The organism is uncultured Tateyamaria sp., from assembly GCF_947504105.1.
Lineage (GTDB): Bacteria > Pseudomonadota > Alphaproteobacteria > Rhodobacterales > Rhodobacteraceae > Tateyamaria.
Genome location: NZ_CANNGP010000008.1, coordinates 1 through 55,423, shown reverse-complemented (window position 1 = coordinate 55,423; position 55,423 = coordinate 1). Strand labels below are relative to the sequence as shown.

Annotated in this window: 63 protein-coding genes and 2 pseudogenes (1 of these 65 cut by a window edge); 49 read left to right on the top strand and 16 right to left on the bottom strand. The window is 58.2% G+C overall.

What is annotated here, in order from left to right:
* The 5 genes from rplV to Q1A75_RS07525 form a co-directional block, all read left to right on the top strand.
* A protein-coding gene (rplV, locus tag Q1A75_RS07545; protein ID WP_299210808.1) for a 50S ribosomal protein L22 crosses the window boundary here: on the top strand, positions 1–68 show its final stretch. The gene continues 313 nt to the left of window position 1, outside the view; the window shows 68 of its 381 coding nt (coding positions 314–381); its start codon lies off the left edge, out of view; its stop codon occupies positions 66–68.
* The gene (gene rpsC / locus Q1A75_RS07540) at positions 68–775 is read left to right on the top strand and encodes a 30S ribosomal protein S3 (protein WP_299210811.1); all 708 of its coding nucleotides are present in this window, start codon (positions 68–70) and stop codon (positions 773–775) included. The genes rplV and rpsC overlap by 1 nt, the downstream gene beginning before the upstream one ends.
* 12 nt (positions 776–787) lie before the next feature.
* The gene (gene rplP, locus Q1A75_RS07535) at positions 788–1,201 is read left to right on the top strand and encodes a 50S ribosomal protein L16 (RefSeq protein ID WP_299210814.1); all 414 of its coding nucleotides are present in this window, start codon (positions 788–790) and stop codon (positions 1,199–1,201) included.
* Positions 1,202–1,347: 146 nt separating this feature from the next.
* Positions 1,348–1,914: a hypothetical protein gene (locus Q1A75_RS07530; protein WP_299548541.1), complete on the top strand. Its 567-nt coding sequence runs from the start codon at positions 1,348–1,350 to the stop codon at positions 1,912–1,914.
* A 1,110-nt stretch (positions 1,915–3,024) separates the two neighbouring features.
* On the top strand, positions 3,025–3,213 hold the full coding sequence (locus Q1A75_RS07525; protein ID WP_299210822.1) for a hypothetical protein: 189 nt from the start codon (positions 3,025–3,027) through the stop codon (positions 3,211–3,213).
* Between the two features lie 197 nt (positions 3,214–3,410).
* Here the strand turns inward: Q1A75_RS07525 and Q1A75_RS07520 are convergent, their stop codons facing one another.
* The 3 genes from Q1A75_RS07520 to Q1A75_RS07510 form a co-directional block, all read right to left on the bottom strand.
* Complete coding sequence (locus tag Q1A75_RS07520) at positions 3,411–4,268, bottom strand: delta-class carbonic anhydrase (RefSeq protein ID WP_299548544.1); 858 nt, start codon at positions 4,266–4,268, stop codon at positions 3,411–3,413.
* A gap of 102 nt (positions 4,269–4,370) precedes the next feature.
* The gene (locus tag Q1A75_RS07515) at positions 4,371–4,991 is read right to left on the bottom strand and encodes a TIGR02466 family protein (protein WP_299548547.1); all 621 of its coding nucleotides are present in this window, start codon (positions 4,989–4,991) and stop codon (positions 4,371–4,373) included.
* A 40-nt stretch (positions 4,992–5,031) separates the two neighbouring features.
* Complete coding sequence (locus Q1A75_RS07510) at positions 5,032–5,445, bottom strand: DUF6636 domain-containing protein (protein WP_299548550.1); 414 nt, start codon at positions 5,443–5,445, stop codon at positions 5,032–5,034.
* Positions 5,446–5,645: 200 nt separating this feature from the next.
* On the opposite strand from Q1A75_RS07510, the gene rpmC reads away from it, so the two are divergent.
* The 11 genes from rpmC to rpmD all read left to right on the top strand — a co-directional run bounded on the left by rpmC (position 5,646) and on the right by rpmD (position 9,928).
* Positions 5,646–5,846, top strand: a complete 201-nt coding sequence (rpmC, locus tag Q1A75_RS07505) for a 50S ribosomal protein L29 (RefSeq protein WP_076630311.1) — start codon at positions 5,646–5,648, stop codon at positions 5,844–5,846.
* 12 nt (positions 5,847–5,858) lie between these two features.
* Positions 5,859–6,089: a 30S ribosomal protein S17 gene (rpsQ, locus tag Q1A75_RS07500; RefSeq protein WP_189371453.1), complete on the top strand. Its 231-nt coding sequence runs from the start codon at positions 5,859–5,861 to the stop codon at positions 6,087–6,089.
* 81 nt (positions 6,090–6,170) lie between these two features.
* A complete protein-coding gene (gene rplN / locus Q1A75_RS07495) occupies positions 6,171–6,539 on the top strand; it encodes a 50S ribosomal protein L14 (RefSeq protein WP_299210834.1) in 369 nt (122 codons plus the stop codon).
* On the top strand, positions 6,539–6,844 hold the full coding sequence (gene rplX, locus Q1A75_RS07490; RefSeq protein ID WP_299548553.1) for a 50S ribosomal protein L24: 306 nt from the start codon (positions 6,539–6,541) through the stop codon (positions 6,842–6,844). Before rplN ends, rplX begins: the two co-directional genes overlap by 1 nt.
* Positions 6,844–7,407: a 50S ribosomal protein L5 gene (gene rplE, locus Q1A75_RS07485; protein WP_299548556.1), complete on the top strand. Its 564-nt coding sequence runs from the start codon at positions 6,844–6,846 to the stop codon at positions 7,405–7,407. Before rplX ends, rplE begins: the two co-directional genes overlap by 1 nt.
* Before the next feature lie 17 nt (positions 7,408–7,424).
* Positions 7,425–7,730, top strand: coding sequence for a 30S ribosomal protein S14 (gene rpsN / locus Q1A75_RS07480; RefSeq protein ID WP_299210843.1), 306 nt, complete (start codon positions 7,425–7,427; stop codon positions 7,728–7,730).
* Between the two features lie 14 nt (positions 7,731–7,744).
* Positions 7,745–8,137 carry a 30S ribosomal protein S8 gene (gene rpsH / locus Q1A75_RS07475; protein WP_299210846.1) on the top strand — a complete coding sequence of 131 codons (393 nt, stop codon included), beginning with the start codon at positions 7,745–7,747 and terminating at the stop codon, positions 8,135–8,137.
* A gap of 12 nt (positions 8,138–8,149) precedes the next feature.
* On the top strand, positions 8,150–8,683 hold the full coding sequence (rplF, locus tag Q1A75_RS07470) for a 50S ribosomal protein L6 (protein WP_299548561.1): 534 nt from the start codon (positions 8,150–8,152) through the stop codon (positions 8,681–8,683).
* An 11-nt stretch (positions 8,684–8,694) separates the two neighbouring features.
* Entirely contained in the window at positions 8,695–9,054 is a 360-nt protein-coding gene (gene rplR, locus Q1A75_RS07465; protein ID WP_299210852.1) for a 50S ribosomal protein L18, read from the top strand.
* A gap of 104 nt (positions 9,055–9,158) precedes the next feature.
* Positions 9,159–9,734: a 30S ribosomal protein S5 gene (rpsE, locus tag Q1A75_RS07460; protein WP_299210855.1), complete on the top strand. Its 576-nt coding sequence runs from the start codon at positions 9,159–9,161 to the stop codon at positions 9,732–9,734.
* 5 nt (positions 9,735–9,739) lie between these two features.
* On the top strand, positions 9,740–9,928 hold the full coding sequence (rpmD, locus tag Q1A75_RS07455) for a 50S ribosomal protein L30 (protein WP_290557777.1): 189 nt from the start codon (positions 9,740–9,742) through the stop codon (positions 9,926–9,928).
* 33 nt (positions 9,929–9,961) lie between these two features.
* Here the strand turns inward: rpmD and Q1A75_RS07450 are convergent, their stop codons facing one another.
* Positions 9,962–10,624 carry a hypothetical protein gene (locus tag Q1A75_RS07450; RefSeq protein ID WP_299548566.1) on the bottom strand — a complete coding sequence of 221 codons (663 nt, stop codon included), beginning with the start codon at positions 10,622–10,624 and terminating at the stop codon, positions 9,962–9,964.
* 253 nt (positions 10,625–10,877) lie between these two features.
* Positions 10,878–11,645, bottom strand: a complete 768-nt coding sequence (locus tag Q1A75_RS07445; protein WP_299548569.1) for a VWA domain-containing protein — start codon at positions 11,643–11,645, stop codon at positions 10,878–10,880.
* An 84-nt stretch (positions 11,646–11,729) separates the two neighbouring features.
* Between Q1A75_RS07445 and Q1A75_RS07440 the strand changes: the two genes are divergently transcribed.
* Positions 11,730–12,374: a 2-hydroxychromene-2-carboxylate isomerase gene (locus Q1A75_RS07440; protein WP_299639407.1), complete on the top strand. Its 645-nt coding sequence runs from the start codon at positions 11,730–11,732 to the stop codon at positions 12,372–12,374.
* On the opposite strand, the gene Q1A75_RS07435 is transcribed toward Q1A75_RS07440, so the two are convergent.
* Positions 12,331–13,026, bottom strand: coding sequence for a hypothetical protein (locus tag Q1A75_RS07435; RefSeq protein WP_299548575.1), 696 nt, complete (start codon positions 13,024–13,026; stop codon positions 12,331–12,333). The two genes, Q1A75_RS07440 and Q1A75_RS07435, sit on opposite strands and share 44 nt — an antisense overlap.
* 325 nt (positions 13,027–13,351) lie before the next feature.
* Between Q1A75_RS07435 and rplO the strand changes: the two genes are divergently transcribed.
* The 8 genes from rplO (at position 13,352) to rplQ (ending at position 19,409) form a co-directional block, all read left to right on the top strand.
* Positions 13,352–13,822, top strand: a complete 471-nt coding sequence (gene rplO / locus Q1A75_RS07430; protein ID WP_299210870.1) for a 50S ribosomal protein L15 — start codon at positions 13,352–13,354, stop codon at positions 13,820–13,822.
* A gap of 116 nt (positions 13,823–13,938) precedes the next feature.
* On the top strand, positions 13,939–15,303 hold the full coding sequence (secY, locus tag Q1A75_RS07425; protein WP_299210873.1) for a preprotein translocase subunit SecY: 1,365 nt from the start codon (positions 13,939–13,941) through the stop codon (positions 15,301–15,303).
* Between the two features lie 24 nt (positions 15,304–15,327).
* Positions 15,328–15,972, top strand: coding sequence for an adenylate kinase (locus Q1A75_RS07420; RefSeq protein WP_299548579.1), 645 nt, complete (start codon positions 15,328–15,330; stop codon positions 15,970–15,972).
* A gap of 86 nt (positions 15,973–16,058) precedes the next feature.
* The gene (locus Q1A75_RS07415; RefSeq protein ID WP_366142184.1) at positions 16,059–16,709 is read left to right on the top strand and encodes a TylF/MycF/NovP-related O-methyltransferase; all 651 of its coding nucleotides are present in this window, start codon (positions 16,059–16,061) and stop codon (positions 16,707–16,709) included.
* A 249-nt stretch (positions 16,710–16,958) separates the two neighbouring features.
* A complete protein-coding gene (gene rpsM / locus Q1A75_RS07410; RefSeq protein ID WP_299210879.1) occupies positions 16,959–17,327 on the top strand; it encodes a 30S ribosomal protein S13 in 369 nt (122 codons plus the stop codon).
* Between the two features lie 12 nt (positions 17,328–17,339).
* Complete coding sequence (gene rpsK / locus Q1A75_RS07405; protein WP_299210882.1) at positions 17,340–17,732, top strand: 30S ribosomal protein S11; 393 nt, start codon at positions 17,340–17,342, stop codon at positions 17,730–17,732.
* 112 nt (positions 17,733–17,844) lie between these two features.
* Positions 17,845–18,861 (top strand): DNA-directed RNA polymerase subunit alpha, encoded by a 1,017-nt coding sequence (locus Q1A75_RS07400; protein ID WP_039688716.1) that lies wholly within the window; start codon positions 17,845–17,847, stop codon positions 18,859–18,861.
* A gap of 128 nt (positions 18,862–18,989) precedes the next feature.
* The gene (gene rplQ / locus Q1A75_RS07395) at positions 18,990–19,409 is read left to right on the top strand and encodes a 50S ribosomal protein L17 (RefSeq protein WP_299210888.1); all 420 of its coding nucleotides are present in this window, start codon (positions 18,990–18,992) and stop codon (positions 19,407–19,409) included.
* Positions 19,410–19,469: 60 nt separating this feature from the next.
* On the opposite strand, the gene Q1A75_RS07390 is transcribed toward rplQ, so the two are convergent.
* Positions 19,470–19,925 carry a host attachment family protein gene (locus Q1A75_RS07390; RefSeq protein WP_299210891.1) on the bottom strand — a complete coding sequence of 152 codons (456 nt, stop codon included), beginning with the start codon at positions 19,923–19,925 and terminating at the stop codon, positions 19,470–19,472.
* Positions 19,926–20,070: 145 nt separating this feature from the next.
* Between Q1A75_RS07390 and Q1A75_RS07385 the strand changes: the two genes are divergently transcribed.
* From Q1A75_RS07385 to Q1A75_RS07340, 10 genes are all read left to right on the top strand, one after another.
* Positions 20,071–21,450 carry a trypsin-like peptidase domain-containing protein gene (locus Q1A75_RS07385; protein WP_299548587.1) on the top strand — a complete coding sequence of 460 codons (1,380 nt, stop codon included), beginning with the start codon at positions 20,071–20,073 and terminating at the stop codon, positions 21,448–21,450.
* A gap of 2 nt (positions 21,451–21,452) precedes the next feature.
* A complete protein-coding gene (locus Q1A75_RS07380) occupies positions 21,453–22,760 on the top strand; it encodes a replication-associated recombination protein A (protein ID WP_299548590.1) in 1,308 nt (435 codons plus the stop codon).
* A 45-nt stretch (positions 22,761–22,805) separates the two neighbouring features.
* Complete coding sequence (gene crcB, locus Q1A75_RS07375; RefSeq protein ID WP_299210900.1) at positions 22,806–23,186, top strand: fluoride efflux transporter CrcB; 381 nt, start codon at positions 22,806–22,808, stop codon at positions 23,184–23,186.
* Positions 23,183–24,220, top strand: coding sequence for an RluA family pseudouridine synthase (locus Q1A75_RS07370; protein ID WP_299548593.1), 1,038 nt, complete (start codon positions 23,183–23,185; stop codon positions 24,218–24,220). Before crcB ends, Q1A75_RS07370 begins: the two co-directional genes overlap by 4 nt.
* Positions 24,221–24,874, top strand: coding sequence for an HAD-IA family hydrolase (locus Q1A75_RS07365; protein ID WP_299548596.1), 654 nt, complete (start codon positions 24,221–24,223; stop codon positions 24,872–24,874).
* 1 nt (position 24,875) lies between these two features.
* Positions 24,876–25,589 carry an ATP12 family protein gene (locus Q1A75_RS07360; protein ID WP_299548598.1) on the top strand — a complete coding sequence of 238 codons (714 nt, stop codon included), beginning with the start codon at positions 24,876–24,878 and terminating at the stop codon, positions 25,587–25,589.
* Positions 25,590–25,795: 206 nt separating this feature from the next.
* Positions 25,796–26,812 (top strand): amino acid ABC transporter substrate-binding protein, encoded by a 1,017-nt coding sequence (locus Q1A75_RS07355; RefSeq protein ID WP_299548601.1) that lies wholly within the window; start codon positions 25,796–25,798, stop codon positions 26,810–26,812.
* Positions 26,813–26,979: 167 nt separating this feature from the next.
* Positions 26,980–28,194: an ABC transporter permease subunit gene (locus tag Q1A75_RS07350; RefSeq protein ID WP_299548604.1), complete on the top strand. Its 1,215-nt coding sequence runs from the start codon at positions 26,980–26,982 to the stop codon at positions 28,192–28,194.
* 3 nt (positions 28,195–28,197) lie between these two features.
* Positions 28,198–29,487, top strand: coding sequence for an amino acid ABC transporter permease (locus Q1A75_RS07345; protein ID WP_299548607.1), 1,290 nt, complete (start codon positions 28,198–28,200; stop codon positions 29,485–29,487).
* Positions 29,488–29,499: 12 nt separating this feature from the next.
* Entirely contained in the window at positions 29,500–30,267 is a 768-nt protein-coding gene (locus tag Q1A75_RS07340; RefSeq protein ID WP_299210922.1) for an amino acid ABC transporter ATP-binding protein, read from the top strand.
* A 412-nt stretch (positions 30,268–30,679) separates the two neighbouring features.
* On the opposite strand, the gene Q1A75_RS07335 is transcribed toward Q1A75_RS07340, so the two are convergent.
* The 9 genes and pseudogenes from Q1A75_RS07335 to Q1A75_RS07295 form a co-directional block, all read right to left on the bottom strand.
* A complete protein-coding gene (locus Q1A75_RS07335; protein WP_299548611.1) occupies positions 30,680–31,177 on the bottom strand; it encodes a histidine phosphatase family protein in 498 nt (165 codons plus the stop codon).
* Complete coding sequence (locus tag Q1A75_RS07330; RefSeq protein ID WP_299548614.1) at positions 31,174–31,788, bottom strand: ferredoxin; 615 nt, start codon at positions 31,786–31,788, stop codon at positions 31,174–31,176. The genes Q1A75_RS07335 and Q1A75_RS07330 overlap by 4 nt, the downstream gene beginning before the upstream one ends.
* Complete coding sequence (locus Q1A75_RS07325; protein ID WP_299548617.1) at positions 31,785–32,579, bottom strand: sterol desaturase family protein; 795 nt, start codon at positions 32,577–32,579, stop codon at positions 31,785–31,787. The genes Q1A75_RS07330 and Q1A75_RS07325 overlap by 4 nt, the downstream gene beginning before the upstream one ends.
* Before the next feature lie 57 nt (positions 32,580–32,636).
* Entirely contained in the window at positions 32,637–33,500 is an 864-nt protein-coding gene (argB, locus tag Q1A75_RS07320; RefSeq protein WP_299548620.1) for an acetylglutamate kinase, read from the bottom strand.
* Between the two features lie 85 nt (positions 33,501–33,585).
* Complete coding sequence (yihA, locus tag Q1A75_RS07315; RefSeq protein WP_299548623.1) at positions 33,586–34,239, bottom strand: ribosome biogenesis GTP-binding protein YihA/YsxC; 654 nt, start codon at positions 34,237–34,239, stop codon at positions 33,586–33,588.
* A complete protein-coding gene (locus Q1A75_RS07310) occupies positions 34,236–34,967 on the bottom strand; it encodes an MOSC N-terminal beta barrel domain-containing protein (RefSeq protein WP_299548627.1) in 732 nt (243 codons plus the stop codon). The genes yihA and Q1A75_RS07310 overlap by 4 nt, the downstream gene beginning before the upstream one ends.
* Positions 34,964–36,778 (bottom strand): membrane protein insertase YidC, encoded by a 1,815-nt coding sequence (yidC, locus tag Q1A75_RS07305; RefSeq protein ID WP_299548630.1) that lies wholly within the window; start codon positions 36,776–36,778, stop codon positions 34,964–34,966. The genes Q1A75_RS07310 and yidC overlap by 4 nt, the downstream gene beginning before the upstream one ends.
* Positions 36,779–36,954: 176 nt before the next feature.
* Positions 36,955–38,502, bottom strand: coding sequence for a bifunctional diguanylate cyclase/phosphodiesterase (locus Q1A75_RS07300; protein WP_299548633.1), 1,548 nt, complete (start codon positions 38,500–38,502; stop codon positions 36,955–36,957).
* A 75-nt stretch (positions 38,503–38,577) separates the two neighbouring features.
* A pseudogene (locus Q1A75_RS07295) lies at positions 38,578–39,626 on the bottom strand (IS5 family transposase).
* A gap of 217 nt (positions 39,627–39,843) precedes the next feature.
* On the opposite strand from Q1A75_RS07295, the gene Q1A75_RS07290 reads away from it, so the two are divergent.
* The 14 genes and pseudogenes from Q1A75_RS07290 to Q1A75_RS07225 form a co-directional block, all read left to right on the top strand.
* Positions 39,844–40,977 (top strand): hypothetical protein, encoded by a 1,134-nt coding sequence (locus tag Q1A75_RS07290; RefSeq protein ID WP_299548636.1) that lies wholly within the window; start codon positions 39,844–39,846, stop codon positions 40,975–40,977.
* Positions 40,971–41,423, top strand: coding sequence for a toxin-activating lysine-acyltransferase (locus Q1A75_RS07285; protein ID WP_299548639.1), 453 nt, complete (start codon positions 40,971–40,973; stop codon positions 41,421–41,423). The genes Q1A75_RS07290 and Q1A75_RS07285 overlap by 7 nt, the downstream gene beginning before the upstream one ends.
* On the top strand, positions 41,420–42,541 hold the full coding sequence (locus Q1A75_RS07280) for a cupin-like domain-containing protein (RefSeq protein ID WP_299548642.1): 1,122 nt from the start codon (positions 41,420–41,422) through the stop codon (positions 42,539–42,541). Before Q1A75_RS07285 ends, Q1A75_RS07280 begins: the two co-directional genes overlap by 4 nt.
* A 159-nt stretch (positions 42,542–42,700) precedes the next feature.
* On the top strand, positions 42,701–43,009 hold the full coding sequence (locus Q1A75_RS07275) for a hypothetical protein (protein WP_299548645.1): 309 nt from the start codon (positions 42,701–42,703) through the stop codon (positions 43,007–43,009).
* Between the two features lie 384 nt (positions 43,010–43,393).
* Positions 43,394–44,731 carry a hypothetical protein gene (locus Q1A75_RS07270; RefSeq protein WP_299548648.1) on the top strand — a complete coding sequence of 446 codons (1,338 nt, stop codon included), beginning with the start codon at positions 43,394–43,396 and terminating at the stop codon, positions 44,729–44,731.
* Positions 44,728–46,092 (top strand): insulinase family protein, encoded by a 1,365-nt coding sequence (locus tag Q1A75_RS07265; protein ID WP_299548651.1) that lies wholly within the window; start codon positions 44,728–44,730, stop codon positions 46,090–46,092. The genes Q1A75_RS07270 and Q1A75_RS07265 overlap by 4 nt, the downstream gene beginning before the upstream one ends.
* 2 nt (positions 46,093–46,094) lie before the next feature.
* Positions 46,095–47,753 carry a peptidase domain-containing ABC transporter gene (locus tag Q1A75_RS07260; protein ID WP_299548654.1) on the top strand — a complete coding sequence of 553 codons (1,659 nt, stop codon included), beginning with the start codon at positions 46,095–46,097 and terminating at the stop codon, positions 47,751–47,753.
* 17 nt (positions 47,754–47,770) lie between these two features.
* On the top strand, positions 47,771–49,075 hold the full coding sequence (locus Q1A75_RS07255; RefSeq protein ID WP_299548657.1) for an HlyD family type I secretion periplasmic adaptor subunit: 1,305 nt from the start codon (positions 47,771–47,773) through the stop codon (positions 49,073–49,075).
* A gap of 327 nt (positions 49,076–49,402) precedes the next feature.
* Positions 49,403–50,365, top strand: coding sequence for a DUF1403 family protein (locus Q1A75_RS07250; protein ID WP_299548660.1), 963 nt, complete (start codon positions 49,403–49,405; stop codon positions 50,363–50,365).
* A complete protein-coding gene (locus Q1A75_RS07245) occupies positions 50,362–50,991 on the top strand; it encodes an SMC-Scp complex subunit ScpB (protein WP_299548663.1) in 630 nt (209 codons plus the stop codon). Before Q1A75_RS07250 ends, Q1A75_RS07245 begins: the two co-directional genes overlap by 4 nt.
* Before the next feature lie 349 nt (positions 50,992–51,340).
* On the top strand, positions 51,341–51,772 hold the full coding sequence (locus Q1A75_RS07240) for a universal stress protein (RefSeq protein WP_299548666.1): 432 nt from the start codon (positions 51,341–51,343) through the stop codon (positions 51,770–51,772).
* Positions 51,773–51,784: 12 nt separating this feature from the next.
* Positions 51,785–53,341 (top strand): alanine/glycine:cation symporter family protein, encoded by a 1,557-nt coding sequence (locus tag Q1A75_RS07235; protein WP_299548669.1) that lies wholly within the window; start codon positions 51,785–51,787, stop codon positions 53,339–53,341.
* 570 nt (positions 53,342–53,911) lie between these two features.
* Positions 53,912–54,289, top strand: coding sequence for a hypothetical protein (locus Q1A75_RS07230; RefSeq protein WP_299548672.1), 378 nt, complete (start codon positions 53,912–53,914; stop codon positions 54,287–54,289).
* A 43-nt stretch (positions 54,290–54,332) separates the two neighbouring features.
* Positions 54,333–55,018: pseudogene (locus Q1A75_RS07225) on the top strand (IS5 family transposase); the annotation flags it as partial.
* Positions 55,019–55,423 lie beyond the last annotated feature (405 nt).

The window sequence follows — 55,423 nt, the reverse complement described above, 5'->3', positions numbered from 1 at the left end:
TCGGCAAGATTATGAAGCCGTTCGCTGAAATCACGATTAAAGTGCGTCAAGTCGAGGAGCAAGCCTGATGGGTAACAAAGTCAATCCGATTGGCATGCGCCTGCAGGTGAACCGCACCTGGGACAGCCGCTGGTATGCCGACACCAAGGATTACGGTGATCTTCTGCTGGAAGATCTGAAAATCCGTGAGTTCATCAAGACCGAGTGCAAGCAGGCCGGTGTGGCCCGCGTGATCATCGAGCGTCCACACAAGAAGTGCCGCGTGACGATCCACACAGCACGTCCTGGTGTCATCATCGGCAAGAAAGGTGCGGACATCGAAGGTCTGCGCAAGAAGCTGGCCAAGCTGACCGACAGCGAGCTGCACCTCAACATCGTTGAAGTGCGCAAGCCCGAACTGGATGCCGCTTTGGTCGGTGAGTCCATCGCGCAGCAGCTGGAACGTCGTGTGTCCTTCCGTCGTGCCATGAAGCGCGCCGTGCAGAACGCCATGCGTATGGGTGCCCTGGGCATCCGCGTGAACGTTGCCGGTCGTCTGGGTGGGGCAGAGATTGCCCGCACCGAGTGGTACCGTGAGGGCCGTGTGCCCCTTCACACCCTGCGTGCCGACATCGATTACGCACATGTCGAGGCCGAAACCGCCTATGGCATCATCGGGATCAAAACCTGGATCTTCAAAGGCGAGATCATGGAACACGACCCCGCTGCGCGTGACCGCAAGGCACAAGAACTCCAGGACGGTCCGGCCCCACGTGGTGCCGGTGGCCGTCGCTAAAGGAGAGTAGAGATGCTTCAACCAAAGCGTACGAAGTTCCGTAAGCAGTTCAAAGGCTCGATCAAGGGCAAGGCAAAGGGCGGGTCCGACCTGAACTTTGGCACCTACGGCCTGAAGGCGCTGCAGCCCGAGCGGGTCACCGCGCGTCAGATCGAAGCCGCACGTCGTGCGATGACGCGTCACATGAAACGTCAGGGCCGGGTCTGGATCCGGATCTTCCCCGACGTGCCAGTGACGGCCAAGCCGATCGAAGTGCGGATGGGTAAAGGTAAGGGCTCGGTCGACCGTTGGGCGGCCAAGGTCAAACCCGGCCGCGTGATGTTCGAGATCGACGGTGTGAATGATGATGTGGCGCGTGAAGCGCTGCGTCTGGCGGCGATGAAGCTGCCGATCAAGACACGCGTTATCGTTCGCGAAGACTGGTAAACCGATTGCGCCCCATCGGGGCGCAATCTGTGCGCGGTGATTGTGCCAATGGCACAATCGTAGCGGCACCCGGTAGAAATCTGAGAGCCCCCGGCGCGAAAGCGTTGGGGGTTTTCTTTTTGTGTTCAACGATGTTTTGTCTGGATATGGAACTTCGCCACTGGCATGAGTATTCGCAAAATCTGGAAGCCGGTTTTAAGGATCGTGCAAAGACCAGCATTGGCCTGTTCATCGATAGCTTTCAGTCATCGGACGAAATTGGCCGTTGGGTTCATGCGTATTTGACGCGGCTTCCGCTGGATTGCGACAGGATCCGACACGAGATTTTTGCTGAGCTCGTTTATCCGACACTTGTTCGTTGGCGCAGTGCTGGCAATCCCAGGGGAGCGTTTTGGCTGGGGCGACTGTACCAGAACCTGTTGCACGTGGGCGATCCGGAGACCCATAGAACGGACTTTCTGAAGGAGAGTTTCAGGCTTGCGCCAAAGGACGAAGACATTCGTCGATTTTTGCTGGAGTTCATGTTGGAGGATTTTGACCTGTTGGATCATGAATGGCCCTCAGGGTTGATAGCCACGATTGACAAAAAGAGTGAGCTTCTGGAGGACGTTTGTTTTGCGCGGCGAATTGATTTGGAGGGCGAGTACACCGCGCGTTGGGACGAGCTGGAGAAGCGGATAAGGTCCAACGAAAACTGGTTGTGGCTGGATTGACCTGAGCTTGGGTTGTTCGTTTGAAGCTGCCGATCAAGGCGCTCGTAATTGCTCCGGACGTTTTGTGACGTGGTGGCGGGATGAAGCCCGCTCTACGGTGAGAATTCACAGTCCAGCGTGAGAGCGTTAGGTTTTTTGTACAGTATTTCCCACTGCAACTCACCATGACATACCTGCGTAAGACACAGCACGAAAAAAACTGTGTGAAAACAATAAACGATCCGATTCTTTTTTCAGAATGGATTAGTCAATTGTTAAGTTCTGTTTGCTGAATACGCGCCTGTTGATACTTAGCGGAGCTAGGAGCTCAAACATCATTCTATAGCGAGGAATGTGTATGGAGTTCTGGACCACCCTTAGAGAAGCGGAACTAGACCTTTTCCTTATGTCCGGAAATGGCTTGGGCGCAGTGCTGTTGGCGCTGGTCGCATTGGTTGTGGTTTTGCGGAGTAGGCGAGGGGATAGTTTGGCTGCTTTGTTCAAATTCTTCCCCAAACCGAACAAGCGCGACGACTGATCTGCATACCCAGCCGGGCGCCCAGCCCGGCCAGCGCCCGTCCGACCTCCCGCCGGAGGGCGGGCGCTATGTCGACACCAGTGCTGAGCGGTGCTGATGCGCGTTATGGTGAGGCAACATGCAGTTCAGAGGCCCTCCAGGTCGGTCGGGCGCTGGCCTGTTTTGATCTTCTTCTGAATTGCCCATTGCGGAATCAAGGCCGCAGGCCGCCGCGCCATCCATTGCCCAGCAGGTGATTTGGCAACGCCAAATCTGCCGAGAAGGGACAGGCTACCCCCGGGCCTGTCGATTGGGTGATGTCAGCGCTTCGTTCGGATCGAAGATGTACTTGGCTGCCATAAAGCCTTGCAGAACAGAGGTCGAGTCGACAGACCGTGGCCTGTCGATGGCGCGGCTTGGCACAGTGTGGCGGATTATTCCCCCGGCTTCCGCGCATGCGCGACTGAAACTGCCATTTGCTCGGTTCTTAAATCCGCCTTCCCTTTGGCGTTCGTCGCATCGCTATGTGAACAGAAAATGTTTCCTGAGTCTGGCGGTAGCTATCCGCCGCGATGCCGTTAAGGTGTTCTCAACAGCATCGAGAGGCTCAGACCATGAAACACGTCCCCAAGCCGACCACCGACGAAGACCTGATCAAAGCGTTCCTTGACAAGGGCGGCGAGGTCAAAAAGGGCAAGACCAAGCCGATGCCGGACGGGCTGGGCCTGTCCAACAACCAGTGGGGCAACAAACTGACGAAAGAGGAAAAGGCGGCCAAGAAGGCAGCCGAGACGCCGAAATAGGGCGCTTGCGCAATTGAGCCTTGTCCACGGGCGTATTCGGGTTCGCCGTTCACTCCCGTCCAAGGTTCGCCGGTACGGATCGTTTTTCGCTTCAACGTGCGGCCGTGCTGCCACTATGGACCGCACGCGTATTGCAGGGCAGGTTGTTCCAAACGCGCTACAGAAAGTAAGGCGGACCTGTGGTCCGCCATCCCCCCTTAACTGTCGATGTCCGAGATCAGGTCCGGGTTGATCACCAGATTGCGCACGCCGTGCCCTTTGCGCTCATCGAAGATATTGTCCGCAAACCATGCCGCGATGCTGCCGATATGGACCTTTTGCACTTGGGGGCGGACGCTCCAAGACACCTGGATGGGTGAGCCTTTCTCGTTGTAGCTGGGGCCGGTGGTTGACCCGGCATAGGTGATGGGCGTGCCGGTATCGGAGGGGATGTTCAGCGCCTGATGGTAGCCGTCCACCATACCGACCTCGGTCAGGTCCACGAAATCGGCTGCGTTTTCGTCGTTCACCAGCACGAACACCTGCGTTTCCACGCGCAGTTGCGGGTTGATGATCGCCTCGCTCAGGCAGGAGGCGAGAGTGGGGCCGGGGTCTACCAGCGCCGTGGTGTGGACGTAGTGGACTTCGATCGTGTCGCCCGGTTCCAGCGCGCCGTTCTTGCCCACGGGTCCGACGGGGTAGTCGACGGGGGCAAGTTCAGCCTCGGTCAACTCGCCGTCATAAGCAAAGCCGGTGTTGTAGCCCTTGCCATCGCCGTTGCCGATATAGGTGGTGAATTCACCGCCCGAATGTTCGGCCCCTTCGTGGAAGTGGATGTTGCACAGGTTCATTTCGGTATAGGCGGGCGCGGTCTCGAATGTGCGGGCATTGTCGCCGGTCCGCGTATTGAGATCGCGTGGTGCCTGTGGGCCGTATCCCTTGCCCGCAGTCTCGGCTGCCAAGGCCGCGCGTTGGGCGGCGATCACGTCATCGCTGACGGGGCCGCCCTCTGCGAGAAGCAGCGAGGGTGAAACGAGCAGGGCGGTCGTTGACAGGGCAAAGCGCGATAGGGGCATAAAGGTCGTCCTCCGAAATCAAAGTACTGTTTTCAGAGAATATGTTCGACCTTGGGTTGTGGCCAGTCTGGTTCGCGGACTTGGGCTGACAGTTTCGTGATCCTATTCCCAGCCGTAGTTGAAACTGACCGATACGCGTTCGTCCTCGGCCATATTCATGGGCACCTCGTGCCGCAGCCAGCTTTCCCAGAGCAGCACATCGCCCACGGATGGTTTGGCGTAGTGGAACTGCTGCAAATCCTCGGGCGCGTCCTTGGTGCGGCCCGGTGAGGCCATCATCATTGGCAGGCGCGGGTCTTCGAGTTTCAGCGCGCTGGTGCCGTCGGGCATCGCCACGTAGGTCGTGCCGGAGATCACCGAGTGGGGGTGGATGTGGCCGGTGTGGATGCCGCCCTCGGGCAGGATGTTGATCCATATGCTGTCGAGCTTCAGCGCCTTGTCGCCCAGATCGAAGGCCAGTTCCTTGGCGAACGCCGCGACGTGTGCGTCGAGCGCCTTGACCAGGTCGGCGAAGATCGGGAAGCGCCAGGGCAGGTCGTCCAGCGAGGCATAGGAGGTGTAGCCGGGATAGCCTTCGGCCTCACACCAGTCGTGGCCTGCCTCGTCATCCTCGGCGATGGCGTAGCAGTGTTGTTCCAGCTCGTCCGGGTCGACCTTGGGGTCAAATTCGGAGAGGGGCGCGTGATAGAGGCGGGTGGCGAAGAGGGATGTGATTGTGCTCATGCCCGGCTTCTACCGCGGCCAAGGCATGAACGCGAGAGGCTCAAAAGACCTGTTGCGACCTACGTGACAGGAAAAACCCGTGCCCGTCCTCGTTGCGGCAAGTCAGGCCCGTCCGTTCGGAGGTGCAGGTGATGCCGCCGAACGTTCCCGTTACACCGTAGTCGGCCTGTGACTGTGCGTCTCTGTTTCGATCCAGAGGGCGACAATCCATCGATACCGGTCCGCGATTGCCCATCAGGAAGATGTGTCCCCACCCTGACGCGGTGCAGCCGGACGGGCGTGGGTACGCCAAGGGGCCGCCGCGCTCGATGATGGTGCAATAGATGTCGGAAAAGTTCACTTCCTGCCCGACCGAACACTGAATATTCTCGGACGGTGTTTCAAAAGACCAGACATCGGCATGGGCTGGTAAGGTGCTCAAAATCAAAAGTACAAATGCAATACGACTGGACAAGGCCCCCTCCTTGACGTGATGTGTGTCAACGCAAACACCATGACGAGAATGGATCAGCGGTCAATACTGCGGAAAATCCTTCGTCAGGCGCTTGCCAGCGTTGATCAATGGTCCTATACGGCCCCTCTATTCACCCACTCCACGGGAATCGGTGTCACGTCTTTGGCGGCACCCTCGTGATGTTGAAAAGGAAAATGGCGATGAACGCCCAGGAACTTCGGGATAAAACCCCGGACCAGTTGCGTGATGAGCTGGCAAATCTGAAGAAAGAAGCCTTTAACCTGCGTTTCCAGCAGGCCACAGGTCAGCTTGAGAACCCGGCGCGTCTGCGCTCGGTCCGTCGTGACGCTGCGCGCGTCAAGACGATCCTCAACGAACAAGCCGCCAAAGCGGCCGAATAAGGAGAGCACGAAATGCCTAAGCGTATCCTGTCTGGCGTCGTGACCTCCGACGCAAACGCACAAACAGTCACCGTGTCCGTCGAGCGCCGCTTTACGCACCCGGTTCTGAAAAAGACCATTCGTAAGTCCAAGAAGTACCGGGCGCACGATGAAAAGAATGCCTTCAAGGTCGGTGACACAGTTCGCATCATTGAATGCGCGCCGAAATCGAAGACAAAACGTTGGGAGGTGCTGGAGGCCTAAGCCCCCAGCGCTTTCGCGCATTAATCGAAACCCTGGGGATCAGGCGAACGCATCAGCCCCCCAAAGGTCGGGAGACACCAAATGATCCAGATGCAGACAAACCTGGATGTTGCTGACAACAGCGGCGCGCGCCGCGTTCAGTGCATCAAGGTTCTGGGTGGTTCCAAGCGTAAATACGCATCCGTCGGCGACGTCATTGTCGTGTCGGTCAAGGAAGCCATCCCACGCGGTCGCGTGAAAAAAGGGGACGTCCGTAAGGCCGTCGTCGTACGCACCGCCAAAGAAGTGCGTCGTGAAGATGGCACCGCCATCCGCTTCGACCGCAACGCAGCTGTTATTCTGAATAACAACAACGAGCCCGTCGGCACCCGTATCTTTGGGCCCGTCGTTCGTGAGCTGCGCGGCAAGAACTTCATGAAAATCATCTCGCTGGCTCCGGAGGTGCTCTGATGGCTGCGAAACTGAAAAAAGGCGACAAGGTCGTCGTGCTTACGGGCAAAGACAAGGGCAAGGAAGGCACCATTTCTTCCGTGAACCCATCTGCCAACAAAGCAGTCGTTGATGGTGTGAACATCGCGATCCGCGCCACACGTCAAAGCCAGGAAAGCCAAGGCGGCCGCATCCCCAAAGCGATGCCCATCGACCTGAGCAACCTGGCCCTGCTGGACGCGAATGGCAAACCCACCCGCGTTGGTTTCAAAATGGACGGCGACAAGAAAGTGCGCTTTGCCAAGACAACAGGGGACGTGATCTGATGCTTGACACAGCAAACTACACCCCGCGCCTGAAGGCCCAGTTCAAGGACAGCATCCGCGCTGCCATGAAAGAGGAATTCGGCTACAAGAACGACATGCAGATCCCGCGTCTGGACAAGATCGTTCTGAACATCGGTTGCGGCGCTGAAGCTGTCCGTGACAGCAAGAAAGCCAAATCCGCGCAAGAAGATCTGACCGCTATCGCCGGTCAAAAGGCATTGACCACGAAAGCCAAGAAATCCATCGCGGGTTTTCGGGTGCGTGAGGACATGCCCTTGGGTGCCAAAGTCACCCTGCGCGGCGACCGCATGTATGAATTCCTGGACCGTCTGATCACCATCGCGCTGCCCCGCGTCCGCGACTTCCGCGGCGTGTCCGGTAGCTCCTTTGATGGTCGTGGCAACTATGCCATGGGCATGAAAGAGCACATCGTCTTCCCCGAGATCGACTTTGACAAAGTCGATGAGACCTGGGGGATGGACATCGTGATCACCACGACTGCCGAAACCGATGCCGAGGCAAAATCCTTGCTGAAGCATTTCAACATGCCCTTCAACTCGTAAGCGCAGAGGAAAAAGATATGGCTAAAAAATCCATGATCGCGCGCGAAGTGAAGCGCGAGAAGCTGGTGAAGAAGTATGCCGCCAAGCGTGCGGAGCTCAAAGCAATCATCAGCGACGAAACCAAACCGATGGAAGAGCGTTTCCGCGCCTCGCTGAAGCTGGCAAAACTGCCTCGCAACAGCTCGGCCACGCGTCTTCACAACCGCTGCCAGCTGACCGGTCGTCCGCATGCGTATTATCGCAAGCTGAAGATCAGCCGGATCGCGCTGCGGGACCTTGGCTCGCAAGGCCAGATCCCCGGCATGGTGAAATCGAGCTGGTAAGGGAGAGATAAGTTATGAACGATCCTATCGGCGATATGCTCACCCGTATCCGTAACAGCCAAATGCGTGGCAAATCCGTGGTTGAGACGCCTGCGTCCAAACTGCGTGTGCGCGTTCTGGAAGTGCTGGCGGACGAGGGTTACATCCGTGGCTTCGAAGAAACCACCGGTGCCAACGGCCACCCGGCCATCGAAATCAGCCTCAAGTACTATGAAGGCGAGCCTGTGATCCGCGAGCTTAAGCGCGTGTCCAAGCCCGGCCGTCGTGTGTACATGGGTGTGGGCGACATCCCGCAGGTCCGTCAGGGTCTGGGTGTGTCGATTGTCTCCACCTCCAAGGGCGTGATGTCGGATGCAAGCGCACGCAGCCAGAATGTTGGCGGCGAAGTGCTTTGCACGATCTTCTAAGGAGAACAGCAGATGTCTCGTATTGGTAAAAAACCGGTCGATCTGCCCTCGGGTGTCTCCGCATCCGTCTCCGGTCAGACGATCGAAGTGAAAGGCCCCAAGGGGACCCGGAGCTTCACCGCAACCGACGACGTGACCCTCAATGTTGAGGACAACGTCGTTACCATCGTGCCCCGCGGCAAGTCCAAGCGCGCGCGCCAGCAGTGGGGCATGTCCCGCACGCAGGTGCAGAACTGCGTGACCGGAGTGACCGAAGGGTTCAAGAAAGAGCTGGAAATCCAAGGTTTGGGTTACCGGGCGCAGATGCAGGGCAACACCCTGAAGCTGAACCTTGGTCTGTCCCACGATGTGGATTTCGTAGCACCCGAGGGTGTCACAGTGACCGCGCCCAAGCAGACCGAGATTGTTGTCGAAGGTATCGACCAGCAACAGGTCGGCGAAGTGGCCGCGAAAATCCGCGAGTGGCGCAAGCCCGAGCCCTACAAGGGCAAAGGCATCCGCTACAAGGGCGAGTTCATCTTCCGTAAGGAAGGCAAGAAGAAGTAAGGACCAGACAGATGGCAAACAGCAAACGGACCCTGTTCCTCAAGCGCCGCCTGCGCGTCCGGAACAAACTTCGCAAGGTCAACGCCGGGCGTCCGCGCCTGAGCGTGCACCGTTCCAACAAGAACATCAGCGTTCAGTTGATCGACGATGTGAACGGCGTGACCCTGGCCTCGGCTTCGACCCTGGAAAAGGATCTGGGCGTCGTGGGCAAGAACAACGTGGAAGCCGCCACCAAGGTGGGCACCGCGATTGCCGAGCGCGCGAAGAAAGCTGGCGTGGACGAAGCATATTTCGACCGCGGTGGTTTCCTCTTTCATGGCAAGGTGAAGGCTCTGGCCGACGCTGCGCGTGAAGGCGGTCTGAAGATCTAAGACCCTGAGAGGGGCGGCGACGCCCCTCCGATGATCCGGGGACCATTCCGGTCCACCAGGATTGAGTAGAACTGGCGCAAGCCACCAATTCAAAGGATGTTCTGATGGCAGAACGTGATAACCGCCGGGGCAACCGTCGCGACCGCGACGAGGCACCGGAATTTGCAGATCGCCTGGTTGCGATCAACCGTGTGTCGAAAACCGTGAAGGGTGGTAAGCGCTTTGGTTTCGCCGCACTCGTCGTTGTCGGCGACCAGAAGGGCCGCGTCGGCTTCGGCAAAGGTAAAGCGAAAGAGGTCCCCGAGGCCATTCGCAAAGCCACCGAGCAAGCCAAGCGTCAGATGATCCGCGTGCAACTGCGCGAAGGTCGGACGCTGCACCACGACATGGAAGGTCGCCACGGCGCCGGCAAGGTCGTCATGCGCACCGCCCCTGAGGGTACTGGTATCATCGCCGGTGGTCCGATGCGTGCCGTGTTTGAAATGCTGGGTGTGAAGGACGTTGTGTCCAAATCCATCGGCTCGCAGAACCCTTACAACATGATCCGCGCCACAATGGACGGCCTGCGCAAAGAGCAGTCGCCCCGTGGTGTTGCGCAGCGTCGTGGCAAGAAAGTCTCGGACATCCTGCCCAAGCGTGATGAAGCACCCGCTGCCGAAGCGGCAACCGAGGAGGCCTGAGATCCATGGCTAAGACAATCGTCGTCAAGCAGATCGGCTCCCCCATCCGTCGTCCCGCGAAACAACGCGCGACCCTGATCGGCCTGGGCTTGAACAAGATGCACAAAACCCGCGAGCTGGAAGACACACCTTCCGTGCGCGGCATGATCAACTCGATCCCTCACATGGTCGAGATCATTGAAGAGAAGGGCTAAACGCCCCGGACGGATCGCAAGATCCTACTGAACTTAGACGCCGCGCAGGACCTGCGCGGCGTTTTTCGTATGGCGTGGGACAAAGATTGGTGCACGCGCCTGATGGGCACGCCCCAGCAGGATGGCCAGGACAATGGCCCCGTTCAGTACCCAAAGGTACAGCGGATAGGCCAGCAGCACCCAGTCCAGACCACCCACGGCGACGATGGCGAGTGTGGCCGCAACAAAGGACGCCGACCACGTGGTCAGTGTTTCGGTCTCGGGGGTGCGAAAGGCCTTGGTCACCGTGATGGCCCCGCCCATCATCGAAATCGTGATCGTGATGGCCAGCGCGTAGACGGCTGTTTCGGTTAGCGCCCAGGCCAGCACGCCCACGGCGGCTGCGGCCAGCACGCCGGCATCTGAGCGGTTCAGGAAGCCGCCGGTTCCGTGCTTGAGCGATAGAAGGAAGATCAGGACCGTGCCGCCTACCTGTATGGCTGCGAACCACAGCGATGCGCTGGCCCCCTCGTAGATCTGGGACGCCAGCGCGATGCTGCCCAAAACAGACCAAATCATCCACGACGCGCGTTGCGGCCGTGTCCGACCCGACAGGGTGTCGAAGACATAGGGCAGATAGGCATAGGTGCTGAGCAATGCGGATGCGATCCCGATCAGCCATAGCAGGTTGGGATCCTGAAAGATGACGTCAAACAATACCGTAGGTGTCCTGAAATGCGCGCCCGGTTTGACCGGGCGCGGCTCCTTAAGAAAATAAATTGCGGATGCCGATAATGTGGTTCGGCTGAAGTGTTATGAAGGAAGTAGGCCCGACCCAAGCGGTTCGCGCCAGTCCGGTTTTCCATACCTTCGCGTCTGGGTGGAGTGGGCACGGGGAGGTAGGATTTACCAGAAGGACATCGCCCCTTTGGGTCCGTCGTCGGAGGGCAGGTCGACAGTCAGTGTTGGTTCAAGTTTGACGGCGTGGGGCGGCTGGTGTTTCGAAGGCGCTGAACGGGGGGATCGGTGCCTGAGGGACTGCCCCAATCAACGCACACCCGAGTGTTGCGCGCAGTGCGTCCGCCAACTCGTCTACCGTATCCGTTGAGACATAGAGTCCGCCCGTCCGATCGGCGAGGCATTTGGCAACCGTGTTGCCTGCGCCCACGTCCACCTGCTCGGGGTTGTCCCAGCTGAAGAAGTCCACGACCACCTGAAAGCCGATCACATGCACGGTCAGGTCTGCGGCCTCTTGGGCAAGTGCTGTGCCTAGCGCGCAAGGCCGACCGCCGCAGGTCTCGTTGCCGTCCGTGACCAGCACCACGATACCTGACCGGTTGCGGTGATCGAGCGCGTCTGCGGCGGCCCGGACGGACGCCGCCAGCGCTGTCAGCCCTTTGGGTTGCAGGGTGTCGATCTGATCCACAATGGCGGCTGCCGCATCGGCCCGTGGACCAAAGCGCAGGTCGATATTGGCGCAACTGTCGGCACTTGCACCGGGCCCGTAGGTCAGCAGACCAACCCGGCGAAACGGTGTGATGTCGGGCAGGGCATCCCGCAGCGCCGTGCGGGCATCCACGATCCGGGTCTTGCGTGAGACATCGAAGCTGAGTTCGTCCATCGACGCCGAGCCGTCAAACACCAGCATCGCGTCCCGTGCGCATCCCGTCGCGGACAGCATCGTGGGCAGGGTGGCCGCAAGTGCAGTGGCCACCATCAGGGGACGGAGGGCAATCATCGACGGCAGGATGGCACCACCCGCAAACCAAAAGCAATGTCGCAAGCGTTGTGGAACATGGATTTGACGCCTAGCCTGCGTCCTATGATGGACCTCACCTACTACTACTCCGCCCATTCCGCCTTTGCCTATCTTGGCTCCGCCAAGGTCATGCAGATCTGTACCACCCATGGCCTGACCCTTGTGCACCGCCCCATCGCGTTGTCCCCGGTGGTCGAGGCGCAGGGCAGTCTGCCCTTCCGGGCGCGCACGCAGGCGCATGTGGATTACTTCTTTGGCCGCGAGATCGAGCGGTGGGCCGAATTGCGCGATGTGCCGGTGGTGTCGTTCCGCCCGACTTATCATGACGCAGACTACACATTGGCCAGTGGCATGATCCTTGCCCTTGGTGACCGCGGGGACCAGGTGGACGCCATGGCCCATGCGATCCTTGAGGCCCATTGGCGCGACGATGCGGACCTGTCAGATGTGCCGACGCTGCGTGCGCTTGCCAAAGGTCTGGGGCATGACGCCGATGAATTGCTTGCCCGGGCACGATCCGAAGAGGTTGCGGCCCAATATGCAGCCAACAGCCAGGCGGCTCTTGTGGCCAGTGTTTTCGGATCGCCAACATATGTTCTGGAGGGCGAGGTCTTCTATGGACAGGACCGGCTTGAATTGTTGGAACGTGCGATTGCGCGGCCGTTTACTCCGACACGCTGGGTGAACCCGTCCGTTGAAACGACATGACGGACAGGGTCAGCTGCTGGTGAGGGGCATTGGGCAGGGTGGGGACACGCCGTGCCGCCCATACGTGACCTGCGCCCATGCACAGCATGATGCCACCTGACAGAACCATGACATAAAGCGGATACGCCAAGAGCAGCCAATCCGCCCCGCCAATCGCCACAACGGCGAGCGCCGCCGATACGAAGAAGGCGGCCCAGGTTGCCCATGTTTCAGACTTGGGATCAAGGAAGGCCTTTTGCATGGTCAGAAGCCCGCCCATCATCGACATGGTTATCGTGACGAACAGCGAATAGGCGGCACTCTCCATTTCCGCCCACAGCCAGATGCCCACGGCGGTGGCGGTCAGCACCTGGCTGTCGTCGGTCTTGAACCGCAGGCCGGTGGTTTTCCAGAAGGTTAGGCCGCAGATGATGACCGTGCCCGCCGTTTGCGCGATGGCAAAACCCAGTGATCCGTCAGCCCCTTCATAGGCTTGGCTTAGAAGGGACACGGCACTCAGCACGGCCCAGATCAGCCAGGATGCCCGCTCGGGCCGGGTCCGGTTTGTCAGTATGTCGCGGATGTAAGGCCAGAACGCATAAACGCTTAGGACCGCCGCGGCGATGCCCGCGCGGTGCACAACACCGGGATGCTGAAGAAAGTCTTGGAGCACTTTGTGCGTCTCCGATGGCCTGTTGACTGCGCGCCCCCATTGTGAGGGCTGTTTTTGTTATGTGATTGTCACCTCTATCGGCCAAATTCTGGTCTGTGAATCAAAATCTTGCGGTGCCGCCTGCAAAATGGGCCGTTGCGGCGAGGCATAGAGGCTTTAGGCCGCAGATGTACGGCCCATGGATGAGGTGGACGGGGCTTGATCCATCAGGGTGCTGGGTCTATACGCCCCCCGGTGGCGTCTTGCGCCACGAGAATCAAAACCAAGAAACGCCGTGGTTGTCCCGTTCACGCTTCGTGGGGCACATCCGGCAAGGAGAAGCGATATGAAACTGCATGAACTGCGCGACAATCCTGGCGCAACCAAGCCCCGCAAGCGCGTGGGCCGTGGTCCTGGCTCCGGCACCGGTAAGATGGGTGGCCGTGGCATCAAAGGTCAGAAATCTCGTTCGGGTGTGGCCATCAACGGCTACGAAGGCGGGCAAATGCCCCTCTACCAACGTCTGCCCAAGCGCGGCTTCAACAAGCCGAACCGCAAGGCATTTGCCGTTGTGAACCTGGGCCTGATCCAGAAATTCATCGACGCGGGCAAGATCGACGCCAAAAAAGCCATCGACGAAGATGCGCTGATTGCTTCGGGCCTTGTGCGCCGCAAGCTGGACGGTATCCGCGTTCTGGCCAAAGGTGAGATCACCTCGAAAGTTGAACTTGCTGTGACCGGCGCGTCCAAATCGGCCGTCGAAGCCGTTGAAAAAGCGGGTGGGTCGTTGACCACAGCCGCGGCGGCCGCCGAGTAAGCCAGTTTGACGCCTTGTGAGCCGCGAATATGCGGCTTACATAGTCTCTAGTTTTTCCTACGCCGCCCGCCGGAAAACGGTTTGGGCGGCGTTTCGCCATAAAGGAACATGCCCGCATGGTATCTGCCGTCGAGAATATGGCCGCCAACACGAGCTGGAGCGCTCTTGGTAAGGCCACCGACCTGCGCAACCGCATCCTGTTCACCCTCGGTCTGCTGATCGTCTACCGCCTTGGCACCTTTATCCCGGTGCCCGGCATTGATGGCGCCGCCCTGCGGGAGTTCATGGAAAGTGCAGGCCAAGGCATTGGCGGCATGGTCAGCATGTTCACCGGTGGTGCGCTGGGCCGGATGGGCATCTTTGCCCTTGGCATCATGCCTTACATCTCGGCCTCGATCATCGTGCAGCTTCTGACCTCGATGGTGCCCAAGCTTGAGCAACTCAAGAAAGAGGGCGAACAGGGGCGCAAGAAGATCAACCAATACACCCGCTACGGCACGGTGGCACTGGCGACCTTGCAGGCCTATGGCCTTGCTGTATCGCTGGAATCCGGCGATCTGGTGACCGATCCGGGCATGTTCTTCCGCATGTCGTGCCTGATCACGCTGGTGGGTGGCACCATGTTCCTGATGTGGCTGGGTGAGCAGATCACCGCACGCGGCATCGGCAACGGTATTTCACTGATCATCTTTGTCGGCATCATTGCCGAGGTGCCTGCGGCGCTGGCGCAGTTCTTTGCGAGCGGTCGCTCGGGTGCGTTGAGCCCTGCGATCATCGTGGGTGTGATATTGATGGTCGTGGTGACCATCACCTTCGTGGTGTTCATGGAGCGTGCACTCCGCAAGATCCACATCCAGTATCCGCGCCGTCAGGTGGGGATGAAGGTTTATGACGGTGGGTCCTCGCACCTGCCGGTCAAGGTGAACCCTGCGGGCGTGATCCCTGCGATCTTTGCCTCGTCGCTGCTGCTGCTACCCGTGACGATCTCGACCTTCTCTGGCAACTCGACCAGCCCGATCATGTCGTGGCTCTTGGCCAACTTTGGCCCCGGTCAGCCGCTGTACCTGCTGTTCTTTGCAGCGATGATCGTCTTCTTTGCCTATTTCTATACGTTCAACGTCAGCTTCAAACCCGATGACGTGGCCGACAACCTCAAGAACCAGAACGGCTTTGTCCCTGGTATTCGCCCCGGTAAGAAAACGGCCGAATACCTCGAATACGTGGTCAACCGTGTGCTGGTTCTGGGTTCGGCCTACCTGGCGCTGGTCTGTCTGCTGCCCGAAATTCTGCGCGGTGAGTTTGCCATTCCGTTCTACTTTGGCGGGACATCCGTGTTGATTGTGGTATCTGTGACCATGGACACGATCCAGCAAGTACAAAGCCATCTGTTGGCCCACCAGTACGAAGGCCTGATCGAGAAATCGCAACTGCGCGGTAAGGGCAACAAGACCCGCCGCAAAAGGAGCCCTGTCCGTCGCTAAGGCGGTCCAGGGAGGGGACAGCTGATGAACATTATTCTCTTGGGCCCGCCGGGCGCGGGCAAGGGAACGCAGGCGCGTTTTCTGGTTGAAGAACGGGGCATGGTGCAATTGTCGACAGGCGACATGCTGCGCGCCGCCAAGGACAGTGGGACCGAGATGGGCCAGATCGTGGCCGATGTCATGGCCCGCGGTGCGCTTGTCACGGACGAGATCGTGATTGGCCTGATCCGCGAACAGCTTGAGACAGTGAAGACCAATGGCTTCATCTTTGACGGCTTCCCCCGCACCTTGGCGCAGGCCGATGCCTTAGCCGATCTGCTGGCGGAGAAGGGCGAGACCCTGGACGCTGTGATCGAGATGGAAGTGGATGACGATGCGCTGGTTGCCCGCATCGTTGCACGCTCGACATGCGGCATGTGCGGTGAGGTCTATAACGACAATACCAAGCCGATCCCGTCGGACGGCAAGTGCACTAATTGTGGCGCTGAAAACCAGTTTAAGCGCCGGGCGGACGACAATGAGGAAAGCCTTAAAACCCGCCTGATGGAGTACTACAAGAAGACCTCTCCGCTGATCGGCTACTACTATGCCAAGGGCCAGCTGACGAAGGTTGATGGGCTGGGCGAGATTGACGATGTGAAAGCGGCGATAGCCGCGCACCTCAATTAAGTCTGGCTGTGCGTATTCTGCTAAAGGGCATTGAGCGCCGAGTGAGGAAAGCGCTTAGGCCGCGGTTGTCGCCACTCGCAAAACGCATGCAGAGTGAGGGCTTGACCTATTTGACAGATGAAAAGCTGCTGCGGATCGAGTCGGTACTTCACCGCCTTGGTCGCGCAGGTTTGCCCGGGCACTATCTTGAGTTTGGGGTTGCATTGGGTGGTTCGGCCGTGGTCATCGCAAAACACGCGCGAAACGTTGGCCAGTCGTTTGAAGGATTCGATGTCTTTGGCATGATCCCGGCACCTGCCTCTGTCAAAGACGATGAGAAATCGAAGTCTCGGTATCAGACCATCAAATCGGGCGGATCCGTTGGGCTGGGCGGTAAGACATACTATGGATATCAGGAGGACTTGTACCGCAGTGTTTGCGAAACCTTCCGTTCCAACAATCTTGATCTGACAGACGGTATGACAAAACTGACCAAAGGATTGTTTGAAGACACGCTGCCACAAACCAATATTGAAACGATCTGTTTCGCACATGTTGATTTTGATTGCGATTGGTATGATCCCGTTAAGCTTTGCTTGGACTACATCGCGCCGCGCATGTGTACAGGCGGAGTAATTGTCATAGACGACTACCACGCCTATGGCGGTTGCCGCACCGCTACGGACGAATTTCTGGCTGCAAACCCCGGCTTTGAATTGAAGAGAGGCGACAATCCCTTCCTCGAAAAAACTGCTTAGCGGTCTGTTTCCCCGTTGATGTCTCATTCGTTTAGATTTCACCCAGCGCTTCAGTGGTTTCGCTACACCACAGGGGTTGACGCCCTTTGAATCAACGCCTATTTCACGCCATCTCTAACGAGAATCAAAGACCGGAACGCGTCCGGTCGGATCACCTGATCAGCTGCAGGCCCGGGGGCAAAATCCTTGGGCCTTATGTTGTGAAAAAAGGGCCTGGAATGACGGGCTCGCAACGAAAGGAAAGCCCACGTGGCACGTATTGCAGGGGTCAACATCCCCACAGCCAAGCGCGTTCCGATTGCTCTGACCTACATCACAGGCATCGGCAACACCTCCGCCCAGAAAATCTGCGAAGCCGTTGGCATTGACGCCAGCCGTCGTGTGAACGAACTCAGCGATGCTGAAGTTCTGAAAATCCGCGAGCATATCGACGAGAACTTTACCGTCGAGGGTGACCTGCGTCGTGAGACACAGATGAACATCAAGCGCCTGATGGACCTGGGCTGCTACCGTGGCCTGCGCCATCGTCGCAATCTGCCCGTCCGGGGTCAGCGCACACACACCAACGCTCGCACCCGCAAAGGCCCCGCAAAGGCCATTGCCGGCAAGAAGAAATAAGGAGACGCACCAATGGCACGTGATACCCGCCGTGGAGCCAAGAAAAAGGTCTCCAAGAACATCGCCGCAGGCGTGGCGCATGTGAACTCTTCGTTCAACAACACCAAGATCCTGATCTCGGACGTGCAAGGCAACGCGATCGCATGGTCGTCCGCTGGCACCATGGGTTTCAAAGGCTCGCGCAAGTCGACACCCTATGCGGCCCAGATGGCGGCAGAGGATGCAGGCAAGAAAGCTCAGGATCACGGCGTCAAAACGCTGGAAGTCGAAGTGCAGGGCCCCGGTTCGGGTCGTGAATCGGCTTTGCGCGCGTTGGCTGCTGTTGGCTTCAACATCACGTCGATCCGCGACGTGACGCCGATTGCCCACAATGGCTGCCGCCCACCCAAGCGTCGCCGCGTCTAAGCGACATCCAACACCTTTTGGGGCCGCGTATTTCGCACGGCCCCGATCTGCTTTTTGAAACCTCGGGAGTCGCGCGTTGGGACATGGCGCGTCGACAGGAATGGAGGGACGCATGATCCATAAGAACTGGGCCGAACTGATCAAGCCGCAGCAGCTTGACGTCAAGCCGGGCAATGAACCCGCGCGACAGGCCACCGTTGTTGCCGAACCGCTTGAGCGCGGTTTTGGCCTTACCATGGGCAACGCGCTGCGCCGCGTGCTGATGTCGTCGCTGCAAGGCGCGGCCATCACGTCTGTGCAGATCGACAACGTATTGCACGAGTTTTCGTCCGTCGCCGGTGTGCGTGAAGACGTGACCGACATCATCCTGAACCTCAAGCAGGTCAGCCTGCGCATGGAAGTCGAAGGGCCCAAGCGCCTGTCGATTTCTGCCAAGGGTCCGGGCGTTGTGACGGCTGGTGACATCTCTGAAAGCGCCGGGATCGAGATCCTGAACCGCGATCTGGTCATCTGTCACCTCGACGATGGTGCGGATGTCTACATGGAACTGACCGTGAATACCGGTAAGGGCTATGTGTCGGCGGACAAGAACAAGCCGGAAGACGCGCCTATCGGTCTGATCCCGATCGACGCGATCTACTCGCCGGTCAAGAAAGTCAGCTATGACGTTCAGCCCACCCGCGAGGGCCAGGTGCTGGACTATGACAAGCTGACCATGAAGGTCGAAACCGATGGCTCCATCAGCCCTGATGATGCCGTGGCCTTTGCTGCGCGCATTCTGCAGGACCAGTTGGGCATCTTCGTCAACTTCGACGAACCGGAAAGCGCATCGCGTCAGGACGACGACGATGGTCTCGAGTTCAACCCGCTTCTGCTGAAGAAAGTGGACGAGCTGGAACTGTCCGTGCGGTCGGCAAACTGCCTGAAGAACGACAACATCGTCTACATCGGCGATCTCATCCAGAAGACCGAAGCAGAAATGCTGCGCACGCCGAACTTTGGCCGCAAGTCCCTGAACGAGATCAAGGAAGTGCTGTCGGGCATGGGGCTGCACCTTGGCATGGATGTCGAGGACTGGCCGCCGGACAACATCGAAGATCTGGCCAAGAAGTTCGAAGACAACTTTTAATAGCCATTAGGGTGGGCGGTCACGCCCACCCGACGACCGGGCATAACGCCCCAAGGAGAGCCCAAGACACGCATCGCGGGCCAGACAAAGCAAAACAGCCCGTAGAGGGCACGATTTGGAGAAGAAAAATGCGTCACGCACGTGGTTACCGCCGCCTGAACCGGACACATGAGCACCGCAAGGCTCTGTTCGCAAACATGGCCGGCTCGCTCATCGAACATGAGCAAATCAAGACAACCTTGCCCAAGGCCAAGGAACTGAAGCCTATCGTTGAAAAGCTGATCACGCTCGCCAAGCGCGGTGATCTGCACGCCCGTCGTCAGGCCGCGTCCAAGTTGAAAGAAGAGCAATACGTTGCCAAGCTGTTTGACGTCCTTGGCCCGCGCTACGCCGAGCGCCAAGGCGGCTACATTCGTGTTCTGAAGGCTGGCTTCCGCTATGGCGACATGGCGCCCATGGCGATCATCGAATTCGTGGACCGCGACCGCGACGCCAAGGGCGCCGCTGACAAGGCCCGCGTCGCAGCAGAAGACGCTGCCGAAGAATAAGGCTTTGCGCACAGCGAAGCGGAAACGCCGCCCCCGGATCAGGGGGCGGCGTTTTGCGTTTCAAAAGAGACCAAGTTCGGCCTTCACGATCTTCTCGATCTCGTGCACCGGGTGATTGGTCAGCGTCTTGGGGATATCGGCAACGATCTTGGCCGTGACCTCGATGTGCATGTCGGCGCGGAGCACGCCAAGCACCTGCGGTGATGCCACCAGAACCAGCTTGTCGAATGCGCCCTTGTGCGCTTCAGCGTACAACATGTTGGACAATTCCTTGGCGAACCGATCCTTGGCCAAGGTGTGCCAATCCGTATCCTCCAGGGCGGACGATTGACCCGGTCCACCATCCTTCATGCGCCCGGGCCGGTCGGTCGATTGCGCGCGGGACGGAGGGTTCTCTTGCGCTTCCACGTCCGTCACTTCGAATTTGGGGTTTCGCCGATCTGTCAGATTGCGCAGGAACAGCGCCTTTTCACCATCAGCCACGACGACCAAGGTGCCCCGATCTAGTTTTGCCATTTCTTTGGTTCTCCTTTGCTCTGTCTCCGAGCAATATATGCATGCCCTCATTGTATCTCTCAGCTGGGGGCCGGAATTGCGTTCGGTCAGTTCTGTTGCATTTGTGCGGGGCAGGGCGCATATCCGGACGCAGACGAGGACGGCCATGAAACACCTGTTTTTGATCATTTTGCTTGGCCTGTTTGCCCAAGGTGCGCAGGCAGAAACGCGCGTGCCGCAAAACCAGTCGGAAATCACCCTCAGTTTTGCGCCGCTGGTGCGCGAGACGGCCCCGGCGGTCGTGAATATCTATGTGCGCTTTGTCACCCAGGCGCGTGCACGCACGCCCTTTATGGACGATCCGTTTTTCGAGCGCCTGTTCGAAGGGTTCGGGCAGCCGCAACCCCGCGTTCAGAATTCGCTTGGCTCCGGCGTCATCCTTGGCGATGACGGGATTGTCGTGTCGAACTACCACGTGGTGGGGCAAGCGACGGATATCCGGGTCGTGCTGAACGACGGGCGTGAATATGATGCCGGCGTGCTGCTTGGCGATCAGGAAAGTGATCTGGCGATCCTCAAGATCGACGATGCAAAGGACCTTCCGTTCCTATCCTTACGCGACAGTGAAACGGTTGAGGTGGGCGAATTGACCCTCGCCATCGGCAACCCTTTTGGCGTGGGGCAGACCGTGTCGTCGGGCATTGTGTCGGGCCTTGCGCGGTCCGGCGGCAGCAATGGGCGCGGGGCAGGATATTTCATTCAGACCGACGCACCGATCAACCCGGGCAACTCTGGCGGTGCGCTGATCGACATGCGCGGCCAACTTCTGGGTATCAACACCCGCATTCTCAGCCGTTCGGGCGGGTCGAACGGGATCGGCTTTGCCATTCCGGCTGATCTGGTGGCGGCGTTTGTCAAACAGGCACGGGACGGCAATGACCGTTTCATTCGGCCTTGGGCCGGGGCTACGGGCCAGGCGGTGGATGCTGATCTGGCCGAGTCACTGGGCCGTGACCGCCCCGGTGGCATCATGCTTGCCGGTCTGCACCCGGCCAGCCCGCTGGCCGAGGCCGGGTTCGAAGTGGGCGACGTGGTGCTGGCCGTTGATGGCGCGACCGTGGGCAGCCCTGGCGAAATGCTGTTCCGTATGAGCGTTGCCAGCGATCAGAACAGCGCCACAATGACCCGCCTGCGCGATGGTGAGGAAGACGTGTTGACCGTGGCCCTCATCCCACCGCCAGACAGCCCGCCGCGTGAAGAGACGACACTCTCCGAAGAGGCAAGCCTGCCGGGCCTCACCTTGGCGCGCATCAATCCGGCTGTTCTGGCCGAACTGAACTTGCCCATCGCGGCGGACGGCGTGGTGGTTCTGGACGAAGGTCCGATAGGCCGTCGTGTCGGATTGCGTCGTGGCGATGTGCTGCAACGGATCGACCGGCAGGACATTGAAACTCCGGCACAGGCGGCGACGATCCTGTCCGAAGCGCGCCGTGGCACCACCGTACGCGCGGTGCGCGGCAACAGCCGCATCGTGTTGCGGTTCTAGCAATGGGTGATCTGTTCGCCTCTTCCTCGTCTGAGCAAGACAAGGGACCACGGCCCCTGGCCGACCGGCTGCGCCCGCAAAAGCTGTCCGATGTCATTGGACAATCGCAGGTGCTGGGACCGGAGGCACCGCTGACCGTCATGCTGTCTTCGGGTGCGCTGAGTTCACTGGTCTTCTGGGGCCCGCCCGGCGTCGGCAAAACGACCATCGCCCGGCTGCTTGCGCATGAGACAGACCTACATTTCGTCCAGATATCGGCGATTTTTACAGGTGTCCCGGACCTCAAGAAAGTGTTCGAGGCGGCCAAGATCCGTCGCCAGAACGGGCAGGGGACGCTGCTCTTCGTGGATGAGATTCACCGCTTCAACAAGGCGCAGCAGGATGGGTTCCTGCCGCATATGGAGGACGGCACCATCCTCCTGGTGGGGGCAACCACCGAGAACCCTAGCTTTGAGCTGAACGCTGCTGTTCTGTCCCGCGCGCAAGTGCTGGTGCTGGAACGGCTCGACCTCAAGGACTTGGAGTTGCTGGCCCAGCGGGCCGAAAAGGAACTCGACAAACCACTCCCACTCGATGGCCCCGCACGCGAAGCGCTTCTTGAAATGGCCGATGGGGACGGACGCGCGCTATTGAACCTGATCGAACAGGTCACGGCGTGGACGGTCGAGGGCAAGCTCGACAAGACAGCCCTTGCTGCCCGCCTGATGCGCCGTGCCGCCCAATACGACAAGTCGGGCGATGCGCATTACAACCTCATCTCGGCCTTGCACAAATCGGTGCGCGGCTCAGACCCCGATGCATCACTGTACTGGTTCGCCCGGATGCTGGAGGGCGGAGAAGATCCACGCTACCTCGCCCGCCGTATCACGCGTATGGCGGTCGAAGATATTGGCCTTGCTGACCCGCAAGCGCAGGCGGTCTGCCTGCAAAGCTGGGAAACCTATGAACGCCTCGGCAGCCCGGAGGGTGAGCTTGCACTGGCACAGGCGCTTGTTTACCTCGCCCTCGCGCCCAAATCGAACGCGGCGTACGTCGCCTACAAAGGCGCGCGCCGGGCGGCGAAACAGACCGGATCGCACCCGCCGCCCAAACACATCCTAAACGCGCCGACATCGCTGATGAAGGATCAGGGATATGGCAAGGACTATGCCTATGACCACGATGCCGAAGACGGGTTTTCGGGGGCGAACTACTTTCCTGACGGGATGGAGCGGCCCGACCTCTACCAACCGGTAGAACGCGGCTTCGAACGCGACTTGAAAAAACGGCTCGACTACTTCGCACGGCTCAGAACCAAGCGGAACAGCTAGGCCGCCGACCTTGACTCTTTGCGGCGAACCGACGACAGACCGCGCATGTTTTCAACCCTTTCCCTTGTGGCCCTTGGCGGGGCGATCGGCGCGTCCCTGCGCTGGCTGACGGGCGTGGCCGTGCTGCGCGCACTGGGTCCGTCCGACTTCCCGCTGGCCATCATCACGGTCAACGTCATCGGCTCCTTCCTGATGGGGGTCTTTGTCGTGGCCGCCGCCCATCGCGGGCTGACCCATCTCAGCCCCTTCGTGATGACTGGCGTCCTGGGCGGGTTCACCACGTTCAGCGCCTTTTCTCTTGAAACCATGACGCTGATCGAACGCGGACAGGTGGCGTCGGCCAGCCTCTATATCCTGCTGTCGGTCGGCCTGTCGGTCGGCGCATTGGCCCTTGGCCTCATCCTGGCCCGAGGAGTTTTCGCATGAGCGGCGTACAGACTGTCACCGTGGAAGAGGGCGAGGGCGACCAGCGCCTTGACCGTTGGATGAAGCGGCGCTTTCCGCAGGTGAGCCAGGGCATGATCGAAAAGATGTGTCGCAAGGGCGAATGCCGTGTGAATGGGGGCAGGGTCAAATCCTCGACTCGCGTGGAAGAGGGGCAAAAGGTGCGTATCCCGCCCTTGCCCGACCGGCCCGCGCCGCCCGTGCAAAAGACGCGCATCTCGGACAAGGACGCCAAGATGATCCGCGACTGCGTGATCTACAAGGATGACCAGATCATCGCGATCAACAAACCGTCCGGCCTTCCGACCCAAGGGGGATCGGGGCAGACCAAGCACGTGGACGGGCTGGCCGAGGCGCTGATGTTTGACCTCGACGAAAAACCGCGCCTCGTGCACCGGTTGGACAAGGACACATCGGGTGTCCTGCTGCTGGCGCGCACCCGGGCTGCGGCCAAGTCCCTGACAGCCGCCATGCGCCATCACGAAACGCGCAAGATCTACTGGGCGCTCGTCGCCGGTGTGCCCACGCCTTACTTGGGTGAAATCAAGTACGGGTTGGTCAAGGCGCCGGGCCATGGCCGCAGCGGTGAGGGCGAAAAAATGATCGCCGTGCACCCGCGTGATATCGACGATACGCGCGGCGCAAAGCGCGCGCATACGATGTACGCCACGCTCTACCGCGTTGCGTCCCGCGCGGCGTGGGTCGCGATGGAGCCGATCACCGGGCGCACCCACCAGCTGCGCGCGCATATGGCCGAGATTGGACACCCAATTGTCGGTGACGGCAAATATGGTGGCTCCAGCCAGGAAAACATGGGCGACGGCTGGGGTGCCAAGGTCGGTGGCATCATTTCCCAAAAGCTGCACCTGCACGCGCGCATGATGCGGTTTGAACAGCCTGAAACGCGCAAGGTCATCACGGTGACCGCCCCCCTGCCGGACCACATGGCGCAAAGCTGGGACACCTTCGGCTGGACCGAGGACCTCGCCGCAGAAGATCCGTTCGAGGCGCTGTAGATGCGTCTGGTAGTCTTTGACGTGGACGGCACGCTGGTCGACAGCCAAGCCGACATCGTGGCCAGCATGGCAGACGCCTTTGCAGCCGTTGGGCTGGACGCACCGGCCCGACAAGACATCCTTGGCATTGTTGGCCTGTCCTTGCCCGTGGCGATGGAGGCGCTTGTCGCGGATGCCGATCACGCGCGTATGGTCGAGGCCTACAAGGACAGCTATGCCAAGCTGCGCGTGTCAAAAGGGGCTTCATCCTGTCCGCTCTATCCGGGTGCACGGGCGGCACTTGATCGGTTGCAGGCGCAGGACGACATCCTGCTGGGTGTGGCGACCGGGAAATCCAAGCGCGGTCTCGACGGGTTGATCGAAGCCCACGGGCTTAACGGCATGTTTGTGACCCGGCAGGTCGCGGATTTCCATCCGTCCAAGCCGCATCCATCGATGCTGCGCGCCGCGCTGGAGGAATCCGGGGTGGAAACAGCAGACGCCGTGATGATCGGCGACACCAGCTTTGATGCGCGGATGGCGCATGCGGCAGGCATGCCGTTCCTGGGCGTCGGCTGGGGCTACCATGCCACTAGCCAGCTTGATGGTGCCCGCGCCATTTTGAACGATTTTTCTGAACTCGATGATGCGCTGAACGCGCTATGGACCGACTGACATGAGCGAATGGAAGCAAAAACGGTTCTGGAAAACGGCGACAGCTGAACAGACGGATACGGGTTGGACCGTGACTCTGGATGGACGGGCCGTGAAAACACCGGCCAAAGCGGGGCTGATCCTGCCGACGCAAAGGATGGCCGATGCCGTCGCGGCTGAGTGGAACGCGCAGGATGAAGTGGTCAACCCGCTGTCCATGCCGTTCACCCGCAGCGCAAATGCGGCGATCGACAAGGTGGCGGTGCAGCACCGCGAAGTGGCGGATATGCTTGCAGCCTATGGCGATGCGGACCTGCTGTGTTACCGGGCGGATGGGCCACAGGAGCTGATCGACAGGCAGGTGGCAGAATGGGATCCCTATCTGGATTGGGCCGCTGATACCTTGGGGGCGCGGCTTCAGCCACGGACGGGTTTGATGCACGAATCACAGGATGCGCAAGCGCTCGCATCGTTGTCTCAACGGGTCCACGTTCTATCTGAGTTTGAACTTGCGGCCTTTCATGACCTTGTCAGCCTCTCTGGATCGCTGATCCTGGGTTTTGCCGCCGCCCAAGACCTGCACCCGGCGCCCACAATTTGGGCGGCGTCGCGGCTTGATGAAATCTGGCAGGAAGAGCAATGGGGTGAGGATGAAGAGGCCCGAGAGGTCGCGCAGATCAAGCAAGCGTCGTTTTTGCACGCGAAAGCCTTTTTTGATGTGGCAAAATATGGTTGACGCTAGGGCATGTTGCGGCCTGTAAAACCGCACAATAATGCATCGTTTTTGGTGACGCAGCCCTTGACGTTCTGCGATGAATCCTTCCAAACTATGGCCCACTGGTTGGGGACAACTCCGGCTGGATAGCCTTCGGCGGAGCATGGACACTCAGGCTGCGCTGATCGAACCGCCAAAATACGGCGGAAAATCAGGAAGAGGTAAAAATGAAAAAAACCGTAATCTTTGGCGCGCTGACCGCCGCTGGCATGGCTGCCGGCGCTGCGGCTGCTGGCACGCTCGATGACGTGAAAGCACGTGGCACGCTGAACTGCGGCGTGACAACCGGTCTGGTCGGCTTCGCCGCACCTGACGCAAACGGCGAATGGGACGGCTTCGACGTGGCTGTGTGCCGTGCTGTGGCTGCTGCTGTGCTGGGTGATCCCACCGCAGTTGAATTCGTGCCCACAACCGGCAAGACGCGCTTCACCGCGCTGGCTTCGGGCGAAATTGACATGCTGGCCCGTAACACCACGTGGACGTTCAGCCGCGATGTGGACCTCAAGTTCACCTTTGTTGGCGTGAACTACTACGACGGCCAAGGCTTCATGGTTCCCAAGGATCTGGGCGTGTCCTCGGCCAAGGATCTGGACGGCGCAACCGTCTGCATCCAGACCGGCACCACGACCGAGCTGAACCTGGCGGACTTCTTCCGCTCGAACAACATCAGCTATGAGCCGGTTCCGATCGAAACCAATGCCGAAGCGCAACAGCAGTACCTTGCAGGTGCCTGTGACGTGTACACCACCGACGCATCGGGCCTGGCCGCAACACGCGCCACTTTTGAAGCCCCCGGTGATCACGTTCTGCTGCCCGAAATCATCTCGAAAGAGCCGCTGGGCCCGCTGGTCCGTCACGGCGACAACGAGTGGGGCGATGTGGTTCGCTGGACCCTGAACGCGCTGATCTCGGCAGAAGAGCTGGGTATCACGTCGACCAATATCTCTGAAATGTCCGGTGGCACCGACAACCCGGAAATCAACCGTATCCTGGGCACCGAAGGTACCCTGGGCGAGATGCTGGGTCTGGACGCTGACTGGGCGATGAAAGCCATCAACGCCAGCGGCAACTATGGCGAAATCTTCGAGAAGAACATCGGTGAAGCCACTCCGATCGGTCTGGCCCGTGGCCTGAACGCTCAGTGGACCGATGGCGGCCTGCTTTACAGCCCGCCCTTCCGCTAAGATACCAAGCCGAGGGGCGCAGGTTAAACCCTGCGCCCCTTGCGCATCTGGGGCACAAGATCGCTGAAAACAGCGGCGCAGCTGCCTGAAAATGCAGACAGTTATGAAAACCCGGCCCCGCGTCACTGACGCGCAAAAACCAAGGCCGGAACCACGGGGAAAACCTCATGACAACGATGACCGACCCTCCACAGGAGTCGTTCCGCCTGTCGATGCTTTTGAACGACACGCGGTACAGATCATACACATTCCAATTCATTGCCCTGATCGTACTGATCGCGTCTGCCGCCTTTTTGATGAGCAACCTGTTCAGCAATCTGGCTGCCGCGGGTTTGAACATCTCCTATCAATTCCTGGGCACCCCAGCGGGCTATGACATAAACCAAACTCTGATTGACTACAGCAGCCAGTCGACCAATGCGCGCGCCGCACTGGTGGGCATCCTGAACACGCTGCTTGTGGCCTTTCTGGCCTGTGTGACGGCGACCATCTTTGGCGTGATCGCCGGGGTTCTGCGCCTGTCCAACAACTGGCTGGTCAGCAAGTTGATGTCCTTCTACGTGGAGATCTTCCGGAACATCCCTGTGCTGATCTGGATCATCATCATCTTCACCATCATGATCGCGGTCCTGCCAGGGCCAAGGGCGTTCCGCGGGGACGAACCGGCGGCAAGCATGGTGTTCGATGCCATCGCCTTTACCAACCGCGGCGTTTACATCCCCGCACCCGTGTGGGGCGCAGGATCACTTTTGGTTGTGGCCACGTTCCTGCTGTCAATCGTTGGCGTGATTGCCTATCGCCGCTATGCCACCAAACTGCTCTACGATACGGGCCGTTTGCTGCCCATGGGTTGGCCCAGCCTGGCCATTCTGTTTGTGCCAACGCTGCTGGTCTATTTCATCATGGGCATGCCGATCGGGCTCGATTATCCGGTGCTCAAGGGCTTCAACTTTTCCGGTGGGATCAAGGTCGGTGGACCGCTGATCGCCCTGTGGTTCGCTTTGTCGATCTATACAGGCGCCTTCATCGCGGAAAACGTCCGAGCGGGTATTCAGGCCATTTCCAAAGGGCAGTCTGAAGCCGCAGGCGCGCTGGGTCTGCGCCAGGGCCGGATCATGAACCTTGTGGTGCTGCCACAGGCGCTGCGGGTCATCATCCCGCCGCTCATCTCGCAATACCTCAACATCACCAAGAACTCATCGCTGGCCATCGCCGTGGGCTACGCCGATGTCACGGCCACACTGGGTGGGATCACCCTGAACCAGACCGGGCGTGCCATCGAATGCGTTCTGCTGCTGATGCTGTTCTATCTCACGATCTCGCTGTGCATCTCGGCGGTCATGAACGTCTACAACAATTCCGTTAAGTTGAAGGAGCGCTGAGCCATGTCAGATACATCTGCTGCCTTTGTGCGCACCGAACAAGTGCCACCTTCACCACCGCCGACCTCGGCAACGGGACCTGTCAAATGGGCCAAGGACAACCTGTTCTCGACACCGCTCTATAGTCTGCTGACGATTGCCGCATTCTATTTCATCTACCTGATCCTCGCCAACACACTGCCGTGGATCGCCAACGGCGTCTGGGGCACGTCCAGCCTGGCAGAATGCCGCGAAGCGCTGAACGGCGTGTCGGGGGGCTGCTTCTCGGTGCTGACCGAGCGGTGGAACCAGCTGCTGTTCGGGTTCAAATACCCGGCGGATCAGTACTGGCGCCCCGCGTTGACCTTCCTGCTGTTCTTTGCAGCCGCCGCACCGGTGCTGTTCTTCAAATTGCCGCGCCAATTGTTATTGTTTACGGCGCTCTTTCCGTTCATCGCCTTCTACCTGATCTGGGGGGGCACGATCCTCACTCCGATCCTGGCGCTGGTCGGGTTCGTGGCGGGCTACTTCGTCTACCAACGCTTTGTGGCGGGCAGCTTTGCCGCCGGTTTCTTTGGCGGGATCGCGACGGCCTTTGTCGTCTGGATCATCGGCGGGATGCTGATCCCTGCAAACGCGAACGAAGGCGCGTTGCTCAGCACCGTGCCCAGCCGCGATCTGGGGGGCTTCATGCTCAACATGATGCTGGGCGTGACCTGTGTGTCGCTATCGGTGCCTCTGGGCATCGCACTGGCGCTGGGCCGGCAATCGGACATGCCGCTGATCAAATGGATCTGCGTGGTCTTTATCGAGTTCATTCGTGGCGTGCCGCTGATCACCCTGCTGTTCGTGGCAAGCGTGATGCTGGCGTATTTCTTCCCGCCGGGCACAACGACCGACCTATTCCTGCGGGTTGTGATCATGATCACGATGTTCTCGGCGGCCTACATCGCCGAGGTGATCCGGGGTGGCCTCGCCGCCCTGCCACGCGGCCAGTACGAAGCGGCGGACAGCCTCGGCCTCGACTACCCCCAGGCCATGCGGCTGATCATCCTGCCACAGGCGCTCAAGATCTCGATTCCGGGCATCGTGAACGTGGCGGTGGGTCTGTTCAAGGACACCGTGCTGGTCTCGGTCATCTCGATGTTTGACCTGTTGGGCATGATCCGCGGTCCCATCCTCGCCTCCACCGAATGGAACGGGGTCTATTGGGAACTTCTGGGCTTTGCCTCGCTTCTCTTCTTTGTCGTCTGCTACGGCATCTCTCAATACTCGCAGTGGCTGGAACGCCAGCTTGCGACCGATCACCGCTAAGGAGTGGCTGATATGACTGAACAAGTTGCAATGAACGTCTCAAACGAAGTCGCGATTTCAATCGACAAGATGAACAAGTGGTACGGGACATTCCACGTGCTGCGCGACATCGACCTGACGGTGTATCAAGGCGAACGGATCGTGATCGCCGGGCCTTCGGGCTCTGGTAAATCGACCCTGATCCGCTGCATCAACGCGCTTGAGGAACACCAGCAGGGTACGATCACCGTGGACGGCACCGTGCTGTCCTCGGACGTCAAGAATATCGACAAGATCCGGTCCGAGGTTGGCATGTGCTTCCAGCACTTCAACCTGTTCCCGCACCTGTCGATCCTTGAAAACTGCACGTTGGCCCCGATCTGGGTGCGCAAGACGCCCAAGAAGGAAGCCGAAGAGATCGCGATGCACTTCCTTGAAAAGGTGAAGATCCCCGATCAGGCCGACAAGTATCCCGGTCAGTTGTCTGGTGGTCAGCAACAGCGCGTGGCAATCGCACGCTCGCTCTGCATGCGTCCAAGGATCATGTTGTTCGACGAACCCACGTCCGCGCTCGACCCGGAGATGATCAAGGAGGTGCTCGACACCATGGTCGAGCTTGCCGAAGAGGGCATGACCATGCTCTGCGTGACGCACGAGATGGGCTTTGCCCGTCAGGTAGCGAACCGGGTGATCTTCATGGACGAAGGGCAGATCGTGGAACAGAACGAACCCGAAGAGTTCTTCAACAACCCGCAAAGCCCCCGGACCCAGCTGTTCCTCAGCCAGATTCTCGGCCACTGATCAAGCGGGGCGGGGGACACCCCCGCCTTACAAGGCCGCCTGGGTAAACCCGGAGCGGCCTGACCTCAGCCTAGACGATGGTTATGAGACATAACCAACTTCCTCCTTCTGGCTAAAAATACCTTGGGGTTTGGGGCAAAGCCCCATCAAAAACTGCATCGCGTCGCCGTCAGGCGTCCTTTGGATGTTTCCGAAAGTCTGGAACCGAAAATACCCTGCCGCGCTCTCGGGACATTTTCGATCAGAGGTTTTAAGGTGATTTCGGAAACATCCGAGATCACCGTGCGTTGCGTTAACCGCCCAACACCCGCCCGGTGGGGGTGTACAGGGGGTGTACGGATGCTGCACGGGGGGTGACACCCTGTCTCAAGCCGTCAATCTCCATGAAAACAAGGTGAATGCACGGGGCGACTCACTCCGCCATCACCTCACGCGGCACCGCAAAATCGACCACTTGCCCGACACGCCAATCAATCTCGGCCCAGCTGTCCACGTCAAAGCGGATGATGGCGGTTGCGCAGGTCGGGTAGTCCAGAAAGCGCGGGTGTTCTGGCGGTTGCTCCACCACCCGTTCCGCGAAATCGGCAATGCCGGGGTTGTGGCCCAGCACTAGAACGGCCTGTTCCGTTTGTTCTTTCAGCACCGCCATCATTGTCTCGGCCCCGGCGTGATACAGAGCGCGCGAAAACCTCACCGGTATATCAAACGCCAACCCCAGAAAAGTCTGCCCGGTCCGCTCACTGGTCGAACTGACAGCCGCTTGGGGCACATGGCCCTCCCGACGCAACCAATCGCCCATGGCCTGTGCAGAGGCCTTGCCCCGCGCGTTCAATGGCCGGTCGTGATCCATCAATGCAGGATGATCCCAGCTTGATTTGGCATGGCGCATCAAGATCAGCGTACGGGTCATCGGTGAAAGGCTTTCATGTGAAACGCGGTTTGGGCATCGGACCGGTCAAAGCTCTGACTGACCGGGCAAGCCCGCCGCACATGGCAGCCCCGGGTCATGCATTGAACACCGGCAGGCGTATCAAGATACGCCTTACAGGCAGGCACATCATAGGGCGTTTCGGCAGATAATGCACCCACCGGGCAGGCCGCAACGCAGGGGCGATCTGTGCACGCATCGCAAGGACGCGACCCTTCGGATGCATCTTTGAATTCATGCGTGAATTCCAGTGCCCCCCGGATCGAAATCATCAGACCGGCGCGGTCATGGATCATCATGCCTGTTGGGCTTTGCCAGAAGCGCCCCGTGTCCAATGCCCACGCTATGAAGGGGGCATAGGGTGGCCCGTCGGATGGAAAATGCACCGTTGCGTCCAGACGATCTGCTATCTCGTTCAGAATGCGTTTGGACCAGGTGTCGACGGGGTTTTCGACCGCGTTGATATACTCGGCACTTTGAGTGAAGATGGTCCACCAATGCGCGTCTGTGCCGATGAGAACCTTGTTGAACGTGTGCCCCATGACCATCAGGCCATATGGATCAACTGCTGCTGAAACAGCCTTGAGGGTCATTTTCGGGCAAAGGGCAGGGACAGGGACCAGCCCAGTCTTGCTGGCCGGTCGTCCTGCCATTCGAGGCCCACTTGCATGTCGTCATGTCCGGCTTCGGGTTGGGCAATATAGGTGCCGAACATGCGGTCCCAGATCGACAGCGAAAACCCGTAGTTGCTGTCATGTTCGTGCCGGTGCACCGAGTGGTGCACACGATGCATGTCTGGCGTCACAAGCAAGCGCCGGACGATGGCGTCGAGCCACAGGGGCAGGCGGATGTTGGCATGATTGAACATGGCAGTGCCGTTCAGGATGATCTCGAACAACACCACCGCAATGGCAGCGGGACCCAGCAGATAGACGACACCGATCTTGATCAGCATCGACAGACCGATCTCGATCGGATGGAAGCGGATGGCTGTGGTCACGTCCATATCGATATCGGCATGATGCACACGGTGCAGACGCCACAGGAGTGGCACCTTATGCGTGACAAGATGCTGTGCCCAAATAATAAAATCGAGGATCAGAATGGCTGCCACCACCTCGATCCAGAACGGCAGGTCAAGCGCGTTCAGAAGTCCCCAACCCTCTGCCTCGGTATGTGCCGCGGCCCCTACCGCCAGCAGTGGCAAGCCAAAGGACATGAGGCGTAACAAGACCGTATTGACTATGGTAATACCCCAATTCGTGATCCAGCGCGTGTTGCGCGCCTGGGTGCGCGGACGTCGTGGGATCATCGCTTCAGTCATGGCAAAAAGGGCAAACAGACCGAGAAAGACACCAAAGCGGATCAGCGTTTCGTTTTCCATGGCCCATATCTACTGCGCTGTGATCGTGGTGCAATGCGGCGCACAGACACGTTTGCGTCAGCGCGGACGGATGATCGAACCTGCGCCGTGATCCGTGAAAAGCTCAAGCAGACACGCATTTGGCGCGCGTCCATCCAATATGACAACGGCCCGCACACCATTGGCAATCGCATCAAGCGCGGTTTCTGTCTTGGGGATCATCCCGCCTGCAATGGTGCCGTCAGCCGTCAGGGCGCGGATCTGGTCGGCCGTCAATTCCGTCACGACCTCGCCAGTTGCATTCTTGACGCCAGAGACATCGGTGAGCAGCAACAGCCGGTCAGCCTTCAGCGCGCTGGCGATGGCCCCTGCCGCGGTGTCGCCATTGATGTTGAACGTCTCTCCGTTCTGGCCCGCACCAAGGGGGGCTATCACTGGGATCATGGCACGATCAAACAGGGTGGATAGAATGGTCGAATCCATCCGTGCGGGCGTTCCGACAAGGCCAAGAGCCGGATCGGTCTGGTCACATGTGATCAGGTTCGCGTCCTTGCCTGATAGCCCGACAGCTTTTCCACCCGCGCGGTTGATGGCCTGCACGATGCGCTTGTTCACAACGCCGGACAGGACCATCTCGACCACTTCCATTGTCGCGGCATCGGTCACGCGTTTCCCGTTCACGAAGTCGGATTTGATCTCGAGACGGTTCAGCATGTCGTTGATCATCGGGCCGCCGCCATGAACGATCACCGGGTTCACCCCCACTTGGCGCATGAGAACAACGTCATTGGCAAAGCTCTCCATCGCCTCGTCCGAGCCCATGGCGTGGCCGCCCAGCTTGATGACAACGGTAGCGCCAGTGTAGCGCTGCATGTAAGGCAACGCTTGGCTGAGGGTACGGGCAGTGGCGATCCAGTCGCGGTTCATATCTTGGGTCTTCATCTTGGGTCTGTAATGATTGCGCTGTTCACTGTCTTGCCCCAGCCTTGTAGCGGGGCCAAGATTTTTTGTACGAAAATCTTTCGCGTCAGACGAGCGTTGCGATGATGGCGCGCAGGGTTGCGATACCGTCACCCTTTTCGCTGCTCGTCAGCACAATCTCGGGAAACGCGGCTGGGTGTTTGGATAGTGCGGATCGTACCTGTGCCAGAACGGCATCGCGGTCCTTGGCTTTGACCTTATCCGTCTTGGTCAACACGCATTGAAACGTGACCGCAGATGTGTCGAGCAGTTTCAGAATCTCTTCGTCGACCTTCTTGATCCCGTGGCGTGCGTCGATAAGGACAAAGGCACGCCGTAGGGTCTGACGGCCCGACAGGTACTGCTTCAGCAAGCGCTGCCATTTCTCCACAACGGGCAGTGGCGCATTGGCATAGCCATAGCCGGGCAGGTCGACCAGATAATGATCATCCCCGGCCGTGAAATAGTTAATCTCTTGCGTGCGTCCCGGCGTGTTCGAGGCACGAGCCAGCCCCTTACGACCCGTCAATGCGTTGATCAGCGAGGATTTTCCGACATTTGACCGGCCGGCAAAGCACACCTCCATCCGGTCCGCCGGGGGTAGGCCGGACATGGCCACGACCCCCTTCACAAACTCGGTTTCACCGGCAAACAGAAGCCGCCCGCGCTCAGCTGTCTGCGGATCGGGTTCTTCGGCGATGGGGAAATGCAGTGCAGTCATGACAGGCTGTCACCGGTGGCTACGGTTCCACCTGACTTTACCTTGAAGTAGATACCAAAGTTTCGGGTGTCCCAGCCATCTTCAAGCACGCGCAGCATGCTGATATCGCGCGTGCCGGTCTGCGGATTGGCATCAGGTGCGCGGCAACGTTCAATTGGCTCTACGGGTGAAAGCGTGGCACTGCCAAGGGTGATGTCGCTTGCGAGCAGATCAATCTCTTCCCACGGCGCCAGACCATCAAGCCACAGGTTGATCCGGAAGCGTCGCATGTCGACCTGCATACCAGCCTTCTGGCTGAGTGCGCGCAACGAGGCAAGGTTTCCAATCGACACGGATGCAAATGGAACATCTGTCATCCCTTGCGCCGGAGCTTCGACCAAGCGGGCGGGTCCGGGGCGGTCGCCGGGCCACAAATCCCCGATCCATGCACCGACTGCAGAGGGATTAGTGGACGGATCAAAGTCCAGCGGATCTCGGGTAGGGTGGGTCAAAAGTACACCTGTCTTGGTGCCGACGGCGCCCACGGCAGCCAATGCAGGACCGGATGCAACTTGCAAGAAGTTGCGCCGCGGCTGCCAATTGTCCGTGTCCTCGGCCTCGGCATTCAGAAGCGCCCACGCCCGATCACCGACAACGGCCCCTTCGGGGGTCAAATCCACTTGCGCGCAGGCTTCACATCCGATCCCTTTGATCGGATGGCGCCAGATATGGGCAAGGGTCCCCGTCACTTCTTGGGTTCCTCAGCCGCCTTCTTTTTGAAGCTGCCAGTGATGTTGCCCAGCAGGTCCGGCTTATAGCCCTGGCTGCGCATGATCAGGTATTGCTGCGTAAAGGTGATCACGTTGTTGGCAATCCAGTACACGACCAGGCCGCTTGCAAAACTGCCCAACATAAACATGAAGACCCATGGCATCCAGGCAAAGATCATCTGTTGTGTCGGGTCGGTGGGCGCCGGATTCAGCTTTTGTTGCAGCCACATCGAGATACCCAGCAAGATCGGCAGGATACCAATAAAGATCAGCGCCATCAGGCTGTTTGGATCGGGGGCTGCGTTGGGCAACAGGCCGAAGATGTTGATGATCGATGTCGGGTCTGGTGCACTCAGATCCTGGAACGGGCCAAAGAATGGTGCGTGACGCAATTCGATCGTGACAAAGATCACCTTGTAGAGCGAGAAGAAGATGGGGATTTGTAGCAGGATCGGCAAGCACCCGGCGGCGGGGTTCACCTTTTCCTTCTTGTACAGCTCCATCATCCCTTGCTGAAGCTTTTGCTTGTCGTCGCCCGCCTGCTCTTTCAGTTTCTCCATCTGCGGCTGCAGCTCTTTCATCTTCGCCATCGAGACATATGACTTGTATGCAAGAGGGACCAAAACGGCCTTGATGATCAGGGTCAGGCCCATGATTGCCCAGCCCATGTTGCCGATCAGCTTGTTCAACTCGTGCAGCAACCAGAAAATGGGTTTCGTCAGGAAAAAGAACCAACCCCAGTCGATGCTGTCGATGAAACCCTCAACGCCGCCCGATTGGTACTCACGGATGGTTTCCCATTCCTTCGCACCTGCAAAAAGCTGCGTTTGTACCGAGATCGTCGCGCCATCGGCCACGTCCTGTGTGGGCAGCCGGGTGACGGCACGGTAGACATCGCTGCGCGGGGCATAAGTCAACGCTTGATCAAAGCTTTGTACGCCCGTTGGGATCAAGATGGACTGCCAGTAGTGATCGGTAAAGCCGACCCATCCGTTTGTGACACCTTCGGTCACGATGGCCGGGCGGCCCCATGCAGGGTCGATTTCGGCGTCGGGAATTTCGTCCCAATCGGTTTCTGCCAACTCGCCGTCAGCCATGGCCACTGCACCCTCGTGCAGAATGAAGAAGTTCTTCAGTTCGGACGGTACGCCGTGCCGCGTCAACATCCCGTACGGCGCGGCGCGCACCGCTGCCCCGCTGGTATTGGTTACCGATTGGGTGATGTCGAACATGTATTGGTCATCGATGCTGATGATCCGTTCAAAAACCAGGCCAGCCCCGTTGTTCCATGTCAAAGTGACCGGTTCACCTACCGCGAGGGTGTCACCATCGGTCTGGGCCCACGTTGTGTTCGGACCAGGGACCGCAGCGGCATCAAGCCCGCTCCCCGGTGCCCAGCCATACACTGCGTAATAGGCATCTGCTGTACCGACGGGTGACAGCATCGTGACGATGTCCGCACTGGATTCAAGGCTTGTTCGATAGCCTTTCAGGCGAAGGTCATCGATACGCCCACCCAACAGAGAGATCGAGCCTGACACACGTGGTGTTTCGATCTCGATGCGCGGAGCATCTGCGGTTTCGTTCGCAGCTTCCTCCGCAGGCTGAGCGGCCCCGCCCTCAATCGGCGTTGTAGGTACGGCACTTGTATCCTGCGCCTGTTCTGTCGCTGGCGCGCCTGCATCCGACGGTACGTCGGGTTCGGGCGGCGGGAACAGGACAAACCATACGAGGATGACAATGAAACTGAGCGCCGTTGCAAGAATGAGGTTCTTGTTCTGATCGTCCATCGGGGACTGCCACCTGCTGTCTGAAACGTTGCACGGGTTCAACAGAGTGCAGGGCCAAAGGTCAAGCGGATTCGGGCGTTGAACGCAGCCCTGAGCAGCAAGCGTGGCAAAGGTTGGACGGTTGGTCGAAGCGCAGTGCCCCCCGACCGCTGCGATCCAGAAATAGTTTTCGCTTGTCAGTTGGTCCGGCGTACGGGCAGCGAAGGAGCATCCTGTACCTTGCTTTCATGCGCCCGTACCCAATCCAGTGTTTTTTCAAATGGCATCGGTCGTGCGATGCCGAAACCTTGTACGTAATCGCAACCAAGCTGCGCCAGAAGTGCGTGTTCTCCGACCGTTTCGACACCCTCGGCCAGCGTTTCGATACCTAAACGCTCTGCCATGGTCAGAACGGCACTTATCATGCGTTGCTGCTCCGGATCACGATCTGCCTTCATGACGAATGAACGGTCAATCTTGATCCGTCCCACGCCAAAACGGCGAATGGATGAAATGGACGCGTGACCTGTACCAAAGTCGTCCAGATCGACCCGGCACCCGAGTTTCGTTAATGCGTTGATGTTGCGCGTTATCGTGTCGTCCGTATTGTCTGTGACCACGGTTTCGAGAATCTCGACCGTAAGCCGGCCCGGTGTCAGGTCGAAGCGGTCGAGTTCCCAACGCACTTTGTCCACCAGCTTTGGATTGTTGAGTTCCGAGCCGCTGAAGTTAACCCCAACGTGAGGGACATTCAGACCTGCAGAGTCCCATGCCTTAAGCGCCGTGAAGCTGTGATAAATCATGATTTCAGCTAAACGTTCCAATAACCCTGCGTCTTCGATTGCGGGTAGGAATTCAGCCGGAGAAATTGCTCCCTTGTCTGGGTGTATCCAACGGGCCAGCGCTTCGAACCCGGCGACCTTTCCGGTATCCGTGGAGATTTGTGGCTGAAACCATGGCTGGATGTGCCCCTGTTCCAGGGCCGCGGCCACTTCGTCGCGCAGATGCGCCCGGCTTTTCAGGCGTGAATGCAATTCGGTTGAGTAGGCGCGCACGGAAGATGGACCGCGGCGCTGTGCTTCGGTCAGCGCCGCCATTGCCCCATTGCTCCACTCGTGGCCAGTAGCGCCCGGCGCGCGGTTCAGCAGGCAGAATCCGATGCTGACGGATACGTAGATCGTCGCCCCGTCGATGGCGATCGGTTCTTCAATCGCCTGCTGGTAGCGGCTGCACATCTGGATGCAGCTTTCCAAATCTAGATGCTGTACGGCACCCAAGCATAAAGAGAACCGGAAATCGCCGGAACGGCAGACGGTGTCAGTGTCTCTCATGGTGGTGACCAAACGGTCTGCCACCGCTTTCAGGATACGATCAGTTGCGGCAGGCTCGAACCGTTCGCTGAGCGCGGCATGGTCATCCAGCTCAATCGAAAATATGGCACTGTTCCGGTCGGTTCTGGGAGCATCCGCACGCATCGTGTCGACTTTGTCGGTAAAGATATCCTGTGATACGAGACCCGGTTGCAGCGCCCGGGCGACACGCCTGCGCAGTAAATCCTCTACCCCGCCGAGAACGAACCATGCGATTGGCAATCCAATAGCAACCACAATCAGCGCTATTTCACCCCAGATCCAGTAAGCGGCTAGCATCATTGCGGGTAGGAATGCCAGCATCTGGGGCCCGGTCAGGATCGCCGTCGCTTGCCCATGCAAAAGTTTCAGCTTGTCTGGCGTGCGGAACTGCATGTTGGATCCCTTTTCCGTACCCACTGTTGGAGCCGCGGGCCAGCTTAGCTTTAGGAAAACAGGGTAAGTCCGCGCTTAACGTAGATCAGGAATGTTCACGTTTTTTTCTTCAAATTTTTTGGAACTACGGATGAGCCCGGCTTTGTTGCACAAATCGATTGATTGGCAGACGTCCCCTTTCTCCGGCCGGATTTGCCCTATGGCCTGTGTGACAGGTCTGCCGAGAGCGGTGTAGCGGTTGAGCACGGCGATGCGGACTTGGATTTCCGCAACCTGCCGGTCAAAGTCTCGAGCCATTACGGATTGCCCGAGCAGTTTGATGCAGTTCATCTTGCTCTCGACACGGCTTCGGCGGTGATATCCGCTCCATCGCCGCCACAGGGAACGGCCCAGGTATCGCGATGCATTCACCGCTTCGTTTCTGGCGATAGCCCCTGCTCTCTTTGGCTGCCAGGGCTTGGCATTCTTCCGGGGCGGGATGACGGCATGGGCGCCACGCGCGGCAATCGCATCATGGCATTTGCGCGTGTCGTAGGCTCCATCGGCAGTGACCGACCCGATGTCCTGATCCAGTGCGATCTGGTCCAGAAGCTCCGGGAGCATAGGCGCATCCCCACGTTGCTAGGCGTCACTTCGACCGCCCGCACTTCCAGCGTTTCGTTGTCGATCCCGATATGTATCTTGCGCCATATGCGCCGTTTAGGACCGCCATGCTTGCGGGCATTCCACTCGCCTTCGCCCTCTGACTTGATACCCGTGCTGTCGATCAGAAGATTCAGAGGGCCAGTTCCGCCACGATACGGCAGGCTCTCGTTCAGCGTCTTTTGGCGGCGATACAAGGTGCTGAAGTCGGGTACCGGCCAGTCTAGTCCGACCAACCGCAACAAGCTTTCGACGAAGCCTGTCGTTTGCCGCAAAGGCAGGCCAAACAACACTTTCAGGGTAAGACAGGTCTGGATCGCGGTGTCACTGAACCTCGGTTGGCGGCCACGTCTGCCGGTCGGTGGTGGCCACCACGTCATCTGCGGATCAAACCAAATCGACAGCGATCCACGTCGCTTCAACGCTTCATTGTAAGCCGACCAGTTCGTGGTCCTGTACTTTGTAGGGGCCCAACTGCTCATACCTTCCAGCTATCAGACTGGATTCAAACAGTGAATCACATACGCCGATTTGTGCAACAAAGCCATTAAACTGCCAAAGGCAAATGGCAATTCCTTGCTGAACGCGCCTTTGAACGAGCGGCAAATGGCTGGAAAACCTTCCTCGCTTGAAACGTGTAGCGTTTCGCGGCTCAGCAGCTATGCGTGACTTGCGGTGGTCTTGGTCGGGAGGGGTTTTGTGCACAACATTTCTCACTGGTTAGATCTGCACGATCTGGAGCAGCTTACCGGTCAGGACATCGTTGCGGCTTTTCATTCTAAAGCATTCGCCCAATCCCTATTTGAAAAGAATGTGCTGGGGGAGGGCGATCAGATACGCACCGCACTCGAAGACCAACAGCTGGTTTTCCAAACGATTGTTTGCCCTGCACTGGCGTCTGGTTTCGCTGATACAAACTCGGCGCGGCAGGCGCTGAACCAGCTTAAGCCTCAGACCCTTGACGCAGGTGAACACCGCCCGCACACGGTTGCCACTGGGGTCGGCGGCCAGCCGGTCGTCGCAATGACATGGGCGGGTGGCCCACGTGATGTGATGTGTCTTGCACATGAGGCGGCGCATGGTTTGCAAGTACTGTTGTCGGATCGTGAGTTGATGCCGCCCGTGGCACGCGAGACCTGTGCATTTATCGGTGAGCTGCTGTTGATCAATCATATGCGGCAGTGTGATCCAGTTTTATTTCAAAGCCTTACCGGGATCTGGAAGCAACAGACAGCGCAATACCTTGGCAAAAACATGGATGATTTGTCATTTGCATTGGGCGATATGCTGACTGCGTATCACTACGATCTGAATTATCCCTTTGCGCGGATCGCCAGCACTCAATTGTTTCAACGAGGGTCTGGCGATTGGATAGACAGGCTGTTTTCCAGTGGTGCTGACGCAATGAAACATCTGCCTTTGGATGTAATGGCAAACAGGGCGGGCGACATTCCAAACCATCTGCCACCGATGCCGCCATCCGACGCGGCACACCCGGCAGTCGAGGCGTATCGCAGCCTGGGTGCCATGGCATTGCTGGACATCGACCATTGGCACGGCGAATGCGAACGGAACATAGAAGACTACTACGCAAGGCTTTTAGGCCACCTTCACGACCGCACGGCCTTCCTTGTTTTAGATGAGGCCCGCAGGCCAGCGGGCTATGCAACGTGGATCAAGACGCCCTCGGGACAGCTCGAAATCACCCGGCAGGCCGCACCTTTTGGTGGCTATCTTAGCCTTCAAAAATCATTGGAACGGCATTTGGCGGACCGTGGCCCTGTTTCGGCCTGTCATCCCCGGAGCGCACGACAGGAACAAGTGGCATGGTGACTGTCGATTACTATGCTGGCGTTGGTTATGCGCTCGAACTGTTGGCTCGGTCCGAATATCACCGTCAGTTTCAGCTTGGCAGATATCTTCGGGTCGAGGTTTTGCCAGCGCTTCATAGCAGCCAATCGCGGTTCTATCTGAATGGTGATAGTATTCCGGTTGGCATGGTAACCTGGGCCTGGTTGTCACCACAGGTCGAAGCCGAGATTCACCAGACGGGCCGTGCGCTGGCACAGCCTGAGTGGAATTGCGGCGACAGGTTGTTCTTTAACGATTGGATCACGCCTTATCAAAACATGCGTGAGGTGCTGCACGACATGACGTACGTCGTATTTCCGGACAAGGTGGCGACCAGCCTGCGTCGGAATCAGGACCGTTCGGTGCGCCGGATCAACAAATGGACCGGGATAGAATTGCGCAGAGCGCGCGAAAGGGTAGTGGTATGAACGTTGCCCAGCTTTCGTCAGGTTACGCATCAGATATTGCTGCCATCGAGGGCTTTGCCGCCTTGCTCGGGGATGGCTTTGAAAACCCGGAAAACATCCGGGCAAAAGTCTTGTTCACCATTCCCGAACACCCTCAGCATAGCTTTGTCTTGCGCTATGATGATGATCGTCTGATCGTGTCTGGCGATACGGAAGGCAAAGTTGACACGCAGGTGACGATCCCGATAGCCACGATGCATCGCATTATCAACGAGTTCGAAACGCTCGATTGGCGCGATCCCCATATCATTGGGACAATCACATTTACCGGCCATCTGGCGCATGCAAACCACCTTGCCAAATCGTGTCTGCGCCCAAGTAGGGGAACTATGGCCAGGTTCCGCAAGTCAGAGCGATTGAGCGCCGCCAAGGGACATCGCCATCTGACAAAACTTGACACGCTTCATCAGCCAACCCAGCGACAAATCCTTGAGGCGATGGAGGAAGGCCGCCCGGTTGTGATCACCGGTCTGGAGCCTACACAGCCCCGCGCCGACTGGACGGTCGACAGGCTGGCCTCCTGTTACGGGGATGCGGTCATTAGCGTGGGCTCTGCGACACAGCGCCAGACGCTGACCAATGTCATTGAGGATATCAAGGATTTTGGCCTCAATCCGTATGGTGACATGATCAACGGGTTTGCCAAGCCATATACCGAAGGTGCCGCCCTGCCCGAGGTGATGAGACCGGATTTTAGGCCTCTGTTCTTTGACAGCGAAGACTTCATCGTGCCGCAACTGTGGCTGGGATCGGTGCCTACCCATATGCCCATGTCCAGCTTGCACCGTTACCCTCTTACCAGCTTTCAACTGCAGATAATCGGACGCAAACGATTTGATCTGTATTCGCCGGATCAGGTTGATCTGATCTATCCGATGAAAGCTTACAACAACTGCCAGCCTTGCTGGTTCAAGCCTGAAGTTCCAGATTTCAACGTGTACCCCAAAGCGCGCGAGGCCAAATCCATCTCTGTCACATTGCATCCTGGTGATCTGCTGGTGCAGCCCGCAGGTTGGTTCCATCAGCTCCGCGCGCTCGACAGTCCGGACATGTCCGTGAGTTATTCCTGGCGCTATTGAGCGCCGGAATCAGTTTCGTCTTGATTTGTTCAGAGAGACGAAAGTGGGCGGGCGGTTAGTCAAGACCCCCCACCCGATTGAGCCGCTGGGCAGGAAAACCCGGCGAACCACAACGACGGGACGGTATCAGATCCGGCCCGCAACAGGAAGGAAGGCAGAATGTCAAGGAATCTAACAAAGGCGATCAGTGATCTTTACGCCGACATCAGTTTTGGTGGCGGAGGCGACAGCGGCGGAGACAGTGGAACCGGCAGCGGGTCGAACTATGACAGCGGTATCGCTGGCAGCGTAGGGTTCACCCCAGAACAGCAGGCCGATAATCGCGACTATGCTGCAACCGGCGCATCGGCAGTCACGGGAATGGCTGCCGGCTTGGGCGTTACCGCAGCAACCAAGAGCCCGTATGCGGGCGCAGCTGTCGGCGCAATGGTTGCGAAAGGTACATATGACGCTCTTTCTCCCGAGTAGTGACCCGTAAGACTTGATCGGCTGTTTTTGCGCGACGCGTTTTGCAGAACGCAAAAACAGCCACCTACAAAAGGCGAATTCAATGTCGATCCCTCAGGCAATCTTTTTTCTTGTTGTCGCAATGTCAGTATCGACTGCTATTAGAAAATATGTGCAAAAGAAGGCGATAACTCTACGCGAGGTATCTGTCGCTTTTTTGGGCGCTCCGGTTTTGACAATACTGACCGTTTTATTAACTCGTATTTAGATGTTTGATCCCAATCATATCAAGATACTGGCGTGTTGGTCGTATTTCTATTCGATGCAACCGAGACGTACTTTGCGCCAACTGTTTCCGATCATTCTAAGCCGTAGCATTCATTTGTTTCAGCAAAGGTCCGAGCAGTGATTTGGGGCACGCGCATTTTCAGGCACAAGTCTTTCTACCTCGTCTCTGCCGTCGGAGCCGTGCTGATTGTTCTTGTAACACTTGCCTCGGGTCTGGTCAGTTCCGGGTGGGATGAAATCTATGGCAGAACCCGTATCGTCGGGAGTGCTGAGCCCGAAACCGTGAGTGTACATCTGTTGTTCAGCCGGTCCGGGGGGGATGAAAATGCATCGCCTGCGTTAGACCACTATGTAGAGCACCTGACTTGGCTTAACGCATTTGCTGCCAGCCGTCACACCGCACGTCATTCCAATGCATGGACGTCTGACATAGCCCTCGGGTATTGGTTGTCTGGCGCGCCCGAAGATTTGCCCGCAATGCTTCGCACCCTTTCGCGTGTGTTTGATCCCATCACTCTGTCACGCGAATTTGCAAACCAAGAACGGGATATTGTCCGGCGGGAATACGACCTGCGCCTCGCCAACCGTCCCGATGCGCAGGCGGCCGAGGATATGGATGCGTTTTTGTACCAAGGCAATGCCATCGCCGCATCGGTCATTGGTACCCCCGGACAGATCAATGCGCTGCGGTTTGACGATGCCAAGGCGCAACATCGGGCCATCCATCAGCCTGAGTGGTCATCACTGTTGGTCACCGGAGACGTTTCGCCGCGTCAGGTTCGTCGCATCATGAAACAGGTCGGTTTTCCGCATCAGCCGGGTGGGCCCACGGATATCGCGCCGCCGCCTTTTGTCCTTAGCCAGCCAGATCTCCGTGTCGTGACTCTCTCGGCAGCTGACGCTGCCCCGCGTATGATCTGGCGCAAGGTTGTTACACTGCCGAAACCGGTGTCCTTCGACCTTCTGGATGCTCAGACGCGTTTGCTGCGCGACATTCTGGAGAGCACCCTTCCCGGCGGAATTGTCGGACCCTTGCGGTTCGACACCCTTGTCGCAAAAAGTTTTCAGATCGCTGTGTTTCCCATCGATGAACGCCATGTCGAACTCAACTTTCGCGCTGAACCGGGCAAAGACATTGGTTTTGACGAACTGCGTGCGTGCTTCGAGGCGGCCTTGACCGCCTCTGCCCAAGGTATCCCTGCAGAAACCTATGCGCGTGTCCATGAACGGTTCAGATCGTTCTGGCCTGAGTGGTCAAACAAGGAGGCGACCCGCGATTGGATGGCGAGTTACGTGTTGGACCGTGCCAGCAACTTGCGTGTGCCAATGACGGAAACCGAACTTGCCGCCTTGCACAGCTTACTCTCGGCGCAAGACATCGACGCATTGGTCGCAGCCCTGGCTGGCCCCGGCCGAACGGCCATTGCCTTTATCGGAAAGGACAAGATCAAGTGAAACACTTTGCCGTGGCAGTGATTGCAACCCTTATGTTGACGGGGTGCGGTGACGATGCGCCGTCTTCCAACACCGAGACCAGCCCCGGCGGGATCGATTACGTGCGCCTGTATATTCCTGAGGCCGAGGTTGTGGCCATCCAGATCGCCTGGCCCACGGACTGGCCGCTGCGTGAAGATGCCAACCAGGCGGTTCCTTACATCGGGGCTGACCTGATCCTAGCAGGCGGTGCCGAGGGGTTTCCGGCTCGGGAAGTCGTAGAGATGTTTGCTGATCTGCAGGTCACGGGCCGCCTGTCGGTTACGTCTGATAGTGTTCTGGGCAGTCTTGTCGCCCCAGAGGAAAATCTGAAAAAGGCTGTCGAAATCGCAAATGCGCATTTGCGGGCGCCGCTTTTGGAAAAACGTTGGTTTGAAGAGATTCAGCAGGGCTTCGCAGCGAATATGGCTGAAGCATCTGCTGCTACGGCACATCAAGGGTTTGCCGCGGTGCGATGGGCGGTTTTGGGTGATGTGCCGCTTCGCCGTGCGCTGTCTGTCGACCCACCCGAGCAAATTACATCCGTCACACCCGAGGACGTCGCGCAATGGCATCGTGAAACAATCGTGCGTAAGGATGCAAAGGTTGTGATCGCAGGTGCCATTGATGCCGACCAAGCCGGGGCCGCAATTGACGACCTCTTTGTCGGCTTGCCAGAGGCGGGAGTGCGGGTTGCAACGACGCACAGCACCGATTTCACGCCCCGTCATATCCTGCTGCACATGCCGGATTCCCAAACCAGTACGTTGTTCTTTGTTGCACCGATGCCCCCCACGCGGGAAGGCAGCGAGTTCGAGGATATCATTCTTGTGTCTGCTCTGGGGGAGGGCAAGGAAAGTGTCCTTTTTGAGGCTGTGCGCACGCAATTGCGCGCAACATATGGCCTCAGTGCGCATCTTGATGCCTACGTGCGCGACACGCGGTTTTTGTACTTTGGGGGCGAGGTCGAAACCGCAAAACTGGCGCAAGCCGCAACCGTCGTGCGGGAAGCCTATGCGTCGTTTCGCGAGGCCGGGCCGCCGCAAGGTTTTCTGGAAAGTCTCAAGGGCCCTTTCGTCGCGCAGAGCAAAAAAACGGCCGCTGACCCTGTCGCCGCGTCCACATCTGCCCTTATGGCTTTGTTGGATGATCAGGACCCCAGCGTCGCCCTTGACCTTGCATCTGAACTTGATCGCGTCACATCCGAAACCCTTCGCCAAAGACTTGCCAATGCGTTTCCGGCTGCGCAGGACTTTATCATAGTCGCTGTGTCGTCTGATGCTGACGCGCTTCCAAACGCCTGTGTGATTTCCGAACCAAGAGACGTCCTTGATTGCCAATGAAAATGCGGGGCGATGAAAATGCCGGTGAGGTCCCCCTTTCCTGGTTTGGCAAAACGTTTTGGAAGTTCACACCGCTTTACGTCGAACTGATTTTTCTCGCCATCTGCCTGCGTGTGATGGGGTTGGTGGAGCCATTCATATTTCAGGTTATCATTGATCGCATTCTGCCGTTCCAGCGCGAGGCGTCGCTGTTGGTGGTGGTCACGATCTTTGCCGTTGTAAGCCTGTTCCAGATCGGGTTTCAGGTTCTCTCGCAACTTCTTGGGATGTTGACCGCGAACCGTGTCACCCGCGAACTGGGCGCGCGCATCTTTGAACATCTGTTCAAACTGCCGTTCAGCCATTTCCGCAAATGGTCCGTTGGCGAGACGATCGCCCGGATCAGTGAAACCGATACGATCCGTGGCTTTCTTGTCGGCTCGACGACGGGTGTTTTCCTAGATCTGGTCTTTGTCTTTATCTACATCGCCGTATTGTTCACGCTTTCGGTTAATCTGACATTGATCATTCTGGCGGCTTTGCCGATCCAGATCCTGATTTACTTAGGCTTTGGTCCCTTCCTGCGGCGGCGATTGCGCACACAATTCGATGCGGGCGCGGCGCACCAAACGCAGATGGTCGAAAATATCTCCGGGATTGCTGCGGTCAAGGCTCTGAGCGCAGAAGACAAGATGTTGGAACGTCTTGATCTGACACTGCACGCAAACCTCAATGCGGGCTACCGCGTCGGCCTGCTTGGCATATGGAATGACAAGCTGCTTTTCGTCGTCGACAGAACGATCACGATAAGCATCATCTTCTTTGGCGCTCAACTTGTCTTTGCCGGGGAGCTGACGCTGGGCGAGTTGATCGCCTTCCACCTGCTGGCCCAGAAGGTCACTGGCCCGATCGAAAACTTCTCTGGCCTGTGGGAAAGCTGGCAGAACGTACGTGTGTCGCGACAAAGGCTGGGGGATGTTGTCAACACTTCGATGGAGCCATTCAATGCGTTGCCGAAACTTCCGCGCAACATCGAAGGCGAACTGGTTTTCAGCGATGTTGACTTTGGTTATTCGCCATCGGCACCTCTTTTTCAGAACTTTCAGTTCAGAGCCAGACCAAACACTCTGACGCTGATTGTCGGGCCATCGGGCATTGGGAAATCAACCTTTGGGCGGTTGGCGTCTGGGATTGATGTCCCTGATCGCGGCGCCATACTACTGGGTGGCGAAAACATCGCGCATTTTGAACCGCATGACGTGCGCAGCCAAATTGCCTATGTGCCGCAAGAACCATATCTGTTTTCCGGCACGCTGCGCGAGAACCTTACACTTGGTAACGCGCAGGCGGATGATGCCACATTGAACCGCGCCTTACGCATTTCTGCCGCTGACACCTTTGTCTCTCAGCTTCCTATGGGGTTGGAAACGGATGTGGGCGAACGGGGGTCTGCCCTGTCGGGCGGTGAACGACAACGTGTTGCGATTGCGCGTTCACTTGTACGGCGTCCGAAAGTCATCATTCTGGATGAACCCACCAGTGCGCTGGATGCTGCCGCACAAAAGCGAATGGCCGCAGAGTTGTTGAAGCTTAAGGCCGAAGCCACTTTGCTTGTCATTACCCATAATCCTGACGTGTTCGACGGTCCGGATTCGATCATCGATTTCGAGGCGCTTGGATGACCGCTCAGGCTGAACCCATGAAAATCTCATCGCCGACCCTGCACCTGACAATTTTGTTTGGCATTGTGGTGTTTGTGGCGATCGTTGTGATGGCATTCGTCTTTAAGGTCGAAGTGGTCGCGCGCGGAGAAGGTCGTGTCGTTCCCATCACGCAGGTGCAGGTCGTCCAGCCTGAATTTGCCGGAAGTATCAGAGCCATTCATGTGCGCGACGGGATGCCGGTGTCAAAGGGGCAGATCTTGATAGAGCTTGATCCGACCGATGCGATTTCCGAACTGGGCAAGCTTACCGCAGAGATGCAACGGCTTCAGATCGAAGCTCTGAGGGTTGATGCGATGGTTGGCGCATTGCTGCAGAATGTGCGTGCCCCTGATTTCCTTGCGCGGGGTCAGGCGCTTTTCGACCTGCCGCAAGACCTGTCCGAGCACCCGTTTGTGGCCGAACAAGAACAGCTTCTTGAGGCCGAACTGCGCGACTTCCTTGCCGTTCTTGAACAAATCGATGCCCGCGAAGACGTGAACCGCCGATCCGAAGAGGTGACCAGTACAAACATCGCGCGCGTGCAAGCCTCACTCGAAATTCAAAGCGAACGGTTAGAGCGTTCACAGCTGCTGTTGGATCAGGGTACCAGCAGCCGGGCGGCGTTTCTGGATGTTCAGCAGGCCTTTACAGAGCTTGAGCGCGAGCGTGATGTCTATTTGCGTGAACTGGGGCAGAAGGTGGCGGAGCGCACCGCGCTAAACAGCGAACGGCGCGCCCGGATTGCAGAAATCCGCAGCAATTCGCTGGGGCGACAATCGGAAATCGATTCCCGCCTCGCCACACTCGGCGAGGAAGAGCGTGCCGCCCGGCGGCGTGTGGTGGCCGCACAACTTAAGGCTCCTGTGTCAGGGATTGTTGACCAGTTACAAGTCTTTACCGTGGGTGGCGTGGCTGACGCCGGTGCCGAGCTTCTGCGAATCGTGCCCACGAATGTGGAGATCGAGATTGAGGGCTTGTTTTCAAATCAGGACATCGGCTTCATGGAGGTGGGCCAGCGCACGAATATCCGCCTTGATGCTTATCCGTCAGAGCGGTTTGGTTTTGTTGAAGGCCAAATTTCCGACATCGCGGCAGATTCAACACAAGGCGAGGATGGGCAATGGGGCTATGTCGTGCGCGCGACCCCAGATGATGCGTATCTGTCTGCCGGTTCCGATCAATATGCCTTGCGGCCCGGCATGACAGCAACCATCGATGTCACGACAGACACCCGCCGCATCATCAGCTATTTTTTCGCACCAATTGTGCGCACCGTCCAAGACGCGATGGGGGAAAGATGAGCGTCTGCAGATGATTGAAATGCAATTCGATGGATTAAGATCTGGAAGTTCCGGTCGGGAATATGCGTAGCGATCTGACGTGGGAGCATATCAGTGCAAACTACACTCGGAGATTGTAGGAAAGCCTTGGACCCGCTGTCATCACGGTTTCAACACGGCGCTTCCATCGTGTGTTGTTGGACTAGAAGCCCCCGAACACGTCAGGATCCCTTCGAGACGTGCTCGTCCGATGGATCCGCGTCGTTGGAGGCAATAGGGAGCAAAAAGCTGGGGCGGTTTGCACGCTATATTGTAGAGACAAGCGCCGCGGTGAGATAGTGTTGTAGCATGACCTATCAGCCTGGCCATATCTTGGACGACCCAAGCAGCTTACCCAAGCTCCCGCCCTGGATCGCCTCTACACGTGCAGAAATCCCCGAAACCGTGGCCTTTCGGTCCGGGGCAGTGATGACAGTGGTCGACGCTTTGGTCTCTGATCCGGGCCATGGGGTGCCGCTGAAACTGTTGGCCAACCGACTGGCGCTGAAGGCGGCCACCGCAACCTCGAAACTGGAAGGACGGATGGCGCAGGAGGCCGATATCCGCGACGCATATCATCTGACGCCACCCAGCGAAGCCCGGGGTCCAGATGGTGATATGCTAGCCTTCTGGCGGGAGGTGGTCCGCTGTCGACTAAATGGGCGGGACTGGGGGGCCGGGTTAGCGGCCCTTATTGGTTCTGACCTTGAGACCGAAATTGATGGATGGCTGATGGGCGCAGCAGAACATGCGCAATCCCACGGAGCTTTGGCCGGTTGCGTTGTTGTGATGCGGGCGGTGCTGGAGTTGGATGATCGGGCAGAGCGGATTGCCTGTCTGTTTTCCGATGTTGTTCTGGCCCGGTCTCTCAACTGGAGAACCGTGCTGCCGGTTACAGCGCAATGTCTCAGCAAGGCGATGTTGCGGGACCTGACTGCGGCCGGGCAGAGGGCCGATTTGGGTGTTCAGCAGAGCATCCTCAAATCTGTTGAAGACACGATTGGTCTGGCGCGGGCCCTTGCACAATCATCCGCCGCTCTTCGAGCTGTGGCGCCAAAGCTCCGCGCCAAGGGGGCGGAGGCGGCGGTTGCGTTGTTCTTGTCCGAAAATACGGTGGCGCCGTCGACCATGTTGTCGCCTATGATCCGCGGCACCGCCTTGCCGATGACCGATCGTGCTGCGCGGCGATTCTGCGACCGACTGGTCGAACTGGGCGTCGCGCGCGAACTGACCGGACGGCCCACCTTTCAACTCTATGGGATCGCGCCATGAATGTCGCTGCTAGACGAAGGCGTGCCAGAGAAGGCAAGGATCTGTTCGATCGAGAGCTTGCTGAGTTGCCATCGGACCTTCGCTGGCGCGAATGGATGGGGCGGATCGAAGCGGTGCTGTTTGCCAGCAGCGCGCCGGTGACGCGCGACGACTTGGCCCGCGTGGTGGGGCAGGGGGTGTCGGTCGAGATGTTGATCGAGGATATTCAGGCGGAACTGGCAGATCGCCCTTATGAACTTTTGCAAGTCTTCGGTGGATGGATGTTCAGGACAAGGACGCGGTTTGCCGATGCGATCAAAGCGGCTGCTGATTTGGGTGATCAATCGCTCGCCTTCAACGAAGTGGAGATGGGCGTGCTCTGTGCAATCGCCTATCACCAGCCGATCGACCGGGCAGGTTTGAAGGATATCTTCGGCAAGGAGGTCAGTCGCGACGTGCTGGCGCGGTTGCGTTATAAAGACCTGATTGCGTCAGGTCCGAGGTCACCGCGGCCCGGCGCACCGCACACCTTTGTTACGACGGATACGTTTCTGGCGACGTTTGATCTGCAGACGTTGCGGGATCTGCCGGAGCTTGACTTAGCAGTTGGTGAATCGGATGACGAGCCTCGGACCCTACCGGTCTGAGGCTGCACGCTGTCAATTGGTCGGAGGTGCGGGCATGTGATGGGCGACTTCCTCGAAGATGTGGCAGACGATACGCGATAGTACGGGGCAGAAACTAAGTGTATTTGCGTAACAGCGACGCGCTTTGACCACGTGGTCGGGGGAACAAACTCGTCCTTTGCGGCCGCCTCGTATTCCGGCAACAAGGATGTTCAGACTGGTGATCAAACCGCGTTTCCCGTCAATGTAGTGGACCGGTACGCGTCGATACCATAGCGTACAATCTGAGCAGCGACACAATGCAGGCCTTCGGAGGTGCAGTGCACCCTCGAAAACCAGATCAAAAAGCTCACAAAATAGGGACAGCCTCATGAAGTTAGTTATCGGCCTTGATGGACAGAGTTCGGGGGACAAAGCTCTCGCCTTTGCCAAAGACCTGGCAGCAAACACGACAGCTTGCGAGTTGATCGTCGTCTACGTGATCGAGTGGTCGCCGTTTTCTTTCCAAACCGCAGAGGAGAATGCAGAACGGCACAAGCGGAGAGAGGAAGAAATTTCCGTCGCAATGGAGCGGGTGGTCAACCCGGCGGTGGCGTCGTTGACTGAGGCCGGACTGTCGGCGCGGGCAATTGTACGGCACGGGGATGTGGCTGACACCATAGACGACATTGCTCACAAGGAAGGCGCAAGCCAGATCATCGTGGCCCGCAGCAGTGCCGGTGGATTGACATCGCGCATTTTCGGCAGCTCAACCGCAAATCTCGTCATGACCGCCCGCGTTCCTGTCACTGTCGTCGCATAAGGATTACAGAAAATGAAAAAGATTTATTCGATACTCCTTGCGCTATCGGCGCTTGTTGCTGTCGCCATACCCGCGCAGGCGCAGGATGCGGCACCGTCGCTGGATGCGCGTGTGAACGAGGCCTTCGCCAATTTCACAGGCCCTTTCGTGAATTTCATCTTTGCCCCGATTCCCGGCACGTCCTTTCCATGGATCGTGATGTGGCTGGTCATCGGTGCAACCGTGTTCACGATCTACTTTGCCGCCGTACAGTTCCGATTTTTCGGACACGCTATCGGGCTGGTCAAAGGTGACTACTCCAACCCCAACGACGCGGGCGAAGTCAGCCACTTTCAGGCGCTTGCAACGGCGCTTTCAGGAACAGTGGGCCTTGGGAACATCGCGGGTGTTGCCGTTGCCGTTGGGATTGGCGGGCCAGGGGCCACATTCTGGATGATCCTTGCAGGTCTCTTGGGCATGGCGTCCAAGTTCACCGAATGTACGTTGGGTGTGAAGTATCGCAATGAATACCCGGATGGCACCGTTTCAGGCGGTCCGATGTATTACATCTCCAAAGGGTTTGATGAACTGGGGCTGCCGGGTGGCAAGATTCTCGCCGTCCTGTTTTCGGTGTTCTGTATCCTTGGGGCCCTTGGCGGCGGGAACATGTTCCAGGCCAACCAGGCGCATGTGCAGATTACCGTGATCACGGGCGACTACCCGGGTTGGATCACAGGCGTCATCTTTGCTGCTGTCGTCTTTGCGGTGATCGTTGGTGGGATCAAATCCATCGCCAAGGTGACCGAGAAGGTCGTGCCGTTCATGGGCATCATGTATGTCGGCGCGGCGCTGATTGTTCTGATCGTCAACTACGACATGATCGGCTGGGCCATCGGCCAAATCTTTGTTGGTGCGTTCACCGGGCTTGGCGTGGCAGGCGGACTTGTCGGCGCGTTGATCCAAGGCTTCAAACGCGCGGCCTTCTCGAACGAGGCGGGCGTGGGTTCAGCAGCGATTGCGCATTCGGCGGTGAAAACCAAAGAACCGATTACCGAGGGGTTCGTTTCCTTGCTTGAGCCGTTGATCGACACGGTGGTGATCTGCACGATGACGGCCTTGGTCATAATCATCTCACAACAACTGATCGTTGATCAGGCAACAGGCAACTACATGCTGAACGAAGCGGGAAGTGCGATCGCGACGGTCGACGGCAACTCCGGTGTGGCGCTGACATCTGCGGCCTTTGGCTCGGCCATCGGCTGGTTCCCGTATGTACTGGTCATCGCGGTGGTCCTGTTTGCCTTCTCGACGATGATCTCGTGGTCCTACTACGGGCTGAAGGCATGGACCTACCTCTTTGGCGAGGGCAAGACGACGGAACTGGTGTTCAAGATCATTTTCTGCATCTTCATCGTCATCGGAGCGGCGGCAAGCCTTGGGCCGGTCATCGACTTCTCGGATGCGGCGATCTTTGCCATGGCCGTGGTCAATATCTTCTGCCTCTACTTCCTGATGAAAGTGGTGCGGGCAGAGCTGAACTCTTACAGTGCCCGCCTGCAATCTGGCGAGATCAAGAAGTTCGCCCATTAGAGATCAACACTGGCGGGAGAGGCTGCCCTGTCGGGGCGGCCTCTTCTTTGGCAATAGTTAAGAATTGACGAGACCACACTACACTGCCGCATCCCGTCCATGGTAAATGCCGCGCTTTTTGCGGGCTGTCGTCAAAAACGCATCGAACGGATTTATCGATCTTGGTGCAGTTCATTAGCTGCATAAGTGTTTCGTCTCATTGTCAACCTGCGCGCCCTTTGTTTGGTGCGGCTCATATGTTCCTGAGTTGCTGTATCCAGCGCGTTTGACGTCACTTGATCCGCGCCCCTTTGGATCTGAATTGGCAAGTTGGTTTGTTCGGGTTTTGAACCGCTTGTTTCTTTCGGTGACCCTTGGTGCGCTTTTAGTAGAGTTCGATTGTGAGATTGCTTGATTTTTGAGGCACAAATACCAAACAAATCGGCGGTCGCTGGTTTGTTTCAATGAGACTGGGACATTGAGGTCGATAGGCTGCGTTCGTGACAGTCGTGGCGAATAGGTCGAAGGAGCGCACTCTACCGGATGCTGCAGCGTTGATGAACGACAGCTTTGATCTTACCGTTGCCAACCATGAAACTGTTTCTCATCCACGGTGCTCCGGCAACGGGCAAATTGACGGTAGCCAGAGAACTCGCGTTGCTCACCGGATCGCCGCTTGTGGACAATCACGCCGCCATCGATATGGCTCGGATGGTGTTTGGTTTCGCTCAGCCGGGCTTTTGGGACCTCGTGCATGATTTGCGTGTTACAACTCTCCGTAGCGCAGCAATGGCCAATGTGCCGAGGCTCATCACAACGGCAGCCTATAGTCATCCCGCAGATGCACGGCTTTTGCGAGAATATGACCTCGCGATTGAAGAATACGGAGGTATTATCGAACCAATTCATCTTTTCTGTTCTGTAAAGACACTAGGCAGCACACCCATTAATTTCTGTTCAACCGTATAGGGTTGTGATTCATTTCCCGCAAAACAACAGGAGGGAGCAGGAAATGGCGCGGTCAGATATGAGCGATCTGGAGTGGGAGTTCATCAAACAGGTGCTGCCCAACAAGTCTCGGGGCGTTAGGCGCGTAGATGACCGACGCGTGATCAACGGGATTTTCTACGTCCTGCGCACCGGCATTCCCTGGGCCGACCTGCCCAGCGACTACGGCCCGCCGACAACGATCTATAACCGCTTCAACCGCTGGACCTATGCCGGTCATTGGGACCGGATCATGGAGGCCGTGGCGGACGCGCATAATGTCGACATGGTCATGGTGGATGGCACGAGCATTCGCGTTCATCATTCCGCGGCGACGCTGAAAAAAACGACCCGCGTCGTTGCATGGGGCGGTCGCGGGGCGGGTTAACCACCAAATTACATGCGCTTACCAATCAGGACGGCTTGCCAATCCGGTTCGAACTGACCCCCGGTCAGGCCCATGATGCGCCCCCATGTAAACGCCTACTGGATGCGCTTCAACCGGGCCAATACGTGCTGGCCGACAAGGCTTATGATGCTGACTGGATCCGCGAAATGATCTGGGAACAAGGTGCCATTGACGTGATCCCATCCAAATCGAACCGCAGACTTCCCAAGGATTTCGTCGCTGAAATATATAAGGACCGCAACAAGATCGAGCGCTTCTTCGGCCGCCTCAAGGCATCCTTCCGGCGCATCGCGACGCGATACGAGAAAACGTCACGCAACTTCATGGCAATGGTCAAACTGGCATCCGTCAGACTGTGGATCGAATTTTATGAGTCCGCTGCCTAATGACGCGCGTGTCTGCGTCTGAGCGCGCGCGAAAAGGCAAGATTGCCTCACCCGAGGGGCTTAAGAGCTATCTTGATCAGAATGACTTTGTTGCGATACCGAGAGATAACTGTTTGAGCCTTTCAACGGAGAATACAGGCCCAAGAGAAACCGCCGCAGCTATCGCACAAAACTTTCAAATCCCCGTTTTGTACGAGGAGTAGCCTATCGTCTCCCGACAAGCAGTGATTGGTGCAGCCGCCACGAGCGCCGCGCTTGTTACGTTTTGAGGCAGCGCCGATCCACGCAACGCAAGACGCCAGTTGGACGTCCTGACGAAGA

Bases quoted from the DNA above. Each gene is read 5' to 3' on its own strand.
- rpsC (WP_299210811.1), top strand. From the start codon at position 68: ATGGGTAACAAAGTCAATCCGATTGGCATGCGCCTGCAGGTGAACCGC.
- rplP (WP_299210814.1), top strand. From the start codon at position 788: ATGCTTCAACCAAAGCGTACGAAGTTCCGTAAGCAGTTCAAAGGCTCG.
- Q1A75_RS07530 (WP_299548541.1), top strand. From the start codon at position 1,348: ATGGAACTTCGCCACTGGCATGAGTATTCGCAAAATCTGGAAGCCGGT.
- Q1A75_RS07525 (WP_299210822.1), top strand. From the start codon at position 3,025: ATGAAACACGTCCCCAAGCCGACCACCGACGAAGACCTGATCAAAGCG.
- Q1A75_RS07520 (WP_299548544.1), bottom strand. From the start codon at position 4,268: ATGCCCCTATCGCGCTTTGCCCTGTCAACGACCGCCCTGCTCGTTTCA.
- Q1A75_RS07515 (WP_299548547.1), bottom strand. From the start codon at position 4,991: ATGAGCACAATCACATCCCTCTTCGCCACCCGCCTCTATCACGCGCCC.
- rpmC (WP_076630311.1), top strand. From the start codon at position 5,646: ATGAACGCCCAGGAACTTCGGGATAAAACCCCGGACCAGTTGCGTGAT.
- rpsQ (WP_189371453.1), top strand. From the start codon at position 5,859: ATGCCTAAGCGTATCCTGTCTGGCGTCGTGACCTCCGACGCAAACGCA.
- rplN (WP_299210834.1), top strand. From the start codon at position 6,171: ATGATCCAGATGCAGACAAACCTGGATGTTGCTGACAACAGCGGCGCG.
- rplX (WP_299548553.1), top strand. From the start codon at position 6,539: ATGGCTGCGAAACTGAAAAAAGGCGACAAGGTCGTCGTGCTTACGGGC.
- rplE (WP_299548556.1), top strand. From the start codon at position 6,844: ATGCTTGACACAGCAAACTACACCCCGCGCCTGAAGGCCCAGTTCAAG.
- rpsN (WP_299210843.1), top strand. From the start codon at position 7,425: ATGGCTAAAAAATCCATGATCGCGCGCGAAGTGAAGCGCGAGAAGCTG.
- rpsH (WP_299210846.1), top strand. From the start codon at position 7,745: ATGAACGATCCTATCGGCGATATGCTCACCCGTATCCGTAACAGCCAA.
- rplF (WP_299548561.1), top strand. From the start codon at position 8,150: ATGTCTCGTATTGGTAAAAAACCGGTCGATCTGCCCTCGGGTGTCTCC.
- rplR (WP_299210852.1), top strand. From the start codon at position 8,695: ATGGCAAACAGCAAACGGACCCTGTTCCTCAAGCGCCGCCTGCGCGTC.
- rpsE (WP_299210855.1), top strand. From the start codon at position 9,159: ATGGCAGAACGTGATAACCGCCGGGGCAACCGTCGCGACCGCGACGAG.
- rpmD (WP_290557777.1), top strand. From the start codon at position 9,740: ATGGCTAAGACAATCGTCGTCAAGCAGATCGGCTCCCCCATCCGTCGT.
- Q1A75_RS07445 (WP_299548569.1), bottom strand. From the start codon at position 11,645: ATGATTGCCCTCCGTCCCCTGATGGTGGCCACTGCACTTGCGGCCACC.
- Q1A75_RS07440 (WP_299639407.1), top strand. From the start codon at position 11,730: ATGATGGACCTCACCTACTACTACTCCGCCCATTCCGCCTTTGCCTAT.
- rplO (WP_299210870.1), top strand. From the start codon at position 13,352: ATGAAACTGCATGAACTGCGCGACAATCCTGGCGCAACCAAGCCCCGC.
- secY (WP_299210873.1), top strand. From the start codon at position 13,939: ATGGTATCTGCCGTCGAGAATATGGCCGCCAACACGAGCTGGAGCGCT.
- Q1A75_RS07420 (WP_299548579.1), top strand. From the start codon at position 15,328: ATGAACATTATTCTCTTGGGCCCGCCGGGCGCGGGCAAGGGAACGCAG.
- Q1A75_RS07415 (WP_366142184.1), top strand. From the start codon at position 16,059: ATGCAGAGTGAGGGCTTGACCTATTTGACAGATGAAAAGCTGCTGCGG.
- rpsK (WP_299210882.1), top strand. From the start codon at position 17,340: ATGGCACGTGATACCCGCCGTGGAGCCAAGAAAAAGGTCTCCAAGAAC.
- Q1A75_RS07400 (WP_039688716.1), top strand. From the start codon at position 17,845: ATGATCCATAAGAACTGGGCCGAACTGATCAAGCCGCAGCAGCTTGAC.
- rplQ (WP_299210888.1), top strand. From the start codon at position 18,990: ATGCGTCACGCACGTGGTTACCGCCGCCTGAACCGGACACATGAGCAC.
- Q1A75_RS07390 (WP_299210891.1), bottom strand. From the start codon at position 19,925: ATGGCAAAACTAGATCGGGGCACCTTGGTCGTCGTGGCTGATGGTGAA.
- Q1A75_RS07385 (WP_299548587.1), top strand. From the start codon at position 20,071: ATGAAACACCTGTTTTTGATCATTTTGCTTGGCCTGTTTGCCCAAGGT.
- Q1A75_RS07380 (WP_299548590.1), top strand. From the start codon at position 21,453: ATGGGTGATCTGTTCGCCTCTTCCTCGTCTGAGCAAGACAAGGGACCA.
- crcB (WP_299210900.1), top strand. From the start codon at position 22,806: ATGTTTTCAACCCTTTCCCTTGTGGCCCTTGGCGGGGCGATCGGCGCG.
- Q1A75_RS07370 (WP_299548593.1), top strand. From the start codon at position 23,183: ATGAGCGGCGTACAGACTGTCACCGTGGAAGAGGGCGAGGGCGACCAG.
- Q1A75_RS07365 (WP_299548596.1), top strand. From the start codon at position 24,221: ATGCGTCTGGTAGTCTTTGACGTGGACGGCACGCTGGTCGACAGCCAA.
- Q1A75_RS07360 (WP_299548598.1), top strand. From the start codon at position 24,876: ATGAGCGAATGGAAGCAAAAACGGTTCTGGAAAACGGCGACAGCTGAA.
- Q1A75_RS07355 (WP_299548601.1), top strand. From the start codon at position 25,796: ATGAAAAAAACCGTAATCTTTGGCGCGCTGACCGCCGCTGGCATGGCT.
- Q1A75_RS07350 (WP_299548604.1), top strand. From the start codon at position 26,980: ATGACAACGATGACCGACCCTCCACAGGAGTCGTTCCGCCTGTCGATG.
- Q1A75_RS07345 (WP_299548607.1), top strand. From the start codon at position 28,198: ATGTCAGATACATCTGCTGCCTTTGTGCGCACCGAACAAGTGCCACCT.
- Q1A75_RS07340 (WP_299210922.1), top strand. From the start codon at position 29,500: ATGACTGAACAAGTTGCAATGAACGTCTCAAACGAAGTCGCGATTTCA.
- Q1A75_RS07335 (WP_299548611.1), bottom strand. From the start codon at position 31,177: ATGACCCGTACGCTGATCTTGATGCGCCATGCCAAATCAAGCTGGGAT.
- Q1A75_RS07330 (WP_299548614.1), bottom strand. From the start codon at position 31,788: ATGACCCTCAAGGCTGTTTCAGCAGCAGTTGATCCATATGGCCTGATG.
- Q1A75_RS07325 (WP_299548617.1), bottom strand. From the start codon at position 32,579: ATGGAAAACGAAACGCTGATCCGCTTTGGTGTCTTTCTCGGTCTGTTT.
- argB (WP_299548620.1), bottom strand. From the start codon at position 33,500: ATGAAGACCCAAGATATGAACCGCGACTGGATCGCCACTGCCCGTACC.
- yihA (WP_299548623.1), bottom strand. From the start codon at position 34,239: ATGACTGCACTGCATTTCCCCATCGCCGAAGAACCCGATCCGCAGACA.
- yidC (WP_299548630.1), bottom strand. From the start codon at position 36,778: ATGGACGATCAGAACAAGAACCTCATTCTTGCAACGGCGCTCAGTTTC.
- Q1A75_RS07300 (WP_299548633.1), bottom strand. From the start codon at position 38,502: ATGCAGTTCCGCACGCCAGACAAGCTGAAACTTTTGCATGGGCAAGCG.
- Q1A75_RS07285 (WP_299548639.1), top strand. From the start codon at position 40,971: ATGGTGACTGTCGATTACTATGCTGGCGTTGGTTATGCGCTCGAACTG.
- Q1A75_RS07280 (WP_299548642.1), top strand. From the start codon at position 41,420: ATGAACGTTGCCCAGCTTTCGTCAGGTTACGCATCAGATATTGCTGCC.
- Q1A75_RS07275 (WP_299548645.1), top strand. From the start codon at position 42,701: ATGTCAAGGAATCTAACAAAGGCGATCAGTGATCTTTACGCCGACATC.
- Q1A75_RS07260 (WP_299548654.1), top strand. From the start codon at position 46,095: ATGCGGGGCGATGAAAATGCCGGTGAGGTCCCCCTTTCCTGGTTTGGC.
- Q1A75_RS07255 (WP_299548657.1), top strand. From the start codon at position 47,771: ATGAAAATCTCATCGCCGACCCTGCACCTGACAATTTTGTTTGGCATT.
- Q1A75_RS07250 (WP_299548660.1), top strand. From the start codon at position 49,403: ATGACCTATCAGCCTGGCCATATCTTGGACGACCCAAGCAGCTTACCC.
- Q1A75_RS07245 (WP_299548663.1), top strand. From the start codon at position 50,362: ATGAATGTCGCTGCTAGACGAAGGCGTGCCAGAGAAGGCAAGGATCTG.
- Q1A75_RS07240 (WP_299548666.1), top strand. From the start codon at position 51,341: ATGAAGTTAGTTATCGGCCTTGATGGACAGAGTTCGGGGGACAAAGCT.
- Q1A75_RS07235 (WP_299548669.1), top strand. From the start codon at position 51,785: ATGAAAAAGATTTATTCGATACTCCTTGCGCTATCGGCGCTTGTTGCT.
- Q1A75_RS07230 (WP_299548672.1), top strand. From the start codon at position 53,912: ATGAAACTGTTTCTCATCCACGGTGCTCCGGCAACGGGCAAATTGACG.